This is a genomic window from Thalassospira xiamenensis M-5 = DSM 17429, from assembly GCF_000300235.2.
GTDB lineage: Bacteria > Pseudomonadota > Alphaproteobacteria > Rhodospirillales > Thalassospiraceae > Thalassospira > Thalassospira xiamenensis.
The window spans coordinates 3457867-3515537 of the sequence record NZ_CP004388.1; the positions used below are offsets into that span (position 1 = coordinate 3457867).

The following is a 57671-nucleotide window of genomic DNA, read 5'->3' on the forward strand; positions in this document are numbered from 1 at the left end:
CGACATCATGTTTCCGCCCCGGATTTCATCAAGCGTCTTGACCGAATTGACCAGCATGACAAACAGCGGCAGCAGGTAATAAACCGCAAACAGGATCAGGACCGCATAAAGGGCTGCGCGCAACAGCTTTCCGGTGCCAAAGGAGGATTGTGTTGAACGCGACATCAGCGGCGCTCCCGAAGTTCGGAATAAAGATAGGGCACAATGATCGAGGCAATCATCGCCAGCATGATCACCGCCGACGATGCCCCAACCCCCATCTGGTTTCGCGTGAAGGTATAGGAATACATGAACGTCGCGGGCAGTTCGGTGGCCCGACCCGGCCCGCCATTGGTCAGCGCAATGACAAGGTCATAGGCCTTGATCGCCAGATGGGCCAGAACCACAAAGGCCGACAGGAACACCGGACGCAATTGCGGAATGACGATACGGGTATAGAGGCTCCATCGGCTGGCACCATCCATCTGGGCGGCCTTGAGGATTTCAGTATCAATCCCGCGCAAACCCGCCAGAAACATCGCCATGACAAAACCCGACGATTGCCAGACCGCCGCAATCACCACGGTATAGATCGCCATGTCGCGATCCTTGATCCAGTTGAAGGTAAAGCTTTCCCACCCCCAAAGATGCATGGTGTTTTCAAGGCCAAGCCCCGGATCAAGAAACCATTTCCATGCCGTACCGGTGACAATGAAGGACAGCGCCATCGGATACAGATAGATCGGGCGCAAAATGCCTTCACCGCGAATTTTCTGATCCAGCAGGATCGCCAGAACCAGCCCCAGTACCGAACAGATCGCAATGTAAAGAATACCGAAAATCGCAAGGTTTTGCAGGGCAATCAGCCAGTTCCGCTGCCCCCACAGATTGGCATAGTTGCCAAACCCCTCAAGCTCGTAGGAGGGCAGCATCCGGCTATCGGTCAGCGACAGGTAACCGGTGTAAATGATAAATCCGTAAACGAATAAAAGGATCAGAAACAGGCTGGGGCTCAGCACCAGACGGGGCAGAACCTCCCGCAGGGTTGCCTGTGCCTTGCCGGGCAAGGATGATTGCATGGGTGATGCTCCGCACTTTGTCCGGCGGCCGGGATCTTATCCGGCCGCCGGTTTCGTTTTTGGTCTTATTGAGCGGATTCAACCGCGTTGACGAGTTCCTCGACAGCGGTTGCACTGTCATATTCGCCGTTAAAATGCGCGGTAATCACGTCATACATGGCATTTTTGACCCCGGCCGGGACCGAATGGCCATGCGCCATCGAACCAAACAGCGTGCCCTTTTCATTGGCAGCAGCAAGTTCGGCCATGCCTTTTTTGCCACAGGCATCAAAATCATCATTGGGCACATCGGTGCGCGCCGGGACCGATCCCTTGACCACGTTAAATGCCGACTGGAAGCCTGGCGACATCACGGCTGATGCCAGTTTCATCTGCGCGTCCTGACGCTCTTCGCCAACCTGGAACATCACGAACTGGTCGGAGTTGAACGTCACTGCATCCTGTGTTCCGGGGAAACGGAAGCACATGAAATCAGTGTCGGGCACCTTGCCGGCATTCAGAAACTCGCCCTTGGCCCAGTCGCCCATGAACTGCACCCCGGCTTCCTTGTTGATCACCATCGCGGTCGCAAGGTTCCAGTCCCGACCCGAGAAATTGTCATCAACATAGGTGCGCAGTTGCGCCATGCGATCAAACACGGTTTTCATCGTGTCCGACCCCAGCGCGTCCGGATCGGTATCGATCATCGAGGATTGATAGAATTCCGGCCCGCCGGTTGCCATGACGACCGCATCAAAGATCGTCGCGTCCTGCCATGCCTGCCCGCCATGGGCGACCGCTGTGTAACCGGCATCCTTGATTTTATCGAGCACCGCAATCAATTCGTCCCAGTTGGTCGGCTGCTTCAGGCCAAGCTCATCAAAGATCGCCTTGTTGGCCCAGACCCAGTTGGTTGAATGGACGTTGACCGGGGCCGCGATCCAGTGACCGTCATATTTCGAAAACTCTTTTAAGGCATCGGGAACAACTTCTTCCCAGCCTTCCTTTGCGGCAAGGTCGTCAAGATTGCCCAGAACACCCTCGCCCGCCCAATCCTTGATATCAAAACCAAGCATCTGAACCGCGGTCGGTGCATTGCCCGATGTAACGCGTGCGCGCAGCACGGTCATGGCCTGTTCGCCACCACCACCAGCAACCGGCATGTCGTTCCATGAAACACCCTGATCTTCGAGATCCTTTTTAAGAACCTGAAGCGCCTTCGCCTCGCCGCCCGCCGTCCACCAATGCAGGACTTCCACACTTTGCTGTGCCGATGCGATGCTGGTTGAAAGCCCGAATGCCGCGATCATACCGATCCCGGCACATGTCATTTTGCCAAGAAACATGCTGTTTCCTCCCTGTTGGCTCTTTTGATTTGGCAGTTGATTACTGCAACGTTACAGGTCGGAGTCAAGCGCCTCCTGTAACGTTGCAGTACAGCAAAGCCGCCAACAGGCGCAAAACCTGTGATTGATCAGGCTGCGTTATTGCGTCGCAAAATAGTGCATTTGTTATTGCCGGAAACTGGAACGCGGAAGACTCCGCCCCATACAAAAGGGCGCCAGCCATGATCCTGTCATGGTTTCTGGCGCCCGAATTTTCGGATGGCTTGCGATGGTCAGGCGGCGTCGCCGATATCCCAGAACACACCGGCCATCATTTGCAGGGCCTGTCGGCTGAGGCTTTGCAGGATGTGTTCGTTGGGCGCATGCTGAGAGCATGACGCATAGGAATGCGGCACCCAGACGGTTGGCAGATCAAGGATATAGGCAAATGTATCATTGGGCAGCGACCCGCCAAGATTGGGCAGGATTGCCGGTTTGGTTCCGGTGGTCTTGATGATTGAATCGCGTACACGCGTGACCCACGGATGGGACGGGTCAAGCCGGGTTGCCCGGAAGAACCCCTTGGCCGAGGGAATGATTTCAACGTCCGTAAAGCCATGTTTATCAAGGTGGCGGCGCAAAGCCGGCAGAATGTCATCCGCATCCGTGCCGACCACATAACGCAACTGGCAATGCGCAATAGCTTCAGGCGCGATGGCGTTGACCGGTTTTTCAGGGTTTCCGGCCTTTGCCGCAAGTACCGCAAAGCTGTTCCAGCCATAAACCTTTTCCGCCAGTGACAGGCTTTCCTCGCCCCAGTCAGGGTTGATTGTCGGCCCGGTTTCGGGTTGGGTGATTGCGCAATCCTTAAGGGCTTCCCGGACTTCGTCATTCAGGCTGTCAGGACGCCATTCCGGTACCTGAATCTGTCCGCGACGATCAACGATGGATGCAATCGCATGCGAAAGGACAACCATCGGGTCTTTCAGCAAACCGCCCCAGTTCCCGGAATGGTGGCCGCCTTCGCGATATTTAAGCGACAGCGCAAAATTGATCGCCCCGCGTGACCCCATGAACATGGTCGGTCGCTCGGCACTCAGGCGCGGACCGTCCGATGCAATCAGGACATCGGCGGCAAACAGATCGCGATAATTGGTAAACAGTTCGGCAAGGCCGGGCGACCCCGCCTCTTCGCCCATCTCGATTATGACCTTGCAGTTAAAACCCAATGCACCACGTGTCTGAATGACCGACCGCAGGGCCGCCAGATTGATGCAATGCTGCACTTTGTTATCCGCCGTGCCACGCCCGTAAACCCGATCACCTTCGATCACCAGCTTGAAAGGTTCAAGGCCTTCGCGCCATTCGCCTTCCTGTGCGAGGATCACATCGCCATGCCCGTATGTCAGGACGGTCTGCAGGTCATCGCCTTCGTGTCGTTCGGCAAACAGGAACGGTCCGAAACCGGGCTTGGGATTATCGATGATGCGGGTTTCAAACCCCATATCGCGCACCATCGGAACAATCACATCGGTAAGATAGCCATAAAGCGCTTCGAGATTATCGGGCTTCTGGCTTTCGGTTTTCTGTTCGACCATTCGACGCAGTTCTTCGATAAACTGCCCATCTTCAAAATACCGGGTTACATTTTCGATAGCATCAGCACGCGTTGACATTGATTGATCCTTGTTCTTTCCGATAAGCCATCCAATTCCCAAAGGAACGACGGAGCATTTTGTGTTTCACGAACCATCCCGGTTTTCCGCCACCGCATCGCCCCAGGGCGACATGATTTCGGTCATGCCCTGATTGATGTTTCCCTGCCGAAGAACCCCCGCCGGGCAGGCAAAGGCATAGGGGAAAGCGGTCCGGCGCGTGGTCACGCAACGATGCCCTTCCCCCAGAGCCGCAATGATATCGGGCGAAAGACTTTGATCGATGATCACCGTATCGCCGCCGCTAAAATCAACCCGCGCCTGATGGAAGGCGTCTTCGAGGGTCATATCGAAATCCAGCAGGCAGGATGTCAGTTGCAGGATGGCTGGCAAAATCTTGCGCCCGCCCGATGCCCCGATGGCAAACCGCCGGTCCTTTTGCTGCCCGATTGCCGGGCAGACATTCATCAGGCATCGTTTGTCGGGTGCTAACGAGTTTGGCCGTCCCGGTTCGGGATCGAACCACAGGATCCCGTTATTCATCAAAAGCCCGCTTCCGGGCAGCACGACCTTGGATCCGAAAATGGACAGCAATGTCTGGGTCACCGCGACCATGTTGCCATGTCGATCCGTCACACTGAAATGCGTGGTGCAGGCGGGGGCGCGACTGTCATCAACGTCCCCCATATCGCGCAACCGGCGTTTATAGGTCGTCTTAAGCGCATCGACATACGCCCCATAGGCATCCGCCCCCGGTGACGTCCCCTCAAAATTCTGATGCGACAGGATTTCCAGACATTCCGCAAGGTTTTCACCCGCCGTCATCGCAGGCGGTGTATAGACCGTCCCCCCGCGATAGGATGCTGTCAGCGGATCAGACAAAACAGCCTGATAGGACTTCATGTCATCAAGCGACAAACATCCCCCGGCAGCCCTGATATCGGCAACGATTTCCGCCGCAAGATCGCCTTCGTAAAATTCACGCGCGCCTTTATCGGCGATGCGTTGCAGGGTGGCCGCCATCTGGTCAAGATTGATCCGCTTGTCCGAAAGGGCCGTCCATCCGGCAATAGTCGGCCACTGTTCGTCTTCCAGAAAGGTTTCCGCTGCGGTCGGGTTTTTGGCAAGTTCGCGGGTACTAGACGCGATGATAAGGGCGGCATACCAATCAACCGATAGCCCACCCGACGCAAGCTTTGCCGCCGGCGAAACAAGATCACGCCATGGCATCGTGCCAAACCGGTCAAAGGCAAGCTCCATACCGGCAACCGTGCCGGGTACCGCAATCGCGGTTGCGCCAATCTGGTTACGATCCCCGACGACCCGCGCCCACGGGAACAGGTCACCCGCAACGCCTTCGCCCGATAACGGATAATCCGCAACATCAAGCCCGGCGGGGGACCGCATCCCGAAGGTAATGCTATAGGTCCGGTCTTCATCGGCACGATAGATCATCATCGCACCGCCACCGGCCGGGCCACTCATCCAGGGTTCGACCACCCCCATGGCAAAGGATGTGGCAATCGCGGCATCAATGGCATCGCCACCGGTGGCAAGAATGTCAGCCCCGACCTGGGCGCCTAGCTTATGCTGGGCTGCGACCACCCCACCATTTTCGACGGTGACGACGTTTTTACGGACCGACTGCATGTTGGAAAAATTGTCGCGGATCATTGAACCGCCCCTTCGACCAGATGACATTCAACCCGCTTGCCCTGATGCAGGGTCGCCACCGGTGCCTTGGTCGAACAGATATCAATCGCGCGCGGGCAGCGCGGATGGAAATGACATCCACTGGGCGGGTTGATCGGGTTGGGGAATACGGCACCCAATTGTGTATCGGGAACACCAAGGGACGGGTCCGGCGTCAGAACGGATTCCAGCAACGCATTGGTATAAGGATGATCCGGACCGGCAAACAGCGAAGATGCTTCTGCTTCTTCGACAATGCGCCCCAGATACATGACCGCCACCCTTGTTGCGAGATGTTCGACCACCGCAAGATTGTGACTGATGAACAGATAGGTCAGCCCGAATTCATTGCGCAAATCCGACAACAGATTAAGGATTTGCGACTGTACCGACACATCAAGCGCCGATGTCGGTTCATCGCAGATCACGATTTCCGGGCGCATGATCAGGGCGCGCGCAATGGCGACACGCTGACGTTGCCCGCCCGAAAGCTGGCTGGGATAACTGCGCAAAACCCGTTTGGGCAACCCGACAACATCAAGAATATCGGCGGTCTGTTTGTCCCAGTCACGCGGATCGCCGACCTTGTGCACACGCAAAGGTAAAGAGATGATATCGCCAATCGTCTTGCGCGGGTTCAGTGATGAATAGGGATCCTGGAAAATCGGCTGGATACGGCGCGCCAGATAGGATCTGTCATGGCTGGTAATGTCTTCGCCATCGACCAGAACCCGGCCCTGTGTCGGCGTTTCCAGTCCCAGCAAAATACGTGCAAGGGTACTTTTGCCACAGCCGGATTCTCCGACAAGGCCAAGGACCTCTCCCTTTTGCAGTTTCAGGGTCAGTTCATCGACAGCGCGTAGATCCTTGCGTTTGCCAAAGATGCCCTGCTTGATCGAAAAAATCTTCGAGACATTCTCAAGTTCAAGAACCGGAACCGACATTATGCTTCCCCCGATTTTGGCTGGTTCATGTCATAATCGTGAACACAGCGATAAAGATGCCCGGCGGGTGAAATCCGGGCCGGTATATCGGACGCACATTGCGCGGTTGCCTCGTCACAGCGGCTTCGGAAAGCACAGCCAACCACATCACCGATAAGAGACGGCACAATACCGGGGATCGAGCCCAGATGTTCGCCAACCGCGGTTTTGCCCGGCACCGGAATGCAATTAAGCAACCCGCGTGTATAAGGGTGCTTTGGCGCGGTAAAGACTTCGGTTGCACTACCGGCTTCGACCATTTCACCGGCATACATGATGGCGACCTTGTCCGCGACGCGGGCCACCACGCCCAGATCGTGGGTAATCAGGATCATCGCCATGTTCAATTCACGCTGAAGATCCTTAAGCAGGCGCAATATCTGCGCCTGAATGGTGACATCAAGCGCGGTTGTCGGTTCATCCGCAATGATCAGGTCAGGTTCGCCCATCAGGGCCATGGCAATCATAACGCGTTGGCGCAGACCGCCTGAAAGCTGGTGGGGATATTGTTTCATACGGTTGGCCGCCGCCGTGATCCCGACCTTTTCCAGAAGTTCGATGGCACGGTCACGCGCTACCGTCTTGGGGACCTTGCGATGAAGCAAAAGGGCTTCCATCAGTTGATCGCCAATCGTGTATGCCGGATTAAGCGATGTCATCGGTTCCTGAAAGATCATCGAAATCCGGTTGCCGCGCAGTTTGCGCATATCCCGATTGGATGCGGTTTGCAGATCGACACCTTCAAAATCCAGAACCTGCGCCGAACGTTTCGCCTGCTTGGGCAGAAGCCCCATGATCGCAAGCGATGTCAGGGACTTGCCACTACCTGATTCACCCACCACACACAGGGTTTCAGCACGCTTCACATCGAAATCAATGCCGCGCACGGCATGCAGCGTTCCGGCCGCCAGCGGGATATCAACCGTCAGGCCGCGAACAGAAAGAATGTTTTCCATACTGATGCCCCTAGTTGCGGTTTTCAGGTGCGGAAACGTCACGAAGACCGTCACCCAGCAAATTGATCGCCAGAACAAGGATGAACAGCGCGACACCCGGGATGGCAATCATCCACGGCTGGAACAGAAGCATCTGTTTGCCTTCCGACACCATCAAGCCCCAGGACGGGGTCGGCGGTTGCACCCCGAGGCCCAGGAACGACAGGGCAGCTTCAAGCAGGATGGCATGCGCCATTTCAAGCGTCACAATCACGATCAGACTGTTGGCGATGTTCGGCATGATTTCGCTAAACAGGATGCGCTTGGTCGAACAGCCGATGGCCTTGGCCGCCGTGACATATTCCATGGATCGCAATTGCAGGGTGGCAGATCGCATCACGACCGCGAACCGATCCCAAAGCAAAAGGCCAAGAACCGTAATCACCACCTGAAGTGATCCGCCAAACAGTGCGACCACCGCCAACGCCACCAGAACCACGGGCATCGCAAGACGCACATTGATCAAAAAGGTGACACAGGCATCGACACGGCCGCCGAAATAACCGGCGGCAACGCCCATACTGGTGCCGATAATGCCGGAAATCAGGGCCGCAATCGCCCCGATGGCCAATGAAATGCGTGCGCCATAAAGCAACCGTGAAAGATAATCCCGCCCGAGATGATCGGTACCAAGGATATTCTCCCAGCTGCCTTTGGCATCCCAGACGGGCGGGATCATTCGATGCATCAAATCCTGATGATAGGGATCATAAGGTGCCAGGAGAGGTGCGAAAAGCGCCATCAGGAAGATGGTCAGAAGCACGATGGCACCAAACATCAGCCCCTTGTGACCAAGGACTTTGGTCAGCAGAACCTGTCGCGGCGTCGGGCCGCTCAGGACTTCAGCTTCAACCTTGGGTGCCACTGTGTTGATGGTTTCGGTCGTGTTGGTCATGTCAGCCCACCCTCATGCGCGGATCAAGCCACGCATTCAACAAATCCGACAGGAAGGTGAAGACGATATAAAACATCGAAAACACCAGAATCAGGGCCTGAACGGTTGGCAGATCGTTGCGACCAATGGATTCCCACGCCAGATAGCCCGCCCCATGCAGGGCAAAGATCGATTCAACGACAATCGACCCGCCTAGCATGAAGCCCATCTGAACGGCGGCCAGACTGACAACCGGGATGATGGCGTTGCGAAGGGCATGCTTGAACATGACCCGGAATTCACCGGCACCCTTGGCGCGTGCGGTGCGGACATAATCCGCCCCCAGCACATCAAGCATTCCGGCACGGGTCAGGCGCATGATGGCAGGCATCGCGTAATAACCCAGCACGATGGTCGGCATCACAAAGTTTTGCCAACTGTCCGAACCGGAAGGCGGCAGGATGCGCAGCTTGATACTGAACAGGACAATCAGGACCAGGCCAAACCAGAAACTGGGCATGGCCTGCCCCATGACCGAAAGGAATAGCGCAATCCGGTCAATAAGACTGTTGGGGCGAACGGCGGCGGCAACGCCCAACGGCACCGCCGTCAAAAGCGCAAACGAGATTCCGCATACGCCAAGCAACATCGTGACGGACAGACGCTCGGCAACCAATTGCGACACCGGCAGTTTGAAATAGTAACTTTCGCCGAAATCGCCCCTGATCGCGTTGAACATCCATTCGCCATACTGAACGACCCATGGTCGATCAAAACCGTAATAAACCCTTACAGCCTCGATATCCTCGGCATTTGCCGTTTCACCCGCAATAGCCGCCGCAGGATCCCCCGAAAGATAGAGAAGCGCGAAGCTAAGCATGGAGACGGCAAGCGTCACCAGCAAGGCCAATCCAAGCCTTTTTAACGTATATACCAACACCGTTCTGAACCCCTGATCCGGAGGATTATTTCCAGTTCATCTGGAAGAAGCGCGGAATTGCATCCGTGGTCGGTGCATATTCCAGATCCTTGGTGAACACGTAGTTCGAGTTATAGGAGAACAACGGCAACCAATAGGCTTCTTCCGCAATACGCTTCAGGGCTTTGGCGTAGTATTCCTTGCGCTCCTCGGAATCCACGGAACTGTCGGCAACATCCAGCCATTCCTTGACCTGCTCGTCTTGCGCACTGTCAAGACTGCCAAGCTTGAAATACTGGCTGACGATCGCCGACGCATCATTGATCGAATAGGATCCCCATGTCTGGAACGACATCGGTACTTCGCCCTTCATGCTCAGTTCACGCAGGGCGGAGTATTGCAAAAGCTTGAAATTGCTTTTGATACCGACCGCTTCGAGATAGCCCAGCATCGCTTCGGCATATTCGCGATCGCGATAGGCATAGAAGTCAATTTCCAACCCGTCCGGATAACCGGCTTCGGCAAGAAGCTGCTTGGCTTTTTCAGGATCATAGTCATAGACAGCGACGTCCTGTGCACAGCCGAACTGCGACGGGAAGCAGGCCGAATTGACCACACGGGATTTACCTTTGAGCATCGATGCAACGATGGCTTCGCGGTCAATGGCATGCGAAATTGCCTGACGCACAAGCTTGTTGGTGAACGGGTTGCTTTCACCGCTGCGACCGGCGGCATCAAATTGCAGATAACCGATGCGCATGGTGCTTTCGTTGGCAACCGTGAATTCACCCATCGCGCCAAGGCTTTCGGCCTGATCTGGCGGCACCTGCCAGATCCAGTCCAGACCGCCACTGAACAGTTCGGCAGCCTGCGTGTTGAAATCGGGAATGGTACGGATATCCAGACGACCGATATTGGCCTGCCCCTTCGGGCTGTCCTTGTGATAATTTTCGTACTTCTCCAGCACGAAATGCTTGCCCGGCTCGACCGACACAACCTTGTAAGGACCGGTCCCTACCGGATTAAGTCCCATGCCGGTCGGACCAGCTTCGGCGTAATATTCGTTGGGATAAATCGATACAGGTCCGGCAAGATATTCGATTGCTGCGGGGAATGGTGCTTTCAGATGAATGCGGACCTTGAACTGGTCAATCTTCTCGGCACTTTCCATCCAGTTGACGTTGCGCTGGGTTTTCACCCCGTTCTTTTCATCCGCAACCCAGTTTACGGTCGCAACCACATCGTCGGCGTCGAAAGGCTCGCCATTGTGGAACGTCACACCCTGGCGAAGATTGAATTCAAGGGTTTTGTCATCAACCCATTTCCAGTCCGTCGCCAGATTTCCCTGATACTCGCCGGTATAAGGATCGCGATACACCAGCCCATCCCAGATGGAGCGTTGCAGAATAACGCCTTCACGCGCCGAGTTGAAATAACTGTCGACATTTTCAAGCTCTTTGGAGAATGCGACATTGAGGGTATCGTCTGCTTTGTTGGCAGCGGCTGTTCCAGCAGCGGCCATGACGAGGGCAAAGATTCCAGCCCCCTTAAGGATCTGTTTCATTATAGCCTCCTGATATGCGCGCCTTACTTCACGGTGTTCGCGGCAAGACACATTAGATGCATTTAAAACATCTTGTATTATATTGTAATACAGCGTACTGTATAAAACTACGATAAGGCAACTGGAAGCTGCATGTCAACCAGCACGTTTGCCATTAAAAAACCGAGGAAACGCGACCATGGCGAATGCCAAAGCCCGGCAGCAGGACACCCTTTTTGTCACATCCCTTGAAAAGGGCATGCGGATACTCGAAGCTTTTTCAGAAGACAAAACCGAACTTGGCCTGGCCGATCTTGTAAAGGTTACCGGCCTTGAGAAGAGTGCGGCACAACGATATGCCAACACGCTTTACGAGCTTGGCTATCTGGAAAAGAATCCGGAGACTCGCCGGTTTCGGCCATCCGTCAAATATCTGGAAATGGCGTACAGTTATCTGTGGGCTGATTATCTGGCGCAGCTGTCAATGCCCCGCCTGATCGACCTGAGCCGCCAGACATCCCAAACCATCAACATGGCAGAGCCAATCGGAACCGACATTATTTATGTCGTGCGCATGCCCAACCACCGCACCAATTTCGGGGCTTCTGCGATTGGCCGACGGGTGCCGGCACTGGTAGCCTCGTCCGGGCGCATTATCCTGAGCCGCCAATCAGATCAGGCCATTCGTGACGCAGTGAATAATTGGCCAATCCGGCAATACACCCCCCGGACAACGATGGATCGCGATGCCATACTCGACAATATCCTGATGGCACGCGAAAAGGGGTATTGCACGACACAGGGGCAGGTTTTACCCGATGAAGTCAACGTTGCCGCCCCGATCTGCAGCATCGACGGAATACCGGTTGGTGCCATCCACTGTTCTTTGCCGTCGATCCGATGGACAATCGAACGCGCGGAAGCAGAAATTGCCCCGCTTGTTGTTGAAGCTGCCCAATCGATCGTGCCATCCAGATAAGGTAAAACCCGGTCCGGCCAGACCAAGGGAACGCCAGCGCAGCCACAGACAGACGCACAGCTTTGGAAAATACCGAATAACGCGGCCCTGCCTTAACCAATTTGCAACAGCTTATGGGCGAAAACCGGCATAAGATCTGGCGGACAGAAAGCAGATCATAATTTTTAAAAAAGTTCAGAGCATTCAATTGGCACGCAGCAAAACCAGATCAGGCTTGATCGCGGCCTTGGACATCGGCACGTCCAAGGTCTGTTGCTTTATTGCCCGACGTGAAAAGGGCGAAGCCCCGAAAGTCATCGGCATCGGACATAACATGTCCAAGGGGCTGCAAAGCGGATCAATTGCCAATCTTGATGCTGCACAGGAAGTTGTCCTTGCGGCGGTGAATGCGGCCGAGAAAATGGCAGGCCACACGATTGATTCCGTCATCGTCAATCTGTCTGGCGGCAGCCCGGAATCAGAAACCCACACGGTTGAACTGCCGCTGGGATCGCGTCCGATTGGCAATCTTGAAATCCGCAAACTGAACGATCAGAAGGACGCCGTTCTGCGCCAGGCGGGTGACGAGTTGATCCATACCGTGCCGCTGGGCTTCAGGGTCGATGCCGCCACAGGTCTTCGTGATCCGCGCGGCATGTACGGTTCTGTCGTCGGGCTTGATCTGCATTTTGTGCGCACCCAGACCGCCCCGCTTCGCAATCTGGAAACCCTTCTGGGGCGTTGCCATCTGAGGATCGAGGAAACGGTTGTCACCCCGCTGGCATCGGGCCTGTCGGCGCTGACTGCCGATCAACGCGACCTTGGCGCGACTGTGATCGATATGGGGGCCGGCACCACAAGCGTTGCCGTCTTCCACGGCGGTCAGGTGATCTATACCGCGACCGTACCGGTCGGCGGGGCGCATGTGACGCGCGATATCGCCTATGGGCTTAACACATCGCTTAATCATGCCGAACGCATGAAAACACTGCATGGCAGTGCTTTGACATCGCCGTCCGACGATCAGGAAATCCTGGCGGTCCCTGTGATCGGCGATGAAGATGAAAACAACGTCAATCATGTGCCGCGCTCGATGCTGATCAACATCATCAAACCGCGTCTTGAAGAAACGTTTGAGTTGATTCGCGATCAGTTGGATGAACATGGCCTGTCACAGATCGGCGGTCGTTCCATCGTTCTGACGGGCGGCGCCAGCCAGCTTAACGCGATTGCCGATCTGGCAAGCCAGATGTTCGAACGCCCGGCCACCATTGCCACACCGCACGGGGTATCAGGTCTTGCCGAAGCCACGGCCGGCCCGGCATTTTCGGCCTGTGCGGGTTTGTTGTTGCGCGCCCTTCAGCAGCAGAACGATCCGCTTAGCGAAGCAATGGCCCAAATTCGTCAATCGGGTGGGCGTTGGGGTCGACTTGGCGCATGGTTCAAGGAAAACTTCTAGTTTCCCTGTCCGTTCCAAGGCTTTTCGCGGCCTGCCCGATCCGGCATGAAAGGCGTTTTACGCAACGCGAAAATTATTTCGCGAAAAAAACGCGATAATTTTCGAAATCTTCCATTGTTATTAATACGGCAATAACTCTTTGCCCGCTAAAACGAATGCCAAGGTCTAATGTCCGGGGGACACCTGAGACTTAGCGTGGCAACGGGAAGGCCGCGCCGATCTTAAGCTCTAAAGCGCGGAGAGGAAGAGCAAACAATGAGCACGATCAATTTTTCCGTTCCTGAAACGGAAGAAAACCTGAAACCGAAGATTACCGTTATCGGCGTCGGTGGCGCTGGCGGAAACGCCGTTAACAACATGATCGCATCCGAACTTGAAGGTTGTGATTTTGTTGTTGCCAACACCGACTCACAGGCCCTGAGCCAGAGCAAAGCAGCACGCAAGATGCAGCTTGGTCGCAAAATCACCCAGGGTCTGGGTGCTGGCGCACGTCCCGATGCGGGCAGTGCGGCCGCCGAAGAATCCATCGAAGACATTCAGGCCCAGCTTGAAGGCAGCCACATGGTGTTCATCACCGCGGGCATGGGCGGCGGTACCGGTACCGGTGCGGCCCCGGTCATTGCACGTGCTGCCAAGGAAGCCGGCATTCTGACGGTTGGGGTCGTTACCAAACCGTTCCATTTCGAAGGCACGCGCCGTATGCGCACTGCCGAACAGGGGATCGAGCAGCTTCAGCAATATGTTGATACGCTGATCATCATTCCGAACCAGAATCTGTTCCGGGTCGCGAATGAAAAAACCACATTCGCAGATGCCTTCCAGATGGCTGATGACGTTCTGCGCAACGGCGTGCGCTCCATCACCGATTTGATGATGGTCCCGGGCCTTGTGAACCTTGACTTTGCCGACATTCGCACTGTTATGAGCGAGATGGGCAAAGCCATGATGGGCACCGGTGAAGCCACGGGTGAAAAACGTGCCCTTGAGGCCGCCGAGGCCGCCATTGCAAATCCGCTTCTGGAAGATGCTTCGATGAAGGGCGCACGTGCGGTCCTGATCAACATCACCGGCGGCATGGATATGGCCCTTTACGAAGTCGACGAAGCCGCGAACCGTATTCGCGAGGAAGTTGCTTCGGAAGCCAACATCATCTTTGGTTCGACGTTCGACCCGACCATCGAAGGCGCACTGCGCGTTTCCGTGGTTGCCACCGGTATCGATGCCGAGGAAGTCCGTCGTCCGCAGCCGACCACCGTTTCGGTTGCCCCGGTCAAACCGGCCGAACAGGCCGCAAAACCGGCAACCCCATCCTTTGGTCAGCATGGTGCGGCAGCCGCCGTCGCCAGCGCCGCGGACGCCGCCATTGCAAATGGGCATGATGGTTATCAGGGCGGTGCATCAATCGACGAAATTCCGGCAGAACGTTTTGCCGCAACCGGCAGCGCCCAGCAGCCGGAACTGAGCAATCAGCCTGCTGGCAACAATACCGGTTCGATTGAACTGGGTCAGACCGTTCTGAAACCGAAGCCGGTTTCGCGTCCGGCACAGCATTTCACCCCGGCCGAAAAGCCGAAAGAAAACGGTGACATGGCCTTTATCCCGCCGCGCCCGGCCCGTCCGAGCGACGCAGAACAAAATCACAGCCCGGATGTGTTCGAAGCAGCAGATGCCCAGAACGCAACCCCGCCGCGCTTTGGTCTGCGGACCCTGTTTGGTAAAAACAAGGGCGGTCACGAAGACCATTCAGAACAGTCTCACCACGCGGCACCGCGTCAGGCACACCCGCAGCCGCAGGCTCCGGCACCGCGCCAGACCGAAATGTCGCTTGGCGAGAATGCAAACCAGTCCTTGAAGGCGGATCCAGCTTCCCGCGTCAAGACGTCGAATGCGTCTGACGACCTTCTGGAAATTCCGGCCTTCCTGCGTCGTCAGGCCAACTGACGACATTCTCCGCGCGAAGAAGGGGAAGGCTTTGGCCTTCCCCTTTTTTTAATGCGGTCCAAGTTTTTTAATGCGGCCCGGTCATCCAAACATCTGCCTCTGCGTAACCTGAAATGATATTCGATCAGATTTTTCACATTATTTCTTTATTTATCAGCTACTTATCCCATTTACAAAGCGTAACAAAGAGTGATTTGTTCTCTTGTCACAGCGCCTGTAGGGTCTGAAACTAAGAAATGGGGCTCATACCCCAAGCGCCGATAGGGCGCATTCATTGCCAAACTTGACTGACCTGACTTTTGGGGGTTCCCGTGAACAAAATTGCAGACCTCAGCGCTGCCCTTTCGCATTCGGGCGCATCTGATCATGATGTCGTGCGTCAGCGGACCCTTAAAGCATCCATCGGCTGTGCCGGTGTCGGGCTTCATTCAGGTCATAAAATCCGCATCACCCTTCACCCTGCACCTGAAAATCACGGTATCGTATTCCGCCGCACGGATCTGGATGGCCAACCGCTGTTTCCGGCACGTTACGATGGTGTGATCGATACGCAGCTTTGCACCTGCCTTGGCGACAGGGATGCCGGGATCAAGATTGGTACCATCGAACATCTGATGGCTGCCCTTGCGGGGCAACGCATCGACAACGTTCTGATCGACATTGATGCCGACGAAGTGCCGGTTATGGATGGCAGTTCGGCACCGTTCAACTTCCTGATCGATTGCGTCGGGATTGAGGAACAGGATGCACCGCGTCAGGTAATTGAGGTTCTGAAACCGGTTGAAGTCGAATACAAGGGCTGCACCGCGCGGATCGAACCGGGGCATGGCTTTGAGGTCGATTTCGAAATCGATTTCGCCAGCAAGGCAATCAACAATCAGCGCATGTCGGTCAAATTCGACGATGGCGTGTTTGTTGCCAATATCGCCCGTGCACGGACTTTCGGCTTCCTGCACGAAGTCGAAGCCATGCGGTCGATGGGCCTTGCACGGGGCGGTTCGCTTGATAACGCCGTTGTCCTTTCGGGCGACGAAGTCATGAATGAAGAAGGTCTTCGTTACGACGACGAATTCGTCCGTCACAAGATTCTTGACGCGCTTGGCGATCTTTACACCGCCGGCAAGCAGTTGCAGGGCAAAGTGACGGCATATAAATCCGGTCACCATGTCAACAACCTGCTTTTGAAGGCGCTGTTTGCCGATGCAAGTGCGTGGCGCGTTGTGCCAATGCGCAAATCGGCCCTTCATGCGGTTGAAGCCCCTGCGCTCGCAACGGCTTGAGAAGCTTTTTTGATATGATCTTGTTTGCAAAAAGCGGTCCCTGGGGGCCGCTTTTTTATTGCGTTGCCCAACCACGGCTTGTGAAACCGCGATCCGGTTTCCGACCGGGATGCAGAAAAGTGCCTGCGGGGTAACACAACCCCTTGCCCTATGCCCGTACAGGCATGGTATAGTCTGGCAAATTCCGCCTGAACGCGTCACAAAGCTTAAGGAAACGTCACAGTGCTTCGTAAGGCTTCCGCCAAGAATGTTATTGCTGCTTGTGGTCTGGCCCTGCTTCTTGCAGCCTGCTCCAGCGACGACAAACCGGCATATGTCGAACGCCCGGTTTCCGAACTTTATAACAGCGCGCAGGACCTTCTGGACGCCAAGGAATACCAGAAGTCAGCCGAGGCCTTTGACGAGGTTGAACGCCAGCACCCCTATTCTGTGTGGGCGACCAAGGCGACCCTGATGTCGGCCTATGCCTATTATCAGGACAACAAGTATGACGACGCGATCACAGCCCTTGATCGCTTTATCTCGCTTCATCCGGCAAACCCGGATGTGCCATACGCCTATTACCTGAAAGCATTGTCCTATTACGAACAGATTTCCGACGTCGGCCGCGATCAGCAGATGACACAGCATGCGATGGATTCGCTTGATGACGTTATCCGCCGTTTCCCCGACAGCCAGTATGCGCGTGACGCGAAACTGAAAAAGGATCTGACGGTTGACCACCTTGCTGGCAAGGAAATGAGTGTTGGCCGTTATTATCAGGATCGTGGTGAATATCTGGCTGCGATCAACCGGTTTAAAATGGTCCTCGACAAATACCAGACCACCACGCATGTCCCCGAAGCGCTAGCGCGCCTGACCGAAAGCTATCTGGCACTTGGTCTTGAAGGCGAAGCCAAACGCACCGCATCGGTACTGGGTCATAACTTCCCGGGCAGTCCGTGGTATGAGGAATCATACGATCTTCTGGTTGGTGACGGCATCAACACCCGCGAGGGAGAAAGCTGGTGGCATTCGACCACCACCGCCCTTGGTGACTGGTTCTGATTCTTGACGCGTCGCGTGACTTCCGACACGAGAACGCATCAGGAACACCGATTTCTTGTCAGTTGTTTTTCAACATTTTTCGCTCTTTCCTGCGGCACACAGGGATGCGGCAGATTTTGCGTTCTGCCAAAGCTTGCAAGGCGCGCTGTGATTGGGCACTCTGCTTGTCGCGACGCTGCCTGACGGGCACGATCGCACCTGTTTTAACAATGTCAGTATCCCGCAATGCTCCGACGGCTTAGCATCCGAAATGTTGTTCTGATCGACAAGTTGGACCTTGATTTCCGCGACGGGCTTAGTGTGCTTACCGGGGAAACCGGTGCCGGGAAATCGATCCTGCTTGACTCGTTGGGGCTGGCACTTGGCGCACGCGCCGATAGCGGCCTTGTCCGACATGGTACGGACAAATGCAGCGTTACCGCAACCTTCACCCTGCCCGCCGGTCATCCGGTTTACAGGCTTCTGGCCGAACAAGATATCGAGGTTGAGGACGACGAACTGGTGGTGCGTCGTGTTGTCACCTCGGACGGGCGGTCGCGCGCCTATGTCAATGATCAGTCGGTATCGGTCGGCCTTTTGCGCGATGTCGGCAATTACTGTGTCGAAATCCAGGGGCAGTTTGACCAGCACGGATTGCTGGATCCGACCACCCATCGCGCGACCCTTGATGCGCACGGCAATCTTGGCAGTCTGGCACTTACGGTGCGCGATCAGTGGCGCGCATGGCGCGATACGCAAAAGGAACTGACAGCGGCGACCAACCGCATCAACAAGGCGCGCGAAGAAGAAGAATGGCTGCGCCACGCGGTTGACGAACTTGAAAAACTTGGTCCCGAAGAAGGCGAGGAAGAACGCCTTGCCGAGGAACGCCAGTTCCTGATGCATGGGGAAAAGCTTGTTGCAGCCCTGAATGATGCCGCAGGCGAACTGTCGCGCGGCAAGGGTGCCGAAAGTGCGCTTCGCAGTGCGCAGCGCCATCTTGAACGCGAATTGCAAAAGGCCGAAGGCCGGTTTGAACCGATCATCGAGGCACTGGACCGTGCCGCCATCGAACTTGAAGAAGCATCGCGTGCGATATCGGTTACCCTTGCTGATCTGAATGTCGATACCGGGCAGCAGGAAACGGTTGAGGAACGGCTGTTTGCGCTGCGCGCGGCCGCGCGCAAATACAATGTAACGGTTGATGGGCTGAATGGCCTGATGAAGGAATACCGCAGCCAGATCGATCAGCTTGAATTCGGCGAAAAGGAACTTTCACGCCTGACCGCTGCCGTTGCCGAACATCGGGCCGCCTTTATCGATGCCGCGCAAAAGCTTCATGGCGCACGCAAAGCCGCGGCCGAAACCCTTGATACCGCGATTAACGGTGAACTGCCGCCGCTTCGTATGGAAAAGGCGCGGTTTGTTACCGACATTGCCGAACTGGAAGAAAACGAATGGGGTATCGACGGGATTGATCGCGTCCAGTTCATGGTTGCCACCAACCCCGGCAGTCCGGCCGGACCGCTGAACAAAATCGCGTCCGGTGGCGAGCTTTCGCGCTTCCTGCTTGCTCTCAAGGTGGTTCTGGCGCGTGTTTCTGCCGTGCCAAGCCTTGTATTTGACGAAGTCGACAGTGGTGTTGGCGGCGCAACAGCCGCCGCGATTGGCGAACGGTTGCATTTGCTGGCCGGGGAACGCCAGATTCTTGTGATTACGCACAGCCCACAGGTCGCCGCACGTGGACGCACCCACTTCAATATTGCCAAAAGCGAAAATGACGGCAGCATGGTAACCCGTGTGAATGAGCTGGTCGATGGTGCCCGACGCGAAGAAATCGCACGGATGCTGGCCGGACATTCGATCACCGCCGAAGCCCGTGCTGCGGCAGACAGCCTGTTAGACCAACCCCGCTAGAACGTTTGACAGGGTATTTTCCCTGCCTGTTCCAGCCGTTTGAATACGGATAAAAAGAAATATGAGCGCCGAACAAGGGTCAACCTCGTCCATTGTCCCCGACATGCCCGAAACCCGGACCGAGGCAGGCCAGCAGCATGCCGAAATTTCCGACCGTATTCGCGGCTTTAACGAAGCGTATTATATCAATGACGAACCACTGGTTCCCGATGCGGAATATGATGCACTGTTCAATCGCCTGATCGAACTTGAAGCACGCTATCCGACGCTCAAGAAGAACAGTCCGACGCAAGAAGTTGGTGCCGCCCCGGCCGATGGTTTTGCCAAGATCAAACATGCGCGTCCGATGCTGTCGCTTGCCAACGCATTTTCGCGTGAGGACATTGTTGATTTTCTGGCCCGTATTCGCCGTTTCCTGAACCTGACGGCGCACAGCCCGGTCGAAATCGTTGGCGAACCCAAGATCGATGGTTTGTCACTATCGCTGCGCTATGAAAACCGTGAACTGGTCAGTGCTGCAACGCGCGGCGACGGGACAGAGGGCGAAGACGTCACCGCCAATGTCGCCCATATCACCGACATCCCCAAAATCCTGCCCGAAGATGCACCGGCCGACGTCGTTGAAATCCGTGGCGAGGTTTACATGGCGCGTTCGGCATTCCAGAAGCTGAATGAAACGCAGACCGAAACCGGTGGTAAAACATTTGCCAATCCGCGCAATGCCGCCGCCGGGTCGCTTCGCCAGCTTGACCCGACCATCAGTGCCAAACGCCCGCTGCGTTTCTTTGCCTACAGCTTTGGCGAACTGTCCGAAAGTCTTGCGCAGACGCATTGGGATTTCATCAGCAAGATCAAGGGTTGGGGCTTTGTCACCAATCCCCACACGACGCTTTTGCACAACACCGACGAGATCATGGCGTTTTACGAGGAACTCGGCAATCAACGGGCCGAACTCGATTACGACATTGACGGCATTGTCTATAAGGTCAACGACTTCGAATTGCAGTTGCGGCTTGGCTTTGTCAGCCGGTCACCGCGCTGGGCAATTGCCCATAAATTCCCGGCCGAACAGGCCCGCACCCGCGTTAAGGCGATTGATATCCAGGTTGGGCGCACTGGCGCACTAACCCCGGTTGCGCGGCTTGAACCCGTCACGGTTGGCGGCGTTGTGGTCTCGAACGCGACCCTTCATAACCGCGACGAAATCGAACGGCTCGGCGTAAGGGTCAATGACCTTGTCGTCATTCAGCGGGCTGGTGATGTGATCCCGCAGGTGGTCGAGGTCATTACTGATGAACGGCCCGATGACGCCGTGCCCTATGACTTCCCGGAAACCTGCCCGAAATGCGGCAGCCACGCCATGCGCGAAGAAGGCGAAGCCGTCACACGATGCAGCGGCGGGCTGATCTGTCCGGCACAGGCGGTTGAACGACTGAAACATTTTGTGTCGCGCAATGCGTTCGATATCGAAGGCATGGGCGGAAAGCATATCGAGGCGTTCTTTGACCTCGGCTGGGTCAAATCACCTGCCGATATTTTCCGGATCGAGGAAAAGCACGGGGACGCCCTTCGAAAGCTTGAAGGCTGGGGCGATAAATCGGCCGAAAAGCTGTTTGCCAGCATCAATGAACGGCGGACCGTGCCGCTGGACAGGTTTATCTATGCCCTTGGCATCCGCCAGATCGGTCAGGCGACGGCAAAGCTTCTGGCGCGGCATTACGGATCGATCACGGAATGGCGCGCAGCGATGAATGATGCCGGAACACCCGATAGTGACGCGTTACGCGATCTGATCAATATCGATCAGATCGGCCCCAGTGTGGCCCATGACCTGATTGAATTCATGGCCGAAGAACATAACCGCGATGTTCTTGATGACCTTCAGGCCGTTCTGACCATCGAAGATGTCGAAGCACCGCAGGTTACCGACAGCCCCGTCAGCGGCAAAACGGTTGTCTTTACCGGCAAGCTGGAACTGTTTTCGCGCAACGAGGCAAAGGTCAAAGCCGAAAGCCTTGGTGCGAAAGTAGCCGGTTCGGTATCGGCAAAAACCGATTTTCTGGTTGCAGGACCGGGTGCGGGCTCCAAATTAAAGAAAGCAGAAGAATTAGGTGTTACTGTTCTGGATGAACAAGGATGGCTTGATCTGATCGCCGATTGATCAGCGCGGGCAAAGCGGAAGGAAAACGTATCCTATGGAAGACCTTGGCAGCTTTTTTCGCCGCTATGCCGATGCACATCTTAAATTCGAAGCAGACGCCCTTGATGCGTTCTATCACTTCCCGTGCCTGATCAATGACCTGATGGGGGTTCATGCCATCGGCTCGGTGGAGGATCTGCATAAATACAATCAGTCGTTTTTTGATGAATTGAAAAATGCCGATCTGGCAATGGCGAAATCGATGCTGGTCGAACAGCATTCCGCCCTGCCCGGCGGATCACGCGCTATCGTGTCGTTCCGGTTCGGCAATTCGGAAAACAATCTGATCTTTGATTGTGATTATGCCTTTGCCCTGCTCAAACAGGACGAGAAATGGAAAATCGTTTTTGCCCAGCTTGACGAGATTCGATACAGCGACCTTTATTAGGCGCGCGCACGCCCCAGGGCCAGACGCGCACGGGGCAGATCTTTCGCTGTGGCTTTGCCCAGTACCCGTTCAATTTCAACGGGCGCATCAAGAAAACCTGCCAATCCATACCCTTGAAAGTATGAAACGCCTGCCTGCACACCGGCTTCGATCTGCGCCACTGTCTCACAGCGGCAGAAAACTATTTTATTGATCAGATCGGGCGAACATTGGTCGAGTGTCTGCCTGATTTCATCGGGTTCGCAATCCGCCACATGCAGTTTGATGAAGTCGGCGATTTCAGTTTCCTTGGCCAGAAGCTGTGTCAACCGCGACAGCGGAACACGATCAAAGGCCAGTCGAATGCCATGCCTTTGAAAACGTGACAAAATTCCCTGACGGACTTTGGGATTGTTTCGCCACATCAGCAACGGGATTTCCACCGTTAACTTGCGAAGCTGACGGGATGGAATGGTTTTGATCATTCGCTGAAAATTGGCGCTGACAACAGCCACAGGATTCAGGTTCAGAAACCGCGCGACATCACCCGTATAGTTTTCCTTGGTGACGTAGGATAGAACCCGGTTATCCAGAAGCTCTGTAAAACGCGCGAACATCCATTCATCGTTGAGGATTTCCTTGCCCGAGATTTCTTCCATCGCGGCAATAGAAACCCAGAACTCCTCACCGGCAAGCGCAGGCGTGCTTTCCGGCAGCAATTCCCAGATCAGTTGGCTGCGAATATGCATCGAGATGTCAGCCTGGCCAATGATCCGCTCGATTTCGACAAGTTGCCCAAGCTGGGTGACGTTTTTTGGCGGTGCCAGATAGAAATCAAGGAAGTCTTCGGCATTTTCGCGTGTGATGGCCCGCATATGACCGACACAGCAGAGCGCAAAAGCAGATGCTTCCTCACTAAGATCGAAGACCTTGCAGTCAAGGCCGCCATATCGGCGTGCCAGCAAAAATGTTCTTACATTTTCGACCAGTTCTTCCATTCGGCTGCGCTGGTCGTTGGGCATCGTCAGGACGAATGTGTGGTCTGATAAAATGCGCGGCGTCAGGTTTTGCAGACAGCCATATTGAAAGTAGCGGACAAATGAACAAAAAACCGTCCGGCTTCGTGTTGTCGGCACACTTGTAAAATCAAGAACGAACGCGCAATGGTCAGGTTTATGAAGGCCGGATTTCTGAATACTGGCGAGCAACTCTTTCGGGACTGTTCTATTCATCCAAGGACCCCTAACGATGCAACTTCATTGTATGTGTCGCTGTTGATCGCGACTTCCTTTAGCGTCCCGGTCTGTGAATTGGATCGTGCTAGGCACGGGTCAAGAGTTATTCTATACTTTAATATAGTACATATCTCTACGGAATCTAATGTGCCCATGTCAAGTAATGGTTGACCGGGCACATGACTTTGAATTGACGATCAGTCACTTAAGATTCGTACTCAACTGCCGCCTGAACCAACACTTTCTTTGATTTCTGTCGACAGACAGCACACGATAGATACTTGGCCGATCACACAGTCAGATAAACCATGAGCCCGATGCATTTCTTCAAAACCATGCTTGTTCTGGGAACGGTTACGGCCTTGTTCGTCGCGAGTCCGGCACTAGCCGACCCCGATTTCGATGAACTGGTTGGCAAGGCGCGTGCGGTTGATGGCGACACGCTGGAGTTTGGTTTCAAACGCGTTGATCTTTGGGGGGCGGACGCGCTTGAACGGTTTCAGCGGTGCATCATGAATGGTCAAACCACGGCATGCGGTGCGGATGCATGGCAGGTCGTTACCAATTTGATTGCAGCCGGGCCAATTACCTGCAAGGTGCAGGGCAAGAACCGGTACCATCGCAACATGGCGATCTGTCGCAATGCCAACGGGATTGATATCGGCCAAAGCATGATTGCACGCGGCATGGCCGTGGCACGGACCGACGAAATGCCATCTTATGCTGCAGCTGAAAACAGCGCACGCCAAAGTCGTTCAGGGGTATGGGCCGGGCAGTTCATCGACCCGCTGCTGTGGCGACGCGGAGAAAGGTTGCCGGAACATCAAACCGAAGTCCGCCGCTGGCAACGTGACGAATAAAGGCCGCTGTCAGGCGCCTTTGCCAGATGCACCAGCTGCCGGTTCGCCGTCTGTGTCTGTCACGTTGGCATCCCCCGAACCACGACGACCGGTTGCCGAAAAGAACGGACGGGCCAGTAACCGACCAAGACCGGCCAGTGTCACACCATTCTTGATCGATGCCACACCAACAATGACGATAGCAAAGCCAAGGGCTTGTGCCGTGGTCAGAACTTCGCCCAGTAGTAGCCAGGCAGCAAAGAATGTCATGGCAGGGCCCGAAAGCGAAATCAGTGCTGCCTGTGTCGCCCCGATCCGCCGAATACCTTCAAACAGCAGAAAGAATGGGATCACGGTGCAGAAGATCGAAATGCCCGCGGTCCACAAAACTCCATCGACATTCAGATTTAGCGGCTTGGTGACGATCAGTTCATAGATGATCATTGATACACCTGCCATAGTATTGACCATAGCGGCAAAATGCATCGACCCAATGACCGAAATCATCCGCTGCCCGAAATAAAGGTAACAGGCATAAGTCAGAGCCGAGGCAAACGCCAAAGAAGCCCCCAGCCAAAGCTGATCTGAAACAGCACCGATCCCGTTGGGGGCGAGAACCAGTACCAACCCGATATAAGTGACGACAAAGCAGACAAACTGGCGCAAGGGAGGAAGCCGCCACTTATGCAGGCATTCAAGGATCAGAACGATGGCCGGGAATGTAAAAAGCACGATCCGCGAGACGGTGACATCAATGACCGACACCGCGGTAAAATCAAACAGGGCAGCAGCAAAGAACAGCCCGCCATAAAGCGCACCCCAAAGGATATCGACCGGCTTCATCGTGCGTTCGCCCGGCCGGTGTTTGCCAAACAGATAAACACCGATCCAGAAAAACGGCATCGCGATCAAAAAGCGCAGCAGCAACAAACCATCAACCGTCATGCCGGTGGCATAAACGTATTTCGCCAAAAGCCCCTTCATTGCGAATGCCACGGTGGATAGCAATACAAGGGTCAGCGCCGACCCCGACGGCTTTGCCGTGGTGTTGGCTGCAAATGGCGCGGATGGTTTTGTCATTATTGTCTCCGGTCTCTCTTGGCCTTAACTATCTGCCGCGCCTAGCCATTATTCAATTCGAATTAAATGTTATCAGATATCAGGATTTGCTATATCTAAAGACACATCAGCCGGTTCATTTGTGTTTTGGATTGCAGATAAATGGACATCAAACAGCTTCGAAGTTTTGTTCACATTGCCGAACTTGGCAGCCTGTCGCGTGCGGCCGACCGGCTGAACCTGTCGCAACCAGCTCTTAGCCGCCAGCTTAACCTTCTGGAAGAGGCACTTGATACCCGCCTGCTGGAACGGACCGGACGTGGGGTCAAACTGACCGAAGCCGGTCAGATACTGGCGGAACGGGCACGGGTTATTCTGGGTGATCTCGCAAGGCTGGAGGCCGATCTTTCAGCGCGACGCAGCAAGGTGACCGGTCATGTTCATGTCGGTGTGCCGCCCAGTGCGGGGATCGTCATTACCGGCGCACTGGTCGAAGCATTGCGTGAACGCTATCCCGACCTGAACATCTCGATTGCCGAGGATCTGACAGGTGACGTGCAGGAAGGATTGTTATCAGGGCGGCTTGATATCGGCATCCTGCATGACGGCATGATATCACGCAGCCTGCATGCCGAACCATTGTGGCGTGAAGACCTGTTTCTGATTTCCCATCCGTCGCGCGTTGGCGAAGGCGAAACCGAAATTGCCTATGAAGATGTATTGGCCCTACCGCTTATCATGCCAACGCCAAAACACGGGTTGCGCGCCAAGATGCAGGAAGCAGCATTCCGTGCCGGTCGTCCCCTGACCCCGGTGGTCGAAGCCGACGCATTGCGGGTTCTGGTCGATCTGGTGCATCGCGATCTGGGCCATACGGTTTTGCCGCGAAGCTCGCTTGTGATGGAGCTATCCACCGGACGGCTCAAGGCACGTCGGATCGTCAACCCGCAGCTATCGCGCAAGGTGATGTTGTCGTGGCTTCAGGATCGCCCGCTGAGTACCGGGGCCAAGGCCGTACTTGATACGCTGCGCGATCTGGCGGGCACCATGCCAATGGCGGATAATTAAAAAACAAAACCCCGGCACGAAGAACGTACCGGGGTTTGCTGGAAGGGCTTTGAGGCGATCAGACCGGGGCTTCGGAATCAGATGATTTCTGCCACAGGTTCAGGCCACCATCGGTCGCGTATTTGTCGATTTCAGCCAGTTCCTCGGCACTGAATTCAAGATTTTTCAGGGCATCAAGGCTGTTATCAAGCTGTTCGACATGACGCGCCCCAATCAGGGCCGATGTGATTTCCGGGCGACGCAGCACCCAGGCAATCGCCATCTGTGCCAATGTCTGGCCGCGGCGTTTGGCGATTTCGTTCAGGGCGCGCACACGGTTCAGGTTGTCTTCGGACAACATGCCGGGCTGGAACGATCCTTCAAGGGCTGCACGGGAATTTTCCGGCACACCATCCAGGTATTTGTTGGTCAGAAGCCCTTGCGCAAGCGGCGAGAAAGCAATGCAGCCAATGCCAAGTTCGGACAGGGTATCAAGCAGACCTTCGGTTTCGACCCAGCGGTTCAGCATCGAATAGGATGGCTGATGAATGACACAGGGCGTGCCCAGATCAGTCAGGATCGCCTGCGCCTTGCGGGTCATTTCGGCGGAATAGGACGAAATGCCGACATAAAGCGCCTTGCCCGAACGCACGATCTGATCGAGTGCGCCCATGGTTTCGGCAAGCGGCGTGTTCGGATCAACACGGTGCGAATAGAAAATATCCACGTAATCAAGACCCATGCGCGACAGGCTTTGATCCAGACTTGAAATCAGGTATTTGCGCGACCCCCATTCGCCGTACGGCCCCGGCCACATGCGATAGCCCGCCTTGGTCGAAATTACCAGTTCGTCGCGATGGAATTTCAGATCCTTTGCCAGTACCTTGCCAAAGTTTTCTTCGGCCGATCCGGGGGGCGGACCATAGTTGTTGGCAAGATCGAAATGGATGACACCGCGATCAAAGGCACGCCGGATCATGGCACGCTGCGTTTCAAAAACGTCAACACCGCCGAAATTCTGCCAAAGGCCAAGCGTGATCTGCGGCAGCATCAGGCCACTTTTGCCCGAACGGTTATAGGTCGCATTGTCGTATCGCGCGGGATTGGCATTCCAGCCTTCTTCCACTGACGCCATGTCTTCCTCCTGATTATTTCCTTCTGGGTCATGCCCACAATTGAATCGATCCAATGTTTTATTCATAAGGCAAAAAGACCACGCTGTCAGGCGTGTTAAAGTGAAAAAACCGCCCCGATATGTCGGGACGGTTTTGTGATATGCCTTGACTTGATAGGGGGAACTTACGCCGCACGTTTCTTGATCGGTGCCGTTGCCTTTTGCAGCCATTCAAGAAGATCTTCGTCAAGATCGTCGGCATACATCGCATAGACCTGCGCGTGGTAATCGTTCAGCCACTGCAATTCGTCCTTGGTCATCAGTTCCGGATCAATCAGTTTGCGTTCAATCGGCGAGAAGGTCAGCGTTTCAAAGCCCAGCATCGGGCGATCCGCCCCGACCGGACCATCAATCTCGACAACCGCTATCAGGTTTTCGATGCGAATGCCGTATTCGCCTTCCTTATAGAAACCCGGCTCGTTCGACAGGATCATGCCCGGTTTAAGCGCGATCTTGTTCGGGGCCTTGGAAATCCGCTGCGGACCTTCGTGAACACCAAGGTAACTGCCAACGCCATGCCCGGTACCGTGGTCGAAATCAAGACCGGCTTCCCAAAGCGGCGCACGGGCAAGGGTATCAAGCTGCTGGCCGGTGGTGCCAACCGGGAAAATCGCGCGCGCAAGCGCGATATGCCCCTTCAGCACACGGGTGAACCGATCCCGATGTTCCTGGGTCGGCTGTCCGATCACGGTTGTACGGGTGATATCGGTCGTACCATCCAGATACTGCCCACCACTATCGATCAGGAAAATTTCGCCCGGCGAAAGTTTGCGATTGGTTTCGGGCGTGTTGCGATAATGGCAAAGCGCACCGTTCGGGCCGCTGCCCGGAATGGTTTCGAAACTGGTATCGCGGAATAGCGGGTCTTCGGCACGGAGTGCCAGAAGTTTGTCCGCAGCCATGCGTTCATCAATACTGCCATCTGACGCGGCTTCTTCAAGCCACGCGAAATAACGAATGATTTTCTCGCCGTCGCGTTTATGCGCCTTGAGCGATCCTTCAAGCTCGACCTCGTTCTTGCAGGCCTTGGGCAACGCCACCGGATCACGGCCGATCCGCATGGTTGCACCGGCATCGGCAAGCTTCATGCGCAACCAGTCGGATGCGGTTGCCTCGTCCAGGCGGACCGACTGATTGCCCAACGCGCCAAGGGCTTCTTCGAGTTCGCCGGGCTGGCGGAGGGTCGCATCGTTTTCAAGCCATTTGACGGTTTCAGCCGCAAACTTGCGTTCATCCATAAACAGATCAACCGATGCATCGCCATGAATGATGGCATATCCCAACGGCAGCGGAATATGGGGTACATCCCCCCCCCGGATATTCAGAAGCCAGGCGATGCTGTCAGGCGCTGAAATCACCGCACTGTCGCATTCCAGCTTTTCGAGCATTTCGGCAATCTGTTTGCGTTTTTCCGCGTTTGATTTACCGGCATGTTCCAGAAGATGCGGGCGCACGGGCGCAACCGGCATGGCGGGCTGTTTATGCCACAGAACATCAATCGGATTGGGTTCGATTGCGACCAGTTCGGCACCGACACCCTTGCACGCACCGCGCAGATGTTCGGCCTGCTGCACGGTATGCAAATGCGGGTCATAGGCCAGCTTCTGTCCCGATTTCAGATTGTCGTGGATCCAGCCGACAACCGGCTCATCGACCAGATGACGGTATTCGTAAATGTCACGGTTCACCTGCTGGCGGACCTGAATGGTGTAACGGCCATCGACAAATACTGCGGCCTTGTCGGCAAGCACCACCGCCGCCCCGGCCGACCCGGTAAAGCCGGTCAGCCACGCCAGACGTTCGGCACAGGCAGGAACATATTCACCCTGATGTTCATCTGATCGCGGTACGACGAAGCCATCGACACCCTTTGCCGAAAGATATTTGCGAAGGGCTTCAACCCGACCAGCGGCATCATAGCCATCCTTGGCATACAGAAATTCCGATTTACGTTCATCACGCAATGCCAGCAGGGCCGATTTCAGATCATCGCCAAGCTTGCCACCCACCAGATCAAGCCAATCGGTTCGCGTATCGCCATTGGCACTGGCAAGAACACCGTCGATCAGATCGACAATGGCAGTAACGTCCTTGTTAACGCCGTCACGTTCAAGCATGGCAGCAAGTTGGGTATCGCCGGGAAGGGTCATCAAAATCCTCGTTTCTATGCGTGGGGCAGCATCCGACCAAAGCTATCTAAGGGTTTTCGCTGATCACTTGCAAGATGGAATGCCATAAAACGCCTTCCTGCGCGTCAGATCAGGTCCGCAATAAACTACACCTGTTCTGGTCCTATACCACCACATGCATCATGGGTATGAAAGCCCTGCAAGCTTCGCAATGCAAATTAAGGAAAGTTTAAACTATGACATCCCGGTGACAAAAAGATGACCCGTCGGGACGTCAATTTGCAGGAGACCAAAACGGTGATCCGTTTTCCAATTACTGCCCAAAGCGTTGTTCAATCGCGTCGTCGTCAGACGGCCTATGACGGTCTTGAGCGCCTCACCCGTGCGGAAAGAGCCGCGCTCGGCCTTGATACAGGCCCTGCCAATCTGTCAGACGACGCTGAAAGCCACCATCGGGGTCAGACCCTTTCGGTAGCAGCAATGGGCAGGGAATAGGGATCAATCCCGCCCGCCTAGGTCTTTGATGCCATAGGACGCCACGCAGGATCGAAGGTTCGCGATCCTTGCGGTCTTTTTTTTGTCTTTCCCTCTGAGACGGCCCTGCTACTCCACAGCAGGGCCGTTTCTTTTTGACCCCGGCATAAAACCCGCGCCATAGTGTCGCCCGACATTGATTTTCGGGGAAACATCCATGACAAAAACCGTCCTGATCACCGGCGGCTCCCGCGGGATTGGCCGTGCCACCGCCATTCTGTGCGCGCAAAACGACTGGAACGTCGCCATCAGCTATGTCGGTAACAGGGAAAGTGCCGATGAAACCTGCGCGCTGTGTGAACGGGCAGGACGAACCGGCAATGTTTTCGCCCTGAAATGCGACGTGAAATATGAACAGGACGTTGTTGACCTGTTTCAGGCAACGCTTGACCGGTTCGGCACAATTGATGCGGTTGTCAATAATGCCGGGATCGTTGCCCCCAAAAGCGATCTGGCGGATATGAGCATCAAACGGATGAAATCGGTGTTTGATACCAATGTTCTGGGGGCCTATATCGTTGCCCGCGAGGCCGCACGTGCTATGTCAAACAGGGGCGGTTCAATCGTCAATGTATCGTCGATGGCCTCCAAACTCGGATCACCGGGCGAATATGTCGATTACGCCGGGTCCAAAGGTGCGATTGACACCCTGACCATTGGCCTTTCCAAGGAACTTGGTCCCAAAGGCATTCGCGTCAATGCGGTGCGACCGGGCATTATCGATACCGATATTCATGGCAGTGTCGGCCGCCCGGAACGGGTTGCCGAACTTGGCCCCAACTGCCCGCTTGGGCGCGCGGGCAAGGCAAACGAGGTCGCCAATCTGATCTATTGGCTGCTGTCAGATAGTGCATCCTATGTCACCGGATCGCTGATTGACGTGTCGGGCGGGCGATAAGCCCGGTCGCAGACAGCCCTATCACCCCGACAATCACAAAAATGTCCTGCGGCATTTATGCATGACGGACATTCCGCCAGCCGCGCATTTGCCGATATTAAAAACGCGGCCTGTCGATACAATTCCGGCGTTGTGTTCTTGTTGGAGCAACGCACATAAATGGACGACTTTTTCTGGTGGATCGTTCTGATCGGCTTTGCCGCACAGCTTGTTGATGGTGCGCTGGGCATGGCTTATGGCCTGACATCGACATCGCTCCTGATCAGCATCGGCTTTCCCCCGGCGCAAGCCAGTGCCACAGTGCACGCCGCCGAGATTTTCACCACCGCCGTTTCCGGCACATCACATCATTTCGCGCGCAATGTTGACTGGAAAATGGTCAGGACACTGGCGATTGCCGGTTCCATCGGCGGTGCTGCCGGGGCCGCGTTGCTGTCATCAGGGATCGGGGAATATCTTGCGCCGTTTGTCGCCATTTATCTAAGCGCACTAGGCGTTCTGGTCATTGCCAAGGCGGTGCGCAAAGTACAACCGCCTGCGGCCATGCGCGGACTTGCTCCGCTTGGTCTGGTTGGCGGGTTCCTTGACGCGGTTGGCGGCGGCGGATGGGGACCGATCGTATCAAGCACACTGGTCTATCGTGGCCATGCCGAACCGCACCGGATGCTGGGCACCTCGGCGGCATCGGAATTTTTCGTCACGGTGATGATCACCGTGACCTTTGCCGGGCATTTCGGACTGGAAAGTTTCGGGATGGCTGCACTGGCACTGGTGATCGGCGGCGTGCCCGCCGCACCGCTTGCCGCCGTGCTTGTCCGCATCATTCCGCGCAAACCCCTGATGATCGCGGTTGGTTTGCTGATCGTGATCCTTGGCGGGTTCGGGATTTACCGGTTCGCAATTCACCTTTATGCGAATTGAACGTTATGCACTTAATGCCAAATGAATTCTTCGTCTAATTCAAAGTACCGAGCAATTGCCAATCTAGCGAGCATTTGCATTAGCCACAAGGTCTGGCCCACAATATTCATGTCAGCGCAACTATCCGGATTCAAAAAAGGCGGCTTACTGCTGTGAGCTACAAATCCACGACCATTTTCATACAAATACTTGGAAATTTCTTCTGCCGCCAAGGAATAAAGCCCTGACCGTTTCAATTCATCTTTAAATACTGAATTATTACGCGAGAGGTCAGCTACAATATTTTCCATAAAGTTAACTCTTGAAGAACTATTAGGATGCAAATGCTCCAAGATTTTGTAAAAACTTAGAAGACTAAACTGAGGACAATCCGACCTTCCAGAGTTTAACCCTTCACGATATAAGGCAAGCGCAACTTTGTGTTTTTCGGTTGCAATTGGCGACCATATACACGGCCATTTTTCAAAGATGCTGCTCATACCCAGCTTGCTACTGCGAGGAAACGGGCAGGGCTTTGCGGCTCCACAACCACCATTGTGAAGAGCCAAGAATTGATCGTCTTCCCAAGCAACCAAACTTGCAAATTCGCACAAGAGTGAAAGTGCGTCGTCCTGAGAAATTTTATTCGCATCTAAATCAATATGAATAGATGCATCGTATTGTCGAGAGCATGGCAATACGACAAGCACATTTTCACCAAAAGAGAATTCATCCTTTTTTATCGGCCATTGCACTCCGCCAATAACCGAAAAGCTCAAATATCTTGCCACTAATCTCTCTTATAGTAGTTAGCCAACCACCAGCGTCGTCCATTCTTCGACCGGGAAACGTTTGACCAGCGACAGGCCGACATCGCGGTATGCCGACAGAACAAACTGTTCCTGATGAGACAGAAGCCCCGACAGAACCACATAACCGCCATCGGCCAGCGTCCCGCGCAGGTCGCGCGCCATATGACGCAACGGACGGGCAAGGATATTGGCACAGACAATGTCGTAATAACCGGCATTGCGAATGCGAACGTCGCTAAACCCGTTGGAATGAATTGCGGTGACCAGATCGGTGATCTTGTTGATCCGGGCATTTTCACGGGCAACGCGCACCGATGCGGGGTCAATGTCGGCCATCATCACCGGGCAGCGCCATGTTTTGGCACATGCCATGCCCAGAATGCCGGAGCCACAGCCCATATCAAGCGCATTGTGACGATGTGAATGTTTGGCGATCCAATCGATTGCCGCAAGGCACCCCTTGGTCGTTTGATGTTCGCCAGATCCAAATGCCAGACCGGCATCGACCTGCAAACCGGTTTTGGCCACCGGCACGCCGTCTTCCCAGTGCGAGCCATGGACATAGAACCGGCCGACCGAAATCGGCTTGAAGCTGCGCAGATTGTCACTGACCCAGTCTTTGGGCTCGTAGGTGCCAAATTCGACGACCGGCACGTCAACACCAACGGCCGATGCCATCAATGATACGGCGGTTTCAACCGCGGTCTTGTCAAGGTGATCGCCCGAAAAGCCCTCGACCTTCCAGGGCGCGGTCGGATCGCCCGGCCGTTCGAAATGCGACAGGGCATCGCAATGCTCATACAACGCCTCGGCAAAGGCCGGGGCATATTTGCCATCGACCTCGAAGGTGAAATTATAGCAACGAACGGTTTCGATCATATCGCTTCTCGCAAGATTGCGGCGGCCATTTGACCGCACCAGAAATAATGTCCGGGCGGCTTAACCCGGCAGGATGAAACTGTCGACCACTTTCTTTGTGCCGACACCTTCGAAATGAATTTCAAGCTTGTTGCCATCGACCGACTTGACGGTGCCGGGGCCGAATTTGCGATGACGTACCGCATCACCGACCTTGTATTTCGATGATTTCGAACTGGTGGTGTAGCTGGTTTCACCGTCTGGCTTGACGTCGATCACGTTTTTGCGCACCCGGTCCTGCCAGCCTGCGCTGGCAAACCGGCGTTCACCCGTCCCGCCATAGGGATTATAGCTTTCCGCCGGTTTGTTATCCGCCCAGCTTGGCATTTTCATCCAGTCATCGGCACCCCATGCACCGGGCGATACATTGCCGCGATGATTGCCAAGGCCGGTATCGCTGATGCGTTCGACATGCTCGTCGGGCAATTCATCGACAAAGCGTGACGGCAGGGCCGATTGCCACTGGTTATAAATCCGCCGGTTGGCGGCATAGGAAACGGTGGCACGTTTGCGCGCACGCGTGATGCCGACATAGGCCAGACGACGTTCTTCCTCAAGGCCCTTCACCCCGCTTTCATCCATGGCGCGCTGATGGGGGAAAACGCCTTCTTCCCAACCGGGCAGGAAGACATAGTCAAATTCAAGGCCCTTGGCCGCATGCAGGGTCATGATGGTGACTTTTTCCTGATCGGCGTTCTGTTCATTTTCCATCACCAGCGACACATGTTCAAGGAAGCTGGTCAGGTTTTCAAACTCGCCAATCGCGGATACCAGTTCCTTCAGGTTCTCCAGACGGCCGGGCGCATCGATTTCCTTGGATGTCCGCCACATATCGGTATAGCCGCTTTCATCAAGAACCGTTTCAAGCACCGCCACATGCGATGTGGTTTCAAGCATCTCGCGCCAGCGTTTGAAATCGCCCAGCAACCCGCCAATCGCCTGACGCATTTTGGGTTTGAGTTCCTCGGTCCCGATCAGATCAAGCGCCGCCGCCGGAAGCGAAACCGCCTGATCACGCGAATATTGATGCAGGGTTTGCAAGGTGGCCTTTCCCACCCCGCGCTTGGGCACATTGACGATGCGTTCAAACGCAAGGCTGTCATCGGGTTGGGCGACCATGCGGATATAAGCCAGCGCATCGCGGATTTCCTGACGTTCATAGAAACGCGGTCCGCCAACAACCCGGTACGGGATACCCAATGTGATCAGCCGTTCCTCGAACTCGCGGGTCTGGAAACCGGCACGGACCAGGATCGCCATCTGGGATGCACCGATGCCACGGCTTTGCAGGGCTTCGATATCCTCGCCGACAAGCCGCGCCTCGGCCTCGCCATCCCAGACACCTTTGACAAAGACCTTTTCGCCGGTATCAAGTTCGGTCCAAAGCTCCTTGCCCAGACGACCATCGTTAAAGGTAATCAGCTTGGACGCCGCCGCCAGAATATGCGGCGTGGAACGATAATTCTGTTCCAGTCGGACGACCTTGGCACCGGGGAAATCGGACTCGAATCTCAGGATGTTGCCGACCTCGGCCCCGCGCCAGCTATAGATCGCCTGATCGTCATCGCCGACACAGCATATATTGCGATGAACCATCGCCAGCGCGCGCAGCCAAAGATATTGGGCCACGTTGGTATCCTGATATTCATCGACCAGCACATAGCGGAAGGTTTCCTGATAACGGCGCAGGATTTCCGGATGTTTCTGGAACAGGGTCAGGCAATGCAGCAAAAGATCGCCAAAGTCGGCCGCATTCAGAACCGCAAGGCGTTCCTGATAGATCTTATACAGGTATTTGGCTCCGCCATTGGCGAACTCGACACTTTCATTGACCCGTTCGGGTGAAAGCCCCTTGTCCTTCCAGCGCTGGATGATACCCATCAACTGCTTGGCCGGCCATTTTTTCTGATCGATCTGTTCGGCATCCATGATCTGCTTGAGCAGGCGGACCTGATCGTCGCTATCAAGGATCGTGAAGTTTGATTGCAACCCGACCAGTTCGGCATGACGGCGCAACAGGCGGGCGGCCAGCGAGTGGAAAGTCCCCAGCCACCATCCTTCAACCGGACGGCCCAGCGCATGGGCAACACGTTCCTGCATTTCCTTGGCCGCACGGTTGGTAAAGGTCACGGCAAGGATTTGCTGCGGATGCAGGCGCTCCGTCTGTCCCTTGGTTTCCAGCAGATGGGCAAGGCGGGTCGTCAGAACGCGCGTTTTCCCGGTCCCGGCACCTGCCAGCACCAGCAACGGGCCATCAAGCGTTTCAACCGCTTCGCGTTGCTCGGCATTCAGATTGGCAAGGTAATCCGGTGCGGGTGCGTCCTGAAGGCGCATTTCCGGGCTTGCGGCGAATTCATCGATTTCAAAGGGATCATCCATCATGTCGGGATATATAACATGCTCTGCAAACGGGGCCAGTATTGGCATTCAATCAAGTGGCGATATCGGGTTGCTTATTGTGCAACAAATCGGGAACGTCGACCAATTTTTTCCCTTAAAATATTTTTCCGCCTGCTTTTCTGCGCCAGTTTTTCCTGCGCCTCGCGTGAACAGTCATAACGACAATCACCACGCAAGGAGCCCCTGATGAGCGGCATCAACAGTCTCAGTGCCAGTCTTGCGCAAATATTTAGCCAAACACAGTCGACCGGTAGCAGCCAGTCTACCGAAAGCAGTAGCGGCGTAGAAGGCATTGGTGGATTTGCGCTCGCCAGTGCGCAAAGCACGGCCTCGACACAGGCGGTCGACGCGGTTTCGGAAATTGCTGCCAACGGACAGGGCAGCGTTGACCAGCTTTCCGATCAGATCAAAGCCATGCTGCTCGAAATGCAGGAAAGCACCGACAAATCGGCCACCGATGGCGGTTTCGATGCGCAGCAACTGTTCGATGACCTTGACACCGATGATGACGGCTCGCTGACCAAGGATGAGTTCCTGGCAGGAAAACCCGATGATGTCAGCGATGAAATGGCCGAAAACCTGTGGTCGATGATGGCGGGAAGTGATGCTAAAAGCATTTCCCAAGACGATTACCTGACAAGCATGGCACCACCACCCGGTGCCACCACGACCACGGCAACTGCGGCTGAAAGCACGGGCAGTTCATCGGACGGTGACAGTGCCGCAACATCCGATATCGAAAGTTACGATCCGCTTGATACCAACGAAGACGGTATTGTCAGCCTTGCCGAAATAATGGCCGCCTCCCCGGCCAATGAAACCGCGTCTGCCAGCAGCACAAGCGACGACGCAGCCACCACGACCAGCAACGGCCCAACACCGTTCGACAACCGTCTGATGGCGCAGTTGATGGCGTAATACCGTTCACTTCCGACGAAGCGATAGCACCAACTTGCTGTCGGCCCCCCGAAATCAAACCGGCGCTTTTTTGCCTTCACATTCAGGGACTACCTTAGAAAAGCTTAGGCGGCGCATCACCGCGCTCTTCGCTTTGCAGTTCCAGAAGCGCGTTGTTATAGGCCATCATCGCGTCCTTTTCATGGACGAAACCCACCATCAGGCGTTCTTCGTCGTTATTGATCACCGGATCGTTGGATGCTCGCGCAACGCGCGCCCCCAATCAGATAAACGTGCATCTATTGCCTCCACACCCGGTATAATTCATGCGGTCGGTATCACGGGCTTGTTGCGTATCACCTTGCACTTATCCAATCGTCCGTAAGGGTTGGCAGGTTATAACCTGTTGGATAATGGGCAAATTATGCCGCCCAAGACACACAAAGCCCTGACGCCGGATATGTTTGGCGCAATACAAGGTTACTGACATCAGCAGACCTTTGGAAAAGTGCCAATGGTCTTGAAGTTGCATGAATTTTTCCGGTTCGCGTTACACCCTGCAAAAGGTTCGCCTTTTGTGTGGTGTAGTGCTGTGTACATCCATGAAGAAGGATATTTTTCATGAACAGTCTTCTTGGATTGGGATTTGGGCTACCGGTAACGTCGCCCAAAACCTCAGTATCTAAGGATGGTGGACCCGAAGGTATCGACAAATACAGCGCATTTAGCGCAACACCACAAAGCAGCAAATCTGCACAACCGACCTTTTATGGCACCAAATTCGGCGATTTGTCTGATTCGGTGCAGGCGGTCATGCTGGAAATGCAAGCAACCGGAAGCGGATCGACATCCTTTGCCGATGCAATGGCCAATGTTGCAGAACAAGGCAAGGATGCCACTTCCGGCGAGGAGGCCTCCAAGGGGGTCTTCTCGTCAAATTCTGATCCGGCCAAAAACGATCCTGCATTTGCTGAGCAGGATGCCGAGGAAGAATTCAAATCTGCCGTTCGTGACAGCTTGACCCCGCCATCGAAGGAGGACAAACGTAACGAAACGGCAGAAATTGAGGCCCGTAAAGAAAGTCAGGAAATCGATATTGCCGCCCAACAGGCTGCAAACGATCTTCCTGAAAACGTTGCTGGTCTTGATAGTCGTGTTGCAGCCCAGGTCATGTCCGGTCGGCCGGGTCAAACCCAACCTGCACTGGCCGCCTGATAGTATTGCCCACAGAACCTTGAACGGAGCAGCGCATATAAGCGCTGCTCTCAGACTGCTGACAAAGTCCTCGCCATTGGCGGGGATTTTTGATTCAATGGGGAATGCTTAAGAAACCCAGCCCACATCAAACCGAACTTGAGATGGTGACACTCGACAGTTTGGTCCCCAGCGATCATTTGCTTCGTAAGATCGATGCCGTGATCGATTTCAGTTTTATCCATGCGCGCGTGGCCGATTTGTACTGCGCGAACAATGGCCGTCCCGCCCTTGATCCGGTGATGATGTTTAAGGCGCTGTTCATTGGCTATCTGTTTGGCGTGCGCTCGGAGCGCCAGCTTGTGCGCGAGATTGAGGTCAATGTCGCCTATCGCTGGTTTTTGCAACTCAAGCTGACCGACAAGGTCTTTGATGCCTCGACCCTGTCGCAGAACCGGCGGCGTCGATATCATGATGCCAGTGTTGCGCAGGATATTTTTGACGAGATCGTCGAGCAGGCGATCAGGCACGGGCTGGTGGATGGTAAGGTTCTCTATACCGACAGCACGCATTTGAAGGCCGATGCCAACAAGAACAAATGGGACCGCGAAGTGGTTGCCAAATCGCGCGCGGCCTATTGGGATGATCTGGATCTGGCGATTGAGGAAGACCGGGCGGCTCATGCGAAAAAGCCGCTCAAAGCCAAGGAACGCCAGCCGGTTGAGAAAGAAACCAAGATCAGCCGAACCGATCCCGACAGCGGATATATGGTGCGCGACGGCAAGCCCAAGGGCTTTTTCTATCTCGATCACCGCACGGTCGATGGCAAGCTTGGGATCATTACCGACAGTTACGCCACCCCGGCCAATCTGCATGACAGCATTCCCTATCTCGACCGTCTTGACCGACAAAGGGCAGCGTTTTGACCTTGATGTTATCGCCGTCGGACTGGATGCGGGCTATGCGACCGCCGCGATTGCCAAAGGCCTTGAAGATCGTGACATCCTTGGCGTGACGGGCTATCGCCGCCCGAACCTTCGGGAAGGCTACATCCCCAAACGCAAATACGTTTATGACCCTGAACGTGATGCTTATCGCTGCCCCGAAGGTCAGCTTCTGTCTTATGCGACAACCGACCGAAATGGATACCGCCATTATCACAGCGACCCGGAAAAATGCCGCACCTGTCCTGTGCTGGCTTCCTGTACCGCCAATGCCCACCACCGAAAAACTGTCACGCGCCATGTCTGGCAAGACGCCAGAGACCGGGCTGACGCCTATCGTCTGACAGAGTGGGGCAAGCGGGTTTACAAGCGCCGAAAAGAGACGGTCGAACGCTCTTTTGCAGATGCCAAACAGCTTCACGGTCATCGATATGCAAGGTTCCGGGGACTGATCAATGTCAAATGCCAATGTCTGCTGGCCGCCGCCGCCCAAAACATCAAGAAAATAGCCCTGGCTTTGGGCCCCAAGGGGCCAATCGCCGAGGGATAATCCCCTCGGCACACTCAAGCCAGCTTTCAAACACCTCTAAAAGCAAAACCCCGCCAAAATATGACGGGGTTTGTCAGCGGTCTGGGAGCAGCGCATATAAGCGCTGCTCTTTTTCATCACGGATCGGACTAGAACAGCTTGGGTGGCGCATCACCGCGCTCTTCGCTTTGCAGTTCCAGAAGCGCGTTGTTATAAGCCATCATCGCGTCCTTTTCATGGACGAAACCAACCATCAGGCGTTCTTCGTCATTATTGATCACCGGCAGGTGTTCCTCGCCGGTTTGTTCCATCAAACGCACGGCCTTTTCGATACTGTCGGTCCTAAGCAGGACCGGCGGCTTGGACCGGGCGACCTGGCCTGCGGTAACTTCTTCACCCATCGTCGGGTCAAATGCCGCATGGCGCAGATCTGCCAGTGTGATCGTGCCATGCAACCGGCCATCATCATCAACAACAAACAGTTCGGAATAGGGGGCGTTAATAAGTTTTTCGCGGATTCCCGGCATGCCTTCGACAAGCGGCACGGTTTCGTATTCCGCCTTCATGATGTCGGCGACCTTCATCATGCGCAGCAAATTGACTTCCCGGCCCCATCGGGTTGAAAGCCCCCTGCATTTAAGCTGCCACGCGAAAAACGACCCGCCCTGAAACTGATCCATGATGACCGATGCAATCACCGATGCCACCATCACCGCAATGGTCAGGGCATAGTCGCCCGTCAGCTCAAACATCATCAGGGTGGTTGAAATCGGTGCTCCCAGCATGGCAGCGGCGACCGCCCCCATCCCGATCAGCGTATAAGCACCATAGCCCGATGAAAGGTCGGGGAAAACTGCCGTTGCCGTAATCCCAAAAGCCCCGCCCAGCATCGCCCCCAGGAAAAGGGCGGGGCTGAAAATGCCGCCCGCAAAGCCCATACCGATGCAGATCGCGACCATCGCGGCCTTTATAAACAAAAGCTGCATCAGGAATGACCAGTCATAAGCACCGTAAAGCGCATCATTCATTGCGCTGTATCCAACCCCGACAATCTGGGGAAACTGGATCGCAACGATACCAATCACAAGCCCCGCCACCGCAGGCCGTAACCAAAGCGGAATTTTGGATGCCTTGGCGGCCTTTTGCACCACCGGTATCGCGCGTGTTACGCAGATTGCGGTAATTCCCGCGGTGATGCCCAAAAGGATAAAAGCCGGAAATTCAAGGAAGGACTGGATTTCGTGGGCAGGCAGCAAAAAGGCAACATCGGCACCATAATAAAGCCGGGTTATGATCGTGCCGGTCACAGATGCCAGAACAATCGGGGCAAATGCCGTTAATGCGTAGTGACCAAGGGCCACTTCATGGGCAAACAAGGCCCCGGCCAGCGGCGCATTGAACGATGCCGCCACCGCCGATGCAACACCACAGCCAAGCAAAGTACGCGAAGCGCCGCGTCTTAAATGCAGTATTCGTGCAAGCCACGCACCGAAGGATGCCCCCATATGGGCAACCGGCCCCTCTCGGCCCAGTGACGATCCGGCCCCCAGTGATACAGCACTGACAAATGCGCTTTTGATCCCGCAACGCGATGACATGCGCGCATCGTGAAAGGCCACCGCGTCAATCAGGTCGGCAACACCGTGCGGGCGTTTTTCCGGCAGAAATTTATAGATGAATATGCCGACAAAAAGTCCGCCCAATGTCGGGGCCGCCATCAGATGCCAGAATGGCAGATCGACAAGATAGTGATGAAGGGCCTCGTCCCCGGTGCCATAAACCAGTGCCTGAAAAAACAGCAATCCTTCGCGAAACACGATTGTTCCGCCCCCGGCCATGGCCCCGACCACCAATGCCAGTATCGACAGCACAAGCTGTTCGCTTTTGACAAGGCGACGCAGTTGACTGAGCAGTTGGTTGGACTTGAAAAGCTTTTCGGCCATATCGGGTTACCGGCGGGAACGGGTGAAACAGGATGTGATCATATGATTACAAGTTCCTGCGAATAAAAGGTAAAGGTCGGCAAATCCAATATTTTTTGCCACTATCAGCATTTTTCAGGCACAAATGATGACCTTTGTTCGTTCAAAATGCTGTTTTGAGTGGGGAATGACCTGCCTTTCAAAAAACCATCATTGATCTTGCAACGAAAAATAACGCATGTTTGTTGCAATACAGGCCTTTTGGCTGGCGGGACTTGGCCGCACACAACAACAAATTCCTTTTTCAGGACTTCCGATAAATGACTGAAAGTCAAAAATCGGGCGCCACCATCGCCCGTCCGCTCCCCGGTTTTGTCGAATTCGTGGTATTGATGGCGATCACGATTGGTCTGGTCGCGCTTTCGATCGATAACCTGTTACCGGCATTCGGCCCGATTGCCACCGATTACGGCATCGAAGACGGCAACCGCATGCAGTTGCTGATCTATGTCTTCATGATTGCCTTTGGCCTGATGCAGATCGTTTATGGCCCGCTGGCCGACAGCTTTGGCCGCAAGCGCATCTTGATGCTGGGTCTTTCGATTTATGCCATCGGCACGGTCATGGCGATTTTTGCCGACAGTTATGACCACCTTCTGATCGCGCGTTTCGTTCAGGGACTTGGCGCGGCGGCCCCGCGCGTCCTGACGATTGCGATCACGCGTGACTGTTTCGAAGGCCGCGAAATGGCGCGTGTCATGTCGTTCGTGATGATGATCTTTATCATCGTGCCGGTCTTTGCCCCGGCATCGGGCAGCCTGATCCTGGCCCTTGCCAACTGGCACATGATTTTTGTCAGCACCCTTGTGCTGGCGATCATTATTGCCGTCTGGTACAGCCTGCGGATGCCCGAAACACTGCATCCGGAATACCGGCATAAACTGTCACTCAGCCGGATTGCGCGCGATATCAAAACCACCATCACCAACCGCCAGACGCTGGGTTATGCAACGGCGATGGGGCTGATGTTTGCCTGTCTGATGGCTTATATCGGATCGGCACAGCAGATTTTCGAAACCGAGGTTTACGGACTTGGCGTCTGGTTCCCGCTGGTGTTCGGGATGATCGCCGCCTGCATGAGCGTTTCATCCTTCGTCAATGCCCGGCTTGTGCGCAAGATCGGCATGCACAAACTCTCCCAGGGCGGGCTTCTGGTGATGGCAATCAGCAGCCTGATCAATCTGGGCATTGCATTTGCCTTTGACGGTACCCCGCCGCTTCCGGTGTTTGGTGTGGGTCTTACGGTCACACTTTTCTGCTTTTCGATGACCATGCCAAACTTCAATTCGCTGGCGATGGAACCGGTAGGCCGGATTGCCGGTACCGCATCCTCGATGATCGGGGTTTACAGCACCCTGATCGGCGTTGTCGCGGGCGGCATCATCGGTCAGCAGTTCAATGGCACGGTGATCCCGCTGGTGGGCGGCTATCTGGCTCTTGCCGTGCTGGCCATCATCATTGTCGGCATCACCGAACGCGGGAAGTTTTTCCACGCGACGCATTGATCAGCAACCAAATGTAAAAAAGCCCCGCAGCCGGAAAGCTGCGGGGCTTTTTTGGTTCTGTACGATCACGCCTGACGCGGATCGTAATTCAGGTTCGGTGCCAGCCAGCGTTCGGCTTCGGCCAAAGTCATGCCCTTGCGTTCGGCATAGCTTTCGACCTGATCGCGTTCGATCTTGCCAAGACCGAAATATTTGGCTTCGGGATGGGCGAAATAGAACCCGCTGACCGAGGATGCCGGGGTCATGGCACAGCTTTCGGTCAGTCTGACACCGACATTCTTTTCGGCATCAAGCAACTGCCACAGCGTACGCTTTTCCGTATGTTCCGGGCAGGCAGGATAGCCCGGTGCCGGACGAATACCGCGATAGTTTTCGGCAATCAGTTCCGCATTCGGAAGGTTTTCATCCGCCGCATAACCCCAAAGTTCCTTACGCACCTTTTCATGCATGCGTTCGGCAAAGGCCTCGGCAAAGCGATCACCCAGCGCCTTGACCAGAATGGCGTTGTAATCGTCATGCTCGGCTTCAAGCTTTTTGGCGATTTCTTCGACCTGCGGCCCGGCGGTGACGACAAAACCACCGATATAGTCGGTTTTACCCGACTCTTTTGGTGCAATGTAATCAGCAAGGGCCCGGTTCGGACGTTTGTTGTTTTCACGGAACATCTGCTGGCGAAGCGTACGCAGCATCACCGGTTCGTTCTGATCAGGTGCCGGGGTGACTTCGATATCGTCACCCACCGAATTGGCTGGCCAGATCCCGACAACCGCACAGGGCTTGAACCATTTTTCATCGACAATGCGCTTAAGCATCGCCTTGGCGTCTTCATAAAGACCACGTGCGGTTTCGCCGACTTTCTCGTCATTCAGAATATCGGGGAAACGGCCATGCAGTTCCCAGGTTTCAAAGAACGGTTTCCAGTCAAACCGTTCAACCAGTTCGGCCAGATCAAAGGTTTCAAACCGGGTAATGCCAGGTTTGACCGGTGCGGGAATATCGTAGGCATCCCAATCAAGCTGCAACTTGTTAGCGCGTGCGTCCGCAATGGCAAAACGTTTTTTCTGCAATTGCTGGGCGGCGTGTTTTTCCGCCATCGCAATATATTCCGCGCGGATTTCGGCCGCGAACCGTTCCCGGTGGGTTTCAGATACAAGCTGGCTTGCAACCCCCACCGCACGCGATGCGTCAATCACGTAAACCACCGACTTGTTATAGTTCGGGGCGATCTTGACCGCGGTATGGACCTTGGACGTGGTTGCGCCACCAATCAGAAGCGGGATATTCAGCCCTTCGCGTTCCATTTCGGCCGCGACATAAGTCATTTCTTCAAGGGATGGCGTGATCAGGCCCGAAAGACCGATCATGTCGACCTTTTCGGCCTTGGCGGTTTCGATGATTTTCTGGGTCGGCACCATCACGCCAAGGTCAAGGACCTCGAAATTGTTACATTGCAGGACCACGCCCACAATGTTCTTGCCGATGTCATGGACATCGCCCTTGACCGTAGCCAGCAGGATTTTGCCGTTGGTTTCGCGCACACCGTCCTTTTCTTCCTCGATGAACGGGATCAGGTAAGCAACGGCCTTTTTCATCACGCGCGCGGATTTGACCACCTGCGGCAGGAACATCTTGCCCGCACCAAACAGGTCACCGACCACATTCATGCCATCCATCAGCGGCCCTTCGATAACGTGAAGGGGCTTATCGGCCTGTTGGCGGGCTTCTTCGGTGTCTTCTTCGACGAACTCGGCAATGCCGTTGACCAGCGCATGGGCCAATCGTTCATTAACCGGCTTTTTGCGCCATTCGAGATCGGCCTTTTTCTCCGGCCCACCGGTGCCCTTGTATTTTTCGGCAACTTCAAGCAAACGGTCGGTGGCATCCGGACGACGGTTCAGGATCACGTCCTCGACCCGTTCACGCAATTCAGCCGGGATTTCCTCATACACCACGAGCTGACCGGCATTGACGATGCCCATATCCATACCGGCCTGCGTTGCATAATACAGGAACACAGAATGCATCGCTTCGCGGACCGGGTTGTTGCCCCTAAACGAGAAGGAAACGTTGGAAACACCGCCGGAAATCTTGGCGTATGGCAGGCGTTCCTTGATCAGCTTACAGGCTTCGATGAAATCGACGGCATAATTGTCGTGTTCCTCGATCCCGGTCGCAACCGCAAAGATGTTCGGATCGAAAATGATATCTTCGGGCGGGAAACCAACCTTGTCGACCAGCACGCGATAGCTGCGTTCGCAAATCTCGATCTTGCGGGTGACGGTATCGGCCTGGCCTTTTTCATCAAATGCCATCACGACGACGGCGGCACCATAACGGCGCAGAAGGCGTGCCTGCTTGATGAAGGGTTCTTCGCCTTCTTTCAGGCTGATCGAGTTGACGATCCCCTTGCCCTGAAGACATTTCAGACCGGCTTCGATCACGTTCCATTTGGAACTGTCGATCATGATCGGCACGCGGGCAATGTCGGGTTCGGCCGCCAGAAGATTAACGAATTTGACCATCGCCGTTTCGGCATCCAGCATCGCGTCATCCATATTGATGTCGATGATCTGTGCGCCATTTTCGACCTGCTGACGGGCAACCTCAAGGGCTGCGTCGTAATTTTCCTCGACGATCAGGTTTTTGAACTTTATCGATCCTGCGACGTTCGTGCGTTCGCCGATATTGATGAATCTTGAAATGTCACTCATGGGTCTGTTCGATCTCTTTTTTTCAGCTTCCCGGCATCAGGCGGCATTGAATGGTTCCAGGCCCGAAAGACGCATTTTCGGTTCAATCACAGGCAATTTGCGCGGGGTCGCATTTGCCACCGCATCGGCAATCGCCTTGATATGGGGTGGCGTCGTGCCACAGCACCCGCCCAGCAGATTGACCATGCCGGTATCGGCCCATTCCTTGACCAAGGCCGCCATTTCGGCATCCGATTGATCATATTCACCGAACTCGTTGGGCAGGCCCGCATTGGGATAAACCGAAACACGGCATTCGGCAATGCGCGACAGTTCCTGCACATAGGGGCGCAACTGTGCCGCCCCCAATGCACAGTTAAGCCCGATCGAGAACGGCTTGGCATGACGGACCGAATTATAAAACGCCTCGGTCGTCTGCCCCGAAAGAGTCCGGCCAGAGGCATCGGTGATCGTGCCCGAAATCAGGACCGGTACATCTTCACCACGTTCTTCAAGCACTTCGTCGATGGCAAATAATGCAGCCTTGGCATTGAGCGTATCGAAAATGGTTTCCACCAGAAGCGTATCCGCCCCGCCATCCAGAAGGCCGTTCACAGCTTCCTTATAGGCTTCGCGCAGCTGATCAAAATTAACCCCGCGGAAACCCGGATTGTTCACATCGGGCGAAATTGATGCGGTGCGGTTGGTCGGGCCGATGGCACCATTGACAAAGCGCACATCGCCGGGATGGGCGGCTTCCCATTCATCGCAGGCCGCGCGCGCGATTTTCGCACTTTCGTAATTGATCTCGTAGGCAAGGCTTTCCATGCCGTAATCGGCCTGCGCAATCGTCGTCGCACTAAAGGTATTGGTCCCCTGAAGGTCCGCACCCGCGGCAATATATTGCAGATGGATATCCTTGATGATGTCTGGCTGGGTCAATGACAGCAAGTCGTTATTGCCCTTCACATCCTGTTTCCAGTCGGCAAAGCGTTCACCGCGATAATCGTCCTCGCTCAGCTTGTGCTTCTGGATCATGGTGCCCATCGCACCATCAAGGATCAGGATTTTGTTTTCGGCCCGTTTACGCAGCAGGGCAATGCGTTCCTTGCGGTCATTCATCATCGTCATCCAGTCGTTTTGATCATGCAGGCTTTCTGGCGGGTGGTTCAGGCAGCGGCCTGTGCAACACCGCGAATACCCAACGCATGACAGATGGCATATGTCAGTTCGGCACGGTTTAACGTATAGAAATGGAATTCGGTAACACCTTCGGCCATCAGGCCCTCGACCTGTGAAATGGCTTCGTGGAAGGCAACCATGCGGCGCGTATCGGGATCTTCGTCAAGGTCTTCAAACCGCCAATGCAGGCGCTTGGGCACCGATGCGCCGCACATATCGGCAAATTTCAAAAGCGATCCGAAATTGGTCACCGGCAGGATACCCGGCACAATCGGTGCGGTGATCCCGGCGGCAACACATTTGTCACGGAATCGAAGGAACACCTCGTTATCAAAGAAGAACTGCGTGATCGCGCGGTTCGCACCGGCATCGATCTTGTGCTTCAGATATTCGATTTCGAAATCGGCACTGGGCGCATCCGGGTGGGTTTCCGGATAGGCCGAAACCGAAATATCGAAATCCGCAATCCGCTTTAGCCCTTCGACCAGATCAACCGCATAAGGATATCCCCCCGGCGTCGGCACATATTTATCGCCCGCATCAGGCAGGTCACCGCGCAGGGCAACAATCGAACGGATGCCTTCATCCCAGTAGTTGCGCGCGATACCTTCAATTTCTTCCTTGGTGTGACCAACACAGGTCAGGTGGGCGGCCGCCGGAATGCCGGTTTCACCCTGAATGCGGGTGACACTGCTATGCGTGCGGTCACGGGTTGACCCACCAGCCCCATAGGTTACCGAAACAAAAGACGGGTTCAACGGGGCCAGACGGTGGATCGAACGCCACATGGTTTCTTCCATCTTTTCCGTTTTCGGCGGAAAGAATTCGAACGAAATCCGCAAATCGCTGCGGGATATTCCCTGTGGTGCGATGTCGTTTTTAACCGTCATTCTTTTAATCCTGTCTTGTCGTTCCGGTGGAACGGGTCGTTATTCATCATTATTATGGTATCAAGCTGCCGGTTTGTTACTCGGCAGCTTCGTTATGATTGTTCGCGATCTGCGCCTTCTGTTCCTTTGCCGACGCATGTGCAGACCAGATTCGCACCGTCAGGGGCTTGCCCGGCAGGCTTATGACATCGCCGGGCGAAAGTTCACATGCGCGAAACCACGTATTGATCGCCCCGTCTTCAAAGCCAAGCCGCCGATGCGCGTGCTCTTCACGCAGTTCTTCGCGGTCATGGGTTGCAAAATCAACCACCACCAGCCTGCCATTAGGTGCCAGAACGCGGGCAGCTTCGGCGATGGCGGCTTCGGGGCGTTCGGCGTAATGCAGCACCTGATGCAGGGTCACAACATCAAACATTCCGGCCGGATAAGGCAGTTGATACATATCGGCCTGCCGTACCAGACAGTTCGAAAGATCGGCGCGCTGCAAGCGTGCGCGTGCGACCGCCAGCATCTCGCGCGACATATCAACACCGACACCCTCTTCGGCCGTTTTGCCCAGAAGCTCCAGAATCCGGCCCGTACCGGTACCGATATCAAGAATACGGCCCCCGGAAAGATCGCCGATGGCGTCAACAAGCGCCCGTTCGACCACCGCTTCGTCGATATGAAGTGACCGGATTCGATCCCAGTCATCGGCATTCGCGCGGAAATATTCCGTCGCAATCTGTTCGCGCTGCGCCTTGACCTGCTCAAGCCGGGTACGATCAAGTAAGAGGGTTTCGTCATCGCGGGGCAACAGATCAAGAACCGGCTGCAACAGTTCGGCCCCCGGACCTGTATTGGGTGTGCGATAAAAAACCCATGTCCCTTCACGGAATCGGACAAGCAAACCGGCTTCGCACAGCAATTTCAGATGACGTGACACACGCGGCTGGCTCTGCCCGATGATCTGGGTGATCTCGCTGACCGTCAGTTCGCATTCGGCACAGATCGCCAGCAGACGAAGACGTGTCGCCTCTGCCGCCGCGCGTAACCTTGCAAGAACCTGTTCCATTTCGCTGCCTCCGCTAACCCTGAAAAGACATAAAGATATGTTTATATTTAATCAAGACCTATTTACCCACCCCAAAGGGGTATGGCAAAAAAGCAACACGCCAAATCCCATTGATCGGGCACATAATTTTGTGTGCTGGTGTTTAAACTTTCCCTATGCTAACCACATTGGTATCTGAGACGTGCGCGATGCATGGTCCTGTTTTCTTCGCGGGCAACAGGACAGGTAGCGTTTTTGAAATCCCGATTTCAAAAACGTCTCGGGGTCGGGGAAAGTTTGTATCGAAAATCGTTTGGCAAAAAATAATGAAGCTTCGAACTTTGCTTTCGCTGTGCGCTGGTGCATCTCTGTCCATGCTGACAGCATGCGCGTCCACCCAGCCGGCACAGGACATGAGTGACTATGACCCTATCGAACCGGTAAACCGGGTCGTGCACGGGGTTAATGGTGCCGTAGACTTTATGGTCCTTTACCCAGCCGCCATGTGGTATCGCGACATTGCACCGCAGCCGGTAAAAACCGCTGTCCGCAGTTTTGTGCGCAACATCGGCGAGCCGGTGAATGCATTGAACTCGCTGCTGCAAGGGGAACCTGATCAGGCGGCTGACACTGTTCAGCGCTTCATCATGAACACCACAATCGGCTTCCTTGGTTTCAATGATGTGGCTGCCGATTTCGGCATCGAATATCATTCAGAAGATTTCGGCCAGACTCTTGGCCATTACGGTATCGGCGGCGGTCCTTACATCGTCCTGCCGCTGCTTGGTCCGTCGAACTTGCGTGATACGACCGGCATTGCCGTTGATTACGTGGCAAACCCGATGACCTGGGGCAGCCGAAACAGCGATACCCTTGATAATCTCTATCTTGGTTCGCTGGCTTTGACCGCACTTGACGCGCGCTATCGCACGCTCAACCAGCTCAACGAATTGCAACAGACGTCGATTGACTATTATGCTGCATTGCGTAGCCTGTACCGTCAGCAACGCAACGCCGCCATTCGGAACGGTGCAGATCCTTCGGCACCGAATTTCGAAGACGAAAGCGCTTCTGCCGACTTCGACGATGCGTTTGAAGCTGCGGCAAATTAATGGTTCGATCGAACATGAAAAGCAGATTTACGATTCCCGCACTGGCGGCAGCAATCGTTAGCACGACCGGCCTTCTGGCCGGTCCTGCATTTGCAGGTAATGCAAACACCGCGCCGTCCCTGACGGTAGAGGTCGCTGTAAGCAGCAACGCATCCGAGGTAATCAAGACTCTTGCGAATGAAGCGATTATCGGACTGACCGACCAGTCGCTTAGCAACGATACCCGTCGGCAGAACTTTGTTGCGCTGATGGACCGTTACTTCGCAATGGATGTGATTTCCCGGTTTGTTCTGGGACGTTACTGGCGCTCGATCTCCGAGGAAGAACTCAACGAGTTCGCCGATCTTCTTCAGGACTATCTGGCGCTTAACTACGCCAGCCAGTTCAAGGATTTCAATGGCGAGCAATTCGTTGTCGGCGACGAGAAACAGCAGAACAAGGATACCTTCGTCAATTCGCAGTTTGTCCGCCCGGATGGTCCGCCGGTTTCGATTATCTGGCGTTTGCGCGAATTTGGCGACGATTACAAAATCATCGACGTCACCGTCGAAGGGCTGAGCATGGGCATCACCCAGCGCGACGAATTCACCGCCGTCATCCAGAAAAACGGCGGCAAGGTCTCTGCGCTGACCGAAAATCTGCGCGAAAAAGTCGGAAAATAACTCCGACACGACCGTTACGGAAATCAAAAGCCACCGGTGATTTTCCGGTGGCTTTTTTAATGCATCCCCCAGATGGGGATAATGAAAGGCCGCCCGGCAGGAAAGTGGGCGGCCTTTTATTGTTAACCGCGCGTCAGCGGCTTGTATTTGATGCGATGCGGGCGGTCGGCCGCGTCACCGTAACGGCGTTTATAATCCGCTTCATATTCCTGATAGTTGCCTTCGAACCATTCGACATGCGAATTGCCTTCGTAAGCCAGGATGTGGGTCGCGATACGGTCAAGGAAGAAACGATCGTGCGAGATAACCACGGCACAACCGGCAAATTCCAGCAGACCTTCTTCAAGCGCGCGAAGCGTATCGACATCAAGATCGTTGGTCGGTTCGTCAAGCAGCAGAACGTTAGAACCGGATTTCAGCATCTTGGCAAGATGAACGCGGTTACGTTCACCACCGGAAAGCTGCCCGACCTTTTTCTGCTGATCCGCCCCCTTGAATGCAAACTGCGACACATAGGCGCGCGAGCTCATCGGGCGTTTGCCCAGAAGGATTTCGTCCAGACCGTCGGAAACTTCCTGCCAGACGGTTTTGTTCGGATCAAGCGAGTCACGCGACTGATCGACATAGCCCATCTTGACCGTTTCACCGATCTTGAGCGTACCAGCATCGGGTGTATCGCTGCCGGTCAGCATTTTGAACAAAGTGGTTTTACCCGCACCGTTCGGACCGATCACACCAACAATGCCGCCCGGCGGCAGACGGAAATGCAGATCATCAAACAGAAGCTTGTCACCAAATGCCTTGGTCAGGCCTTCGGCAGTGATCACCTCGTTACCAAGGCGTTCGGCAATCGGAATAACAATCTTGGTTGAATCCGGAACCGCCTTTGCGGCTTCGGCAACGAGATCGTCATAGGCACGGACACGGGCCTTGGATTTTGCCTGACGGCCTTTCGGGTTCTGACGGATCCAGTCAAGCTCGGATGCCAGCTGTTTCTGGCGGCTACCTTCCTGACGGGCTTCCTGTTCCAGACGCTTCTGCTTCTGTTCGAGCCAGGATGAATAGTTGCCTTCATACGGGATGCCCTGACCACGGTCGAGTTCAAGAATCCAGCCGGTAACGTTATCAAGGAAGTAACGATCGTGGGTAACCAGAATGACAGTACCCTGATAGTCTTCAAGGTGACGTTCAAGCCACGCCACGGATTCGGCATCCAGATGGTTGGTCGGTTCGTCAAGCAGCAGAATGTCGGGCTTTGCAAGCAACAGACGGCAAAGCGCGACACGGCGGCGTTCGCCACCGGAAAGCTTGGTCACATCTGAATCCTTGGGCGGGCAACGCAGCGCATCCATGGCGATATCAAGCGTACGCTCAAGATCCCAGCCATTGGCCGCATCAATGCGTTCCTGCAATTCCCCCTGCTCGGCGAGGAGATTATTCATCTCGTCATCGGTCATCGGCTCGCCAAAGGCCATGCTGATTTCATTGAAACGTGCGAGATCGTCAACGATCTGACCGCAACCTTCCATGACGTTGCCCAGAACATCCTTTTCCGGGTTCAGCTGCGGTTCCTGTTCAAGGTAACCGACGCGAACACCTTCGGCTGGCCATGCTTCGCCGGAATAATCCTTTTCGATGCCCGCCATGATTTTAAGCAGGGTCGACTTACCGGCACCGTTGTTCCCGAGAACACCGATTTTCACGCCCGGCAGGAAGGATAGCGTAATGCCTTTGAAAAGTTCGCGACCGCCCGGAAGGATCTTGGTCAGGTCCTTCATGACGTAGATATACTGGTAGGATGCCATTAAATTCCCCATCCAAAATGTGAGAAATCCCGGACCATGCCGGGACATGCGGATCGCCGCCTTGCGACCATCCAGAAAGCTTTGCCCGTTTGTAACCGACCGGCCCCTTACAAACAATGACAAACAACGGCAATCGCTGTGATGCGCTTTGAATCTGCATCGGTGGAAACGACGCGAGCAAAACCGCACCCGGAAATACACCTCTCGGGTCAAAATCAACCGTTAATAATGCATAATCAAGCAAATATACGCGTATTTCGATTAAAAACAGGCTGCCATTGTGCAGCGCAGAAAAACATCGAAAAAATGGCGGTTTTGGTAGGTTTTTGCAGCATTTCCAGCAGGTTGAGAACTCCGTGTGCGCGAATGTCTACGACTAATGATTAGCTTCTTGCGCATTCTGAAAACTGTTATCGAATTCGTTGGCAATGGTGCGTGCAAACACCACCACTGCATCAAAAGCAGGCGGACTGGCACAAAAAAAGAACTCAATAGCCGGTCGGCAGGGAAGTTTTCATTTTCTAGGAAGGAGACGCGCTATGGATGAGCAAAGCGCAGCCTACTGGAAGCGAAACGTAAAACTGGTGACCACCTTGTTGATCATCTGGTTTGTCGTTTCCTACGGTTTCGGCATCTTGTTTGTCGATGTGATGAACAACATCAAGATTGCGGGCTTTGAACTCGGGTTCTGGTTCGCCCAACAGGGGTCCATTTACGTCTTTGTCGCGTTGATTTTCGTTTACGTGTCCAAGATGAACAAACTGGACCGTGAATTCGACGTTCGCGAAGACGACTGACGTCGGTGAAAATTCCGGATCCGGGGAGACAGACAAATGGATCTTACTACCCTTACCTATATCGTCGTCGGCCTGAGCTTCGCGCTGTATATCGGCATCGCGATCTGGGCCAAGGCAAGCACCACCGGCGAATTCTATGTCGCTGGCAAGGGCGTTAACCCGGTCGTCAACGGTATGGCGACCGCCGCAGACTGGATGTCTGCTGCATCCTTTATTTCAATGGCCGGCCTGATTGCCTTCCTTGGCTATGGCGGCTCGGTCTACCTGATGGGCTGGACTGGCGGCTACTGCCTGCTGGCAATGCTTCTGGCACCTTACCTTCGCAAGTACGGTAAATTCACCGTGCCGGAATTCATCGGGGACCGGTACTACTCCAAAACAGCGCGTATCGTTGCTGTTATCTGCCTGATCTTCATTTCCTTCACCTATGTTGCAGGCCAGATGCGCGGTGTCGGTATCGTGTTCTCGCGCTTCCTTGAAGTCGAACTCCTGACCGGCCTGATCGTCGGCATGGGTATCGTCTTCGTTTATGCCGTTCTTGGTGGCATGAAGGGGATTACCTACACTCAGGTTGCGCAATATTGCGTGCTGATCGTTGCCTATACCATTCCGGCAATCTTCATCGCCTTCCAGCTGACCGGCAATCCGCTGCCGCAGTTGGCATTCGGTTCGACGGTTAACGGTACGGGCGATCATATGCTTGATCGTTTAAACCAGATCGTGACCGAACTGGGCTTCCTTGAATATACCACCACCAACAAATCGACGATCGACATCTTCTGCATCACGCTTGCGCTGATGGTCGGTACGGCAGGTCTGCCGCACGTTATCGTCCGCTTCTTCACCGTTCCGAAAGTACGTGATGCACGTTCATCGGCCGGTTGGGCGCTGGTATTCATCGCGCTGCTTTACACCACTGCCCCGGCAGTCGGTGCGATGGCTCGCCTGAACCTGACGGAAACCGTGCAGATCGGTGCGGTTGGTGATCCGGAAGGCAACCTTAAAATCGAAGATCGTCCGGATTGGATGACCCGTTGGGAGGCCACCGGTCTTCTGAAATTTGAAGATAAAAACGGTGATGGTCGTATCCAGTACTATAACGATGCCAATGCCGAATTTGCCGCCAAAGCCGCTGAATATGGCTGGGCCGGTAACGAACTGAGTGTTGACCGGGACATCATGGTTCTGGCCAACCCGGAAATTGCACAGCTTCCGAACTGGGTGATTGCCCTTGTCGCAGCCGGTGGTATTGCCGCCGCACTGTCAACGGCAGCCGGTCTGTTGCTTGTGATTTCCTCGGGCGTTTCGCATGACCTTCTGAAGGGCACGTTTACGCCAGATATGACAGAAGGGCAGGAATTGATGGCCGGGCGTATTGCGGCAGCCGTCGCAATCGTGATTGCCGGTTATCTTGGATACAACCCGCCTGGCTTCGTGGCACAGGTGGTGGCCTTCGCCTTCGGTTTGGCGGCGGCATCACTGTTCCCGGTTATCATCATGGGGATCTTCTCCAAGAAGGTTAACCGCGAAGGCGCGATTGCAGGCATGCTGGTCGGTCTGATCTTCACCATGGGCTATATCATGTCCTACAAGGGCATCTTTATCCCGGTACTGATCGAAAACGTTCCGGCAAACTGGCTGTTCGGCATTTCGCCGGAAGGCATCGGTGTTGTTGGTATGATCCTGAACTTCCTCGTTGCGTTCGGCGTTTCGAAAGTTACCGCAGAACCGCCCGAACATATCCAGCACCTGATTGAAGATATCCGTGTTCCGAAAGGAGCCGGTAGCGCCGTTGACCATTAATCGGTCGACTGGTTTGCAAGAAACCTGTTGCCGGCCCCCGGAATTACCTCCGGGGGCCTTTTCTTTTGCCGCGAACTCGGGCAACAATGCATCACGACAGGGAGGAAGGTCATATGAGTCTGGAATTAAAAGAAATCAGCGATTTCCTTAAGCAGCATCACCCGTTCGACCTTTTGCCTGACGACGTGATCAATGCCCTGCCCAAACGCCTGACCGCGCGCTATTTCCGCAAAGGGACGAAAGTCCTCTCACCTGAACAGCAATGCCTGCATCTGCATATCATCCGGACAGGCGGAACCGAAACACGCGACCCCGATGGCCAGCTTCTTGCCCGCCTTGGCGAAGGTGAATGTTTTGGTGTGCGCGCGATGTTCCGCAACGGCAAGGCCGCCAACAACATCACCATGCTCGAAGACAGCCTTGTCTACCTGTTGCCGGAAAAGGATTTCCACGATCTGGCCGGGAAATACCCGCAATTCAATTACTTCTTTGAACAGATGGGCGGGGCCCGACTTCGCAGCGGCATGCAGCTTCTGGAAAAACGTGACGATGATCAGCTTAAACTGATGTCCATCCGGGTGTCCGATCTGATCGCGCGTGATCTGGTAAGTATCGATATCGGAGCATCGATTCTCGAAGCAGGCAAGCTGATGAGCGCCGAACGGGTTTCCTGCCTGCTGATCACGCAAAACGGCGATAAGGTCGCAGGCATCATGACCGATCGCGACCTTCGTAATCGGGTCGTTGCCGAGGCCCGATCATTTGACGAGCCGGTGACCAACATCATGACGCCGAACCCGATCAGCATCGGGCCGGACGATTATGCCTTTGACGCACTTCTGACCATGACGCGTCACAATGTCCGACACCTTCCGGTGATGAAGGACGGTAAGGCGATTGGCATGATCACCACCAATAATCTGCTGGCCCGCCAATCGCTCTCGGCGGTTCATATGGTCGGGCGCATTCGTAAAATGACCAGACCCGCCGATATGGCAAAGGTCATCGCACAGGTGCCCGAACTGCTAAGCAACCTGATCGAAGCCGGGGCGACATCGCGCAATGCCGGGCACATTGTCACAACACTTTCGGATGCGGCAACATCGCGCCTGCTGCAACTGGCCGAGGAAAAATTTGGTCCCCCGCCCGTACCCTATGTCTGGATGGCGGGCGGATCGCAGGGGCGCCAGGAACAGACCGCCCTGTCGGATCAGGACAATTGCCTGATCCTTGATGACGCCTATGATCCCGATCAACACGGGGACTATTTCAAGTCATTGGCCGATTATGTTTGCGATGGCCTTGATACCGTCGGCTATGTCTATTGCCCCGGCGAAATGATGGCGAAAACCGCCGAATGGCGGCAGCCTGTCCGTGTCTGGCAGCAATATTTCAACAAATGGATCGAACAGCCGGAGCCAAAGGCCCTGATGCTCTGTTCCGTCTGGTTCGACCTGCGGGTGATCCATGGGACACGTGCGATCTTTGAAGACCTGCATCGGATGATTGTCACCAAGGCAAAGGGCAACCGCATTTTCCTGGCCTATATGGTTGGCAACGCCCTCACCCATCATGTGCCGCTTGGCTTCTTTAAAAACTTTGTCATGATCCGTGGCGGTGAACATGACCGCACGCTCGATATGAAACATAACGGCGTGGTGCCGATTGTCGATATCGCGCGCATCCACGCGCTTGCGAACGGCATTGATGTGGTCAATACCTATGAACGGCTCGAGGCCGCGATGGCCTTCCCCTCGATCAGCAAACAGGGGGCATCCGACCTTCTGGATGCGTTTGAATTCATCAGCATCACGCGCCTGAAACATCAGGTCCGGCAAATTCGTGACGGCGACCGCCCCGATAACTTCCTGCATCCCGAAAGCCTGTCGGCGTTTGAACGCACCCATCTGAAAGATGCGTTTTCGGTGATCAAGAATTTACAGGCCGCCCTTGAAAGCGCCTTTGGCAAAAGCGGGACATAACAATGGGCCTGCGTCAGAAAATCATCGATAGCGACTTTTACCGCCAGATGGTCCAGCGTCGGGCAACCGGGCCGCTTCGCGCCTATTACGATATCCCGGCCGCCGATCCCGATACGCCGGTCCGCGATGTCGAATTTGTCGCCCTTGATCTGGAAACCACCGGCCTTGATCCGAAACAGGATGAAATCGTTTCGATTGGCCTTGTGATCATTCGCCGCCTTGAAGTCGATTTTTCAAGCTGCCAGCATCTTCTGGTGCGCCCCAAAAAGGAACTCAGCGAAAGCTCGGTGATCGTGCATCGCATTTTCGATACCGATGTCGAACAGGCACCCGATATCGAAATCGCGCTGGCCCATATCCTGCCGATCCTGGCCGGGCGGGTTCTGGTGGCCCATCACGCACCGATTGAACTGGGCTTTCTTGGTCATGCCTGCAAACGTTATTTTGGCGCATCCCTGCAAATGCCGACCGTCGATACGCTGGTGCTGGCTCTTCGTGATCTGCACCGGCAGGGACAACCCATGAAATCGGGCGCGCTGAAACTTGAA

47 protein-coding genes (2 of these 47 only partly in view) are annotated in these 57671 nt (G+C 54.9%); 23 read left to right on the forward strand and 24 right to left on the reverse strand.

Features of this window, described 5'->3' with window-relative positions:
* The 10 genes from TH3_RS16110 to TH3_RS16155 all read right to left on the reverse strand — a co-directional run.
* On the reverse strand, positions 1–165 hold the beginning of the coding sequence (locus TH3_RS16110) for a carbohydrate ABC transporter permease (RefSeq protein WP_007089754.1). The gene continues 714 nt to the left of window position 1, outside the view; 165 of the gene's 879 nt are visible here — the first part of the coding sequence; it begins with the start codon at positions 163–165; its stop codon lies beyond the left edge, outside the window.
* On the reverse strand, positions 165–1058 hold the full coding sequence (locus tag TH3_RS16115; RefSeq protein ID WP_007089755.1) for a carbohydrate ABC transporter permease: 894 nt from the start codon (positions 1056–1058) through the stop codon (positions 165–167). The genes TH3_RS16110 and TH3_RS16115 overlap by 1 nt, the downstream gene beginning before the upstream one ends.
* A gap of 65 nt (positions 1059–1123) precedes the next feature.
* Entirely contained in the window at positions 1124–2383 is a 1260-nt protein-coding gene (locus TH3_RS16120) for an ABC transporter substrate-binding protein (RefSeq protein WP_007089756.1), read from the reverse strand.
* A gap of 272 nt (positions 2384–2655) precedes the next feature.
* Complete coding sequence (locus TH3_RS16125) at positions 2656–4038, reverse strand: M20 family metallopeptidase (RefSeq protein WP_007089757.1); 1383 nt, start codon at positions 4036–4038, stop codon at positions 2656–2658.
* A 66-nt stretch (positions 4039–4104) separates the two neighbouring features.
* The gene (locus tag TH3_RS16130; RefSeq protein WP_007089758.1) at positions 4105–5691 is read right to left on the reverse strand and encodes a gamma-glutamyltransferase family protein; all 1587 of its coding nucleotides are present in this window, start codon (positions 5689–5691) and stop codon (positions 4105–4107) included.
* Complete coding sequence (locus TH3_RS16135) at positions 5688–6653, reverse strand: ABC transporter ATP-binding protein (protein WP_007089759.1); 966 nt, start codon at positions 6651–6653, stop codon at positions 5688–5690. The genes TH3_RS16130 and TH3_RS16135 overlap by 4 nt, the downstream gene beginning before the upstream one ends.
* Entirely contained in the window at positions 6653–7648 is a 996-nt protein-coding gene (locus tag TH3_RS16140) for an ABC transporter ATP-binding protein (RefSeq protein ID WP_007089760.1), read from the reverse strand. The genes TH3_RS16135 and TH3_RS16140 overlap by 1 nt, the downstream gene beginning before the upstream one ends.
* A 10-nt stretch (positions 7649–7658) precedes the next feature.
* Positions 7659–8582 (reverse strand): ABC transporter permease, encoded by a 924-nt coding sequence (locus TH3_RS16145; protein ID WP_007089761.1) that lies wholly within the window; start codon positions 8580–8582, stop codon positions 7659–7661.
* Between the two features lies 1 nt (position 8583).
* A complete protein-coding gene (locus TH3_RS16150) occupies positions 8584–9501 on the reverse strand; it encodes an ABC transporter permease (protein WP_007089762.1) in 918 nt (305 codons plus the stop codon).
* Positions 9502–9526: 25 nt separating this feature from the next.
* Positions 9527–11044: an ABC transporter substrate-binding protein gene (locus tag TH3_RS16155; protein ID WP_007089763.1), complete on the reverse strand. Its 1518-nt coding sequence runs from the start codon at positions 11042–11044 to the stop codon at positions 9527–9529.
* Between the two features lie 178 nt (positions 11045–11222).
* Between TH3_RS16155 and TH3_RS16160 the strand changes: the two genes are divergently transcribed.
* The 8 genes from TH3_RS16160 to TH3_RS16195 all read left to right on the forward strand — a co-directional run bounded on the left by TH3_RS16160 (position 11223) and on the right by TH3_RS16195 (position 22192).
* Positions 11223–12002, forward strand: a complete 780-nt coding sequence (locus TH3_RS16160; RefSeq protein WP_007089764.1) for an IclR family transcriptional regulator — start codon at positions 11223–11225, stop codon at positions 12000–12002.
* A 187-nt stretch (positions 12003–12189) separates the two neighbouring features.
* Complete coding sequence (gene ftsA / locus TH3_RS16165; RefSeq protein ID WP_007089765.1) at positions 12190–13440, forward strand: cell division protein FtsA; 1251 nt, start codon at positions 12190–12192, stop codon at positions 13438–13440.
* A gap of 255 nt (positions 13441–13695) precedes the next feature.
* Positions 13696–15381, forward strand: coding sequence for a cell division protein FtsZ (gene ftsZ, locus TH3_RS16170; protein ID WP_007089766.1), 1686 nt, complete (start codon positions 13696–13698; stop codon positions 15379–15381).
* 311 nt (positions 15382–15692) lie between these two features.
* Positions 15693–16661 (forward strand): UDP-3-O-acyl-N-acetylglucosamine deacetylase, encoded by a 969-nt coding sequence (lpxC, locus tag TH3_RS16175; RefSeq protein WP_007089767.1) that lies wholly within the window; start codon positions 15693–15695, stop codon positions 16659–16661.
* Positions 16662–16883: 222 nt separating this feature from the next.
* A complete protein-coding gene (locus TH3_RS16180) occupies positions 16884–17708 on the forward strand; it encodes an outer membrane protein assembly factor BamD (RefSeq protein ID WP_007089768.1) in 825 nt (274 codons plus the stop codon).
* A gap of 225 nt (positions 17709–17933) precedes the next feature.
* Entirely contained in the window at positions 17934–19604 is a 1671-nt protein-coding gene (recN, locus tag TH3_RS16185) for a DNA repair protein RecN (protein WP_007089769.1), read from the forward strand.
* 91 nt (positions 19605–19695) lie between these two features.
* Entirely contained in the window at positions 19696–21765 is a 2070-nt protein-coding gene (gene ligA, locus TH3_RS16190; protein ID WP_040061129.1) for an NAD-dependent DNA ligase LigA, read from the forward strand.
* A 34-nt stretch (positions 21766–21799) separates the two neighbouring features.
* Entirely contained in the window at positions 21800–22192 is a 393-nt protein-coding gene (locus TH3_RS16195) for a hypothetical protein (protein WP_007089771.1), read from the forward strand.
* Here TH3_RS16195 and TH3_RS16200 read toward each other — a convergent pair.
* A complete protein-coding gene (locus TH3_RS16200) occupies positions 22189–23403 on the reverse strand; it encodes a YuxH family protein (protein ID WP_007089772.1) in 1215 nt (404 codons plus the stop codon). The genes TH3_RS16195 and TH3_RS16200 overlap by 4 nt on opposite strands.
* Before the next feature lie 311 nt (positions 23404–23714).
* Between TH3_RS16200 and TH3_RS16205 the strand changes: the two genes are divergently transcribed.
* Positions 23715–24266 (forward strand): thermonuclease family protein, encoded by a 552-nt coding sequence (locus TH3_RS16205; protein WP_007089773.1) that lies wholly within the window; start codon positions 23715–23717, stop codon positions 24264–24266.
* Between the two features lie 9 nt (positions 24267–24275).
* Here TH3_RS16205 and TH3_RS16210 read toward each other — a convergent pair whose 3' ends face one another.
* On the reverse strand, positions 24276–25325 hold the full coding sequence (locus tag TH3_RS16210; protein ID WP_007089774.1) for a DMT family transporter: 1050 nt from the start codon (positions 25323–25325) through the stop codon (positions 24276–24278).
* 141 nt (positions 25326–25466) lie between these two features.
* Here TH3_RS16210 and TH3_RS16215 point away from each other — a divergent pair, with 141 nt between their 5' ends.
* Positions 25467–26372: a LysR family transcriptional regulator gene (locus TH3_RS16215; RefSeq protein ID WP_007089775.1), complete on the forward strand. Its 906-nt coding sequence runs from the start codon at positions 25467–25469 to the stop codon at positions 26370–26372.
* A gap of 58 nt (positions 26373–26430) precedes the next feature.
* Here the strand turns inward: TH3_RS16215 and mgrA are convergent, their stop codons facing one another.
* Together mgrA and TH3_RS16225 are read right to left on the reverse strand one after the other, a co-directional pair.
* Positions 26431–27486, reverse strand: coding sequence for an L-glyceraldehyde 3-phosphate reductase (gene mgrA, locus TH3_RS16220; protein WP_139328260.1), 1056 nt, complete (start codon positions 27484–27486; stop codon positions 26431–26433).
* A gap of 164 nt (positions 27487–27650) precedes the next feature.
* Positions 27651–29675, reverse strand: a complete 2025-nt coding sequence (locus tag TH3_RS16225) for an aminopeptidase P family protein (RefSeq protein ID WP_007089777.1) — start codon at positions 29673–29675, stop codon at positions 27651–27653.
* A 276-nt stretch (positions 29676–29951) separates the two neighbouring features.
* On the opposite strand from TH3_RS16225, the gene TH3_RS16230 reads away from it, so the two are divergent.
* The 3 genes from TH3_RS16230 (at position 29952) to TH3_RS16240 (ending at position 32007) form a co-directional block, all read left to right on the forward strand.
* On the forward strand, positions 29952–30149 hold the full coding sequence (locus TH3_RS16230) for a hypothetical protein (RefSeq protein WP_139328259.1): 198 nt from the start codon (positions 29952–29954) through the stop codon (positions 30147–30149).
* Positions 30150–30345: 196 nt separating this feature from the next.
* A complete protein-coding gene (locus tag TH3_RS16235) occupies positions 30346–31086 on the forward strand; it encodes an SDR family oxidoreductase (protein WP_007089779.1) in 741 nt (246 codons plus the stop codon).
* 159 nt (positions 31087–31245) lie between these two features.
* Positions 31246–32007, forward strand: a complete 762-nt coding sequence (locus tag TH3_RS16240; RefSeq protein ID WP_007089780.1) for a sulfite exporter TauE/SafE family protein — start codon at positions 31246–31248, stop codon at positions 32005–32007.
* An 11-nt stretch (positions 32008–32018) separates the two neighbouring features.
* On the opposite strand, the gene mauJ is transcribed toward TH3_RS16240, so the two are convergent.
* Genes mauJ through TH3_RS16255 form a run of 3 tightly spaced genes read right to left on the reverse strand, consistent with a single transcriptional unit; the run spans position 32019 to position 36095 of the window.
* The gene (gene mauJ / locus TH3_RS22905) at positions 32019–32777 is read right to left on the reverse strand and encodes a methylamine utilization protein MauJ (RefSeq protein ID WP_139328258.1); all 759 of its coding nucleotides are present in this window, start codon (positions 32775–32777) and stop codon (positions 32019–32021) included.
* Between the two features lie 18 nt (positions 32778–32795).
* Positions 32796–33677 (reverse strand): 50S ribosomal protein L11 methyltransferase, encoded by an 882-nt coding sequence (locus TH3_RS16250; protein WP_040061133.1) that lies wholly within the window; start codon positions 33675–33677, stop codon positions 32796–32798.
* Between the two features lie 60 nt (positions 33678–33737).
* Positions 33738–36095, reverse strand: a complete 2358-nt coding sequence (locus TH3_RS16255; protein WP_007089783.1) for an ATP-dependent helicase — start codon at positions 36093–36095, stop codon at positions 33738–33740.
* A gap of 207 nt (positions 36096–36302) precedes the next feature.
* Between TH3_RS16255 and TH3_RS16260 the strand changes: the two genes are divergently transcribed.
* The gene (locus TH3_RS16260; protein ID WP_007089784.1) at positions 36303–37034 is read left to right on the forward strand and encodes an EF-hand domain-containing protein; all 732 of its coding nucleotides are present in this window, start codon (positions 36303–36305) and stop codon (positions 37032–37034) included.
* Between the two features lie 94 nt (positions 37035–37128).
* Here TH3_RS16260 and TH3_RS23205 read toward each other — a convergent pair whose 3' ends face one another.
* Positions 37129–37296, reverse strand: coding sequence for a hypothetical protein (locus TH3_RS23205; protein ID WP_215905852.1), 168 nt, complete (start codon positions 37294–37296; stop codon positions 37129–37131).
* Between the two features lie 338 nt (positions 37297–37634).
* Between TH3_RS23205 and TH3_RS16265 the strand changes: the two genes are divergently transcribed.
* Complete coding sequence (locus TH3_RS16265; RefSeq protein WP_007089785.1) at positions 37635–38228, forward strand: hypothetical protein; 594 nt, start codon at positions 37635–37637, stop codon at positions 38226–38228.
* 104 nt (positions 38229–38332) lie between these two features.
* Positions 38333–39701 (forward strand): IS1182 family transposase gene (locus tag TH3_RS16270; protein ID WP_040059618.1). Its coding sequence is split into 2 segments (ribosomal slippage): positions 38333–39121 and positions 39123–39701, totalling 1368 coding nucleotides; the frame shifts between segments, so codons are not numbered across the junction.
* 128 nt (positions 39702–39829) lie between these two features.
* On the opposite strand, the gene TH3_RS16275 is transcribed toward TH3_RS16270, so the two are convergent.
* Positions 39830–41623, reverse strand: coding sequence for a chloride channel protein (locus TH3_RS16275; RefSeq protein WP_040060074.1), 1794 nt, complete (start codon positions 41621–41623; stop codon positions 39830–39832).
* Between the two features lie 299 nt (positions 41624–41922).
* Between TH3_RS16275 and TH3_RS16280 the strand changes: the two genes are divergently transcribed.
* Positions 41923–43167, forward strand: coding sequence for a multidrug effflux MFS transporter (locus tag TH3_RS16280; RefSeq protein WP_007089787.1), 1245 nt, complete (start codon positions 41923–41925; stop codon positions 43165–43167).
* Between the two features lie 65 nt (positions 43168–43232).
* Here TH3_RS16280 and metH read toward each other — a convergent pair whose 3' ends face one another.
* From metH to TH3_RS16300, 4 genes are all read right to left on the reverse strand, one after another.
* Positions 43233–45878, reverse strand: a complete 2646-nt coding sequence (gene metH, locus TH3_RS16285; RefSeq protein WP_007089788.1) for a methionine synthase — start codon at positions 45876–45878, stop codon at positions 43233–43235.
* 36 nt (positions 45879–45914) lie between these two features.
* Positions 45915–46988, reverse strand: a complete 1074-nt coding sequence (locus TH3_RS23180) for a homocysteine S-methyltransferase family protein (RefSeq protein WP_040060076.1) — start codon at positions 46986–46988, stop codon at positions 45915–45917.
* 38 nt (positions 46989–47026) lie between these two features.
* Complete coding sequence (gene metF, locus TH3_RS16295; protein ID WP_007089790.1) at positions 47027–47929, reverse strand: methylenetetrahydrofolate reductase; 903 nt, start codon at positions 47927–47929, stop codon at positions 47027–47029.
* A 76-nt stretch (positions 47930–48005) separates the two neighbouring features.
* Positions 48006–48983, reverse strand: coding sequence for an ArsR/SmtB family transcription factor (locus TH3_RS16300; protein ID WP_007089791.1), 978 nt, complete (start codon positions 48981–48983; stop codon positions 48006–48008).
* 305 nt (positions 48984–49288) lie between these two features.
* Between TH3_RS16300 and TH3_RS16305 the strand changes: the two genes are divergently transcribed.
* Both TH3_RS16305 and TH3_RS16310 read left to right on the forward strand, forming a co-directional pair.
* Positions 49289–50074: an MlaA family lipoprotein gene (locus TH3_RS16305; RefSeq protein WP_076519693.1), complete on the forward strand. Its 786-nt coding sequence runs from the start codon at positions 49289–49291 to the stop codon at positions 50072–50074.
* A gap of 14 nt (positions 50075–50088) precedes the next feature.
* Complete coding sequence (locus tag TH3_RS16310; RefSeq protein WP_040061139.1) at positions 50089–50736, forward strand: MlaC/ttg2D family ABC transporter substrate-binding protein; 648 nt, start codon at positions 50089–50091, stop codon at positions 50734–50736.
* A gap of 122 nt (positions 50737–50858) precedes the next feature.
* Here the strand turns inward: TH3_RS16310 and ettA are convergent, their stop codons facing one another.
* Complete coding sequence (gene ettA / locus TH3_RS16315) at positions 50859–52541, reverse strand: energy-dependent translational throttle protein EttA (RefSeq protein ID WP_007089794.1); 1683 nt, start codon at positions 52539–52541, stop codon at positions 50859–50861.
* Positions 52542–53080: 539 nt separating this feature from the next.
* On the opposite strand from ettA, the gene TH3_RS16320 reads away from it, so the two are divergent.
* The 4 genes from TH3_RS16320 to TH3_RS16335 all read left to right on the forward strand — a co-directional run.
* A complete protein-coding gene (locus TH3_RS16320; protein WP_007089795.1) occupies positions 53081–53338 on the forward strand; it encodes a DUF4212 domain-containing protein in 258 nt (85 codons plus the stop codon).
* A 36-nt stretch (positions 53339–53374) separates the two neighbouring features.
* Entirely contained in the window at positions 53375–55141 is a 1767-nt protein-coding gene (locus tag TH3_RS16325; RefSeq protein WP_007089796.1) for a sodium:solute symporter family protein, read from the forward strand.
* A 113-nt stretch (positions 55142–55254) separates the two neighbouring features.
* On the forward strand, positions 55255–57123 hold the full coding sequence (locus TH3_RS16330) for a DUF294 nucleotidyltransferase-like domain-containing protein (RefSeq protein ID WP_007089797.1): 1869 nt from the start codon (positions 55255–55257) through the stop codon (positions 57121–57123).
* Between the two features lie 2 nt (positions 57124–57125).
* On the forward strand, positions 57126–57671 hold the 5' portion of the coding sequence (locus TH3_RS16335; RefSeq protein WP_007089798.1) for an exonuclease domain-containing protein. It continues 144 nt past the right edge of the window; only the first 546 of its 690 coding nucleotides appear in the window; the start codon lies at positions 57126–57128; its stop codon lies beyond the right edge, outside the window.

What these genes read in the sequence shown, in the direction of transcription:
- TH3_RS16115 (WP_007089755.1), bottom strand. Translation starts at nt 1,058, where the DNA reads ATGCAATCATCCTTGCCCGGCAAGGCACAGGCAACCCTGCGGGAGGTT.
- TH3_RS16120 (WP_007089756.1), bottom strand. Translation starts at nt 2,383, where the DNA reads ATGTTTCTTGGCAAAATGACATGTGCCGGGATCGGTATGATCGCGGCA.
- TH3_RS16125 (WP_007089757.1), bottom strand. Translation starts at nt 4,038, where the DNA reads ATGTCAACGCGTGCTGATGCTATCGAAAATGTAACCCGGTATTTTGAA.
- TH3_RS16130 (WP_007089758.1), bottom strand. Translation starts at nt 5,691, where the DNA reads ATGATCCGCGACAATTTTTCCAACATGCAGTCGGTCCGTAAAAACGTC.
- TH3_RS16135 (WP_007089759.1), bottom strand. Translation starts at nt 6,653, where the DNA reads ATGTCGGTTCCGGTTCTTGAACTTGAGAATGTCTCGAAGATTTTTTCG.
- TH3_RS16140 (WP_007089760.1), bottom strand. Translation starts at nt 7,648, where the DNA reads ATGGAAAACATTCTTTCTGTTCGCGGCCTGACGGTTGATATCCCGCTG.
- TH3_RS16145 (WP_007089761.1), bottom strand. Translation starts at nt 8,582, where the DNA reads ATGACCAACACGACCGAAACCATCAACACAGTGGCACCCAAGGTTGAA.
- TH3_RS16155 (WP_007089763.1), bottom strand. Translation starts at nt 11,044, where the DNA reads ATGAAACAGATCCTTAAGGGGGCTGGAATCTTTGCCCTCGTCATGGCC.
- TH3_RS16160 (WP_007089764.1), top strand. Translation starts at nt 11,223, where the DNA reads ATGGCGAATGCCAAAGCCCGGCAGCAGGACACCCTTTTTGTCACATCC.
- ftsZ (WP_007089766.1), top strand. Translation starts at nt 13,696, where the DNA reads ATGAGCACGATCAATTTTTCCGTTCCTGAAACGGAAGAAAACCTGAAA.
- recN (WP_007089769.1), top strand. Translation starts at nt 17,934, where the DNA reads ATGCTCCGACGGCTTAGCATCCGAAATGTTGTTCTGATCGACAAGTTG.
- TH3_RS16195 (WP_007089771.1), top strand. Translation starts at nt 21,800, where the DNA reads ATGGAAGACCTTGGCAGCTTTTTTCGCCGCTATGCCGATGCACATCTT.
- TH3_RS16200 (WP_007089772.1), bottom strand. Translation starts at nt 23,403, where the DNA reads ATGAATAGAACAGTCCCGAAAGAGTTGCTCGCCAGTATTCAGAAATCC.
- TH3_RS16205 (WP_007089773.1), top strand. Translation starts at nt 23,715, where the DNA reads ATGAGCCCGATGCATTTCTTCAAAACCATGCTTGTTCTGGGAACGGTT.
- TH3_RS16210 (WP_007089774.1), bottom strand. Translation starts at nt 25,325, where the DNA reads ATGACAAAACCATCCGCGCCATTTGCAGCCAACACCACGGCAAAGCCG.
- TH3_RS16215 (WP_007089775.1), top strand. Translation starts at nt 25,467, where the DNA reads ATGGACATCAAACAGCTTCGAAGTTTTGTTCACATTGCCGAACTTGGC.
- mgrA (WP_139328260.1), bottom strand. Translation starts at nt 27,486, where the DNA reads ATGGCGTCAGTGGAAGAAGGCTGGAATGCCAATCCCGCGCGATACGAC.
- TH3_RS16225 (WP_007089777.1), bottom strand. Translation starts at nt 29,675, where the DNA reads ATGACCCTTCCCGGCGATACCCAACTTGCTGCCATGCTTGAACGTGAC.
- TH3_RS16235 (WP_007089779.1), top strand. Translation starts at nt 30,346, where the DNA reads ATGACAAAAACCGTCCTGATCACCGGCGGCTCCCGCGGGATTGGCCGT.
- TH3_RS16240 (WP_007089780.1), top strand. Translation starts at nt 31,246, where the DNA reads ATGGACGACTTTTTCTGGTGGATCGTTCTGATCGGCTTTGCCGCACAG.
- TH3_RS16250 (WP_040061133.1), bottom strand. Translation starts at nt 33,677, where the DNA reads ATGATCGAAACCGTTCGTTGCTATAATTTCACCTTCGAGGTCGATGGC.
- TH3_RS16255 (WP_007089783.1), bottom strand. Translation starts at nt 36,095, where the DNA reads ATGGATGATCCCTTTGAAATCGATGAATTCGCCGCAAGCCCGGAAATG.
- TH3_RS16260 (WP_007089784.1), top strand. Translation starts at nt 36,303, where the DNA reads ATGAGCGGCATCAACAGTCTCAGTGCCAGTCTTGCGCAAATATTTAGC.
- TH3_RS16265 (WP_007089785.1), top strand. Translation starts at nt 37,635, where the DNA reads ATGAACAGTCTTCTTGGATTGGGATTTGGGCTACCGGTAACGTCGCCC.
- TH3_RS16275 (WP_040060074.1), bottom strand. Translation starts at nt 41,623, where the DNA reads ATGGCCGAAAAGCTTTTCAAGTCCAACCAACTGCTCAGTCAACTGCGT.
- TH3_RS16280 (WP_007089787.1), top strand. Translation starts at nt 41,923, where the DNA reads ATGACTGAAAGTCAAAAATCGGGCGCCACCATCGCCCGTCCGCTCCCC.
- metH (WP_007089788.1), bottom strand. Translation starts at nt 45,878, where the DNA reads ATGAGTGACATTTCAAGATTCATCAATATCGGCGAACGCACGAACGTC.
- TH3_RS23180 (WP_040060076.1), bottom strand. Translation starts at nt 46,988, where the DNA reads ATGACGATGATGAATGACCGCAAGGAACGCATTGCCCTGCTGCGTAAA.
- metF (WP_007089790.1), bottom strand. Translation starts at nt 47,929, where the DNA reads ATGACGGTTAAAAACGACATCGCACCACAGGGAATATCCCGCAGCGAT.
- TH3_RS16300 (WP_007089791.1), bottom strand. Translation starts at nt 48,983, where the DNA reads ATGGAACAGGTTCTTGCAAGGTTACGCGCGGCGGCAGAGGCGACACGT.
- TH3_RS16305 (WP_076519693.1), top strand. Translation starts at nt 49,289, where the DNA reads ATGAAGCTTCGAACTTTGCTTTCGCTGTGCGCTGGTGCATCTCTGTCC.
- TH3_RS16310 (WP_040061139.1), top strand. Translation starts at nt 50,089, where the DNA reads ATGAAAAGCAGATTTACGATTCCCGCACTGGCGGCAGCAATCGTTAGC.
- ettA (WP_007089794.1), bottom strand. Translation starts at nt 52,541, where the DNA reads ATGGCATCCTACCAGTATATCTACGTCATGAAGGACCTGACCAAGATC.
- TH3_RS16320 (WP_007089795.1), top strand. Translation starts at nt 53,081, where the DNA reads ATGGATGAGCAAAGCGCAGCCTACTGGAAGCGAAACGTAAAACTGGTG.
- TH3_RS16325 (WP_007089796.1), top strand. Translation starts at nt 53,375, where the DNA reads ATGGATCTTACTACCCTTACCTATATCGTCGTCGGCCTGAGCTTCGCG.
- TH3_RS16330 (WP_007089797.1), top strand. Translation starts at nt 55,255, where the DNA reads ATGAGTCTGGAATTAAAAGAAATCAGCGATTTCCTTAAGCAGCATCAC.